Origin of the sequence: Serratia grimesii NBRC 13537, from assembly GCF_001590905.1 — a bacterium.
Classification (GTDB): domain Bacteria; phylum Pseudomonadota; class Gammaproteobacteria; order Enterobacterales; family Enterobacteriaceae; genus Serratia; species Serratia grimesii.
This window is the reverse complement of sequence record NZ_BCTT01000010.1, coordinates 397,066-451,620: the sequence shown is the minus strand read 5'-3', so window position 1 is coordinate 451,620 and position 54,555 is coordinate 397,066. Positions and strand designations below refer to the sequence as shown.

The window sequence follows — 54,555 nt, the reverse complement described above, 5'->3', positions numbered from 1 at the left end:
TCCTCTTCATAATATCTCTTCATTTCTCCTGTATCACTGCCCAGTGACAAACCAGCAAATGCGGTTTGATGCAGGTACCATCATGGTTGCTATCGGTCATTCCATAAGCATTTCTGACGTCGGCTCACAACGTCGGTCGATGAGCTTGTGCAATCTGCATAAGAGTCATAATGTTAATTGCCTTGAGACGCAGATTCTTACATGAAAGTGAGCCGTTTTTTAAGGACGACTGGCGATAAGTGATATATAACCAAATAGTGCAAAAGATAAGGGGAATCGGATGAGAGGGGGATTATTTTTGCTGGTTGTTTTAATGCTATCTGGTTGCTCAGGGCCTTTGGGATCAATCTTGGGTGTTATTCCTCAGCATTCTGACATTTGCCCACAGGGGAGAAACTCGATTACTGGTGAATGCCGTTAGTCATCAGAGCTTAAGACATCGAATCTAAAACGATTCACTCCTTGCCTGCATTGTTTGGTTAACGTGTACATTTGCCCAACACACCATGCTGTTATGATGTGGTCAGCCTGGCATATAGCCTGCCACATAACGTCATTAAGACCCTATCCGGTTATGTAAAACCGGATATTGCTTTTTTAAGCATCAGATCTTAACTCCCCCCCAGTAGTGGAATCTCATCCGCACTACAGTTCGCCACTAACATCATAGCTACGACGACGAGGATGGAGATGATGGTGCATAGATCCGACTTGCGCATGCTGCTCCTTAGCGTCCAGTGACACCGATGACTTCGATTGCTGCCCTGTGCAGCTTTTGGCAGTAGTCGTCGGGTTGTTTTTCGATCTCTTTGATCAGATAGGCGAGAATACTTTGCTTGCTGATAGGTGTGTTCGCAGAAAGCACCTGAATGACGCTTTTACCGACCAGATGATATATGTGCTCACGGTACGTCTCGATATCTTTATCGCTGAGTCCGTAAAGGGAATAATCGATCATAAAAGTTTACCGCTGGTGGAATTTAAAATGCCAGCCGAAGCTGGCAGAGAAGCCATATAAAAAAATAAAGTCCTGCAAATTCCACTTAGGTTGATATCTATGTGGAAGGTTTACGATAACGTAGTAAGAATATTCCTATCAATAGGTAACGGCAATCCAGATGGCTAATTAGGAAAATCCTCAGGTTATGCGCATAGTGCGGGCCGTGCCGGAGGAGGAACTGAACGGTATAGATATACAGATTTAATCTTCCGTCTGCGAGCTCAGGCTCTCAGGCAGTAGCTGCGCCAGCAGCAGGTCGAGAGTTAACATCAGTCCATAACGTGCAGCGCTACCGCCACTGAGTGGCAATACTTTATCGGCCAATTCGGCAAGTGTACTGCCTGCTGGGGCCACGGCTATACGGTAAGCTCCAGTAGCGCCGGCCAGCTTCGCGGCGTTAAGCAAATCAGTGTTTTCCCCACTCATTGATAGCAGAACTACGCATTGCTGCGTGCTAAGTGTGGACGCTGTCATCCGCATTAGCGCAGCGTCTTGACAGGCGAAGGCGGGATAGCCAAGTCCGACCAAGCGTTGCTGCAATTCATTGACGTACAGCGCCATGCTATTTACACCAAAAATATGCACACTTTTGGATTGGCTTAATTGTTGGCAGGCTTCGATCAATGCAGCATGCTCTACCTGCTGCAGTTGCTGATGCAACGTGGTTTCTATGTCATTAACGCGTTGCAGCCACAGGCGCGGTGGTCCATTGGGGGCCGTTTGCGCGGTTAAATAGCGTGAACCGCTGACGCTGGCCTGGGCCAATTTCATTCGCAAATCGCGAATATCATCACAACCAATAGTTTTGGCAAAGCGCGTGATAGTTGCCGGACTGACACCCGCCTGGCTGGCGAGTAGCTCAATGGTAGCGGAGGAGGCGAAGGCGATATCGTCCAAAATGGTTTGCGCGACCTTTGCTTCCTGCTGGCTGAGCTGATTTTGGCGTGCGCGGATCTGATAGACAATGTCGCCAATATCTTCACAACCAATGGATTTAGCAAAACGACTGAGCGTTGTAGAACTGACGCCAGGCAGCTTACCGATACCGGCGGCTGATGCGAAAGCGATATCCATGCCGCCCAATACGGGTTGAGCCACCGCGGCTTCAGCCTTTGCCGGCACGGGCTGGGTACGCATCAAAGAGATAAAGTCGTTAAGATCCTGGCAGCCAAGGGACTGAGCAAAATGAGCGACGATCTCGGTACTGACACCAGCACGTTCGGCCAACTGTTCAATGGTTGCCGTTGACGTGAATCCGGGATTATCCAGGATGGTCCGGGCAATTTTCGCTTCCTGGCGATTGAACGGGCTTTGGCGAAACTGAATGTGGTAAACGAGATCCATGACTGCAGTGTCCCTTCTGTTATGCCAATCGGCGATCTGTGCTCCAAACTAGCCTGTTTTTCACACGGCATAAAGCAATACACAGAAGAATAAAGCACTGAAAATAATTTTCAATTCATCCCGCATGAAAACGAGATGCTCCTCTCATCGTTTAATTGTTGATAATTTATCCTGCTGTTTTTAAAGAATAAAACGGATTTTTTAATTCTATCTCCAAATAAAACTCAATCGTTGATCACAGTGTTGAAAAAAATTTTCATGATAATTTTTCTTTAATGGTTTGTTTTTAAAGGATTAAGTAAAAAAAATAATCAAATCCTATGGATCTAAGGTATTTACAAGCGTGTTACAGCATTGTTTTATATTTGCACAGCCGAGGTGGCTAGTAACAATCGGGACACCCAAAAAATGCAAACAATCGTCTTATGCTGCGCTGCAGGAATGTCTACCAGCATGCTGGTACAAAAAATGAAAACCGAGGCACAGAAACGTGCTTTGGATATCGAAATTGAAGCCGTGCCCGTAGCGGATTTTGAACGCATCGTTGAACGGGCGGACATTGTGCTACTGGGGCCACAGGTGAAATATGAACATGCGCGGCTTTCGGAACTGGCTGCCCCATTAGGCAAAACCGTCGCGGTTATTGACATGTTGGATTACGGCACCATGCGTGGTGATAAGGTGCTGGATAAGGCACTGGGCCTGTTGGGCTGATAACACCCTGTGGGGCATTGCCCCTCACACCCTATTATTGATTGATTTAGAACGGGTTATTTTATTAATCCGTCGGGGATTGCTGTGCCTGGAATCAGGCCAGGGGAGGTAATGATGGATTTGGAAACGAGCGTTATGGAGCTGTTGGTTCATGCTGGCAGTGCACGCAGTTCGCTGCTTTCGGCACTGCAACTGGCACGGCGCGGTGAGTTTGATGCTGCGGATGCCAAACTGGAAGAAGCAAAGTCTGGCATCGGTCGGGCGCATAGCATGCAGACGGAACTGATAGGCATGGACGAAGGCTGTGGAAAAATACCGGTCAGTTTAATTCTGGTGCATGCGCAGGACCATTTGATGAATGCAATGCTGATCCAGGATCTGGCCACCGACATGATCGAGCTTTATCGTCGTTTACCTCAAGGGGCAGGCAATGACTAAAATAACCGTAATTGGTGGCGGCAGTAGCTACACGCCGGAGCTGGTCGAAGGATTGATTGCGCATTATCAGGATGTGCCATTGACCGAGCTGGCGCTGGTGGATGTTGAATCCGGTCGTGAAAAAGTGGGCATCATTGCCGAACTGACCAAAAGAATGTTCAGGCGTAACGGGCTGGAACAGGTGGTCGTTTCGGTGCATTTTTCGCTGGAAGCGGCCATTCGTGGTGCCAGCTTCGTGTTAACTCAACTCCGTGTGGGGCAATTGGCAGCCCGCGCTGCTGATGAACGTCTGGGGCTCAAATATCAACGTCTGGGGCAGGAGACAACCGGAGTCGGTGGTTTTGCCAAAGCGCTGCGGACCATTCCGGTGATGTTGGAGGTCGCACGTACGGTAGAAGCGGTCGCACCAGATGCCTGGATTATCAACTTCACCAATCCTGCCGGGATCGTCACCGAAGCGGTATCACGCTACAGCAAGGCGAAGATCATCGGGGTGTGTAATGTGCCAATCACAATGCACCACATGATTGCCGACATGCTGAAAGCGCCGCACGATCAGGTGGATCTACGTTTTGCCGGGTTGAACCATATGGTGTGGGTACACCAGGTGACGCAAAGCGGGAAGGATGTCACCGCTGACGTATTGGACATGCTGAGTAATGGCGAAACACTGTCGATGAATAACATCAAAGACCTGCCGTGGCCTCCCGCTTTTTTACAGGCCCTGGGGGCGATTCCGTGCCCATATCATCGCTATTTCTATCAAACGGCTGGAATGCTGGAGGAAGAGATAGAAGCGGCTGCGGCGCAGGGGACCCGGGCTGAGCAAGTGATGAAAGTTGAGGCGGAGCTATTTGCTTTGTATGCCGACCCGGCATTGGATAAGAAACCAGAGCAACTGAGCTTCCGTGGCGGCGCGTTCTATTCAGAGGTGGCGGTCGAGTTGATCCGTGCCATTCATAACAACAGCGGCAAGGTGCTGGTGGTGAACACCCGCAATAACGGCGCTATTCAGGGACTGCCGGACGATGCGGTGATTGAAACTAACTGCGTGATCGATGCGCAGGGTGCACACCCACTGAGTTTTGGCCCGATGCCACTGGCAATGAATGGGTTGACTCAGCAGGTAAAAGATTTTGAACGGCTGACGATTGAGGCCGCAGTGCATGGCGATCGTCAAAGTGCACTGTTGGCGCTGGTCGTGAATCCATTGATTGGTGGTGTTGGCATTGCGCAACCCTTGCTCGATGAGGTGCTGAGCCTGAACCAAGCCTATTTACCGCAGTTTAATTAAGTCGAAATTCCATAATAACAATCACGACAGAACCGGTTTTGCCGGGCAGGGGGGATGATGGCGGGTTTAAATAGCATTCTTGAACGTTACGTATTGCCGACGGCGTTAAAAATCGCAGGGCAAAAACATATTTTGTCGGTGCGGGACGGCATAATTCTCAATATGCCGTTTATGTTGATTGGGTCGTTCTTCCTGATCTTCGCCTATTTGCCAATCCCCAGTTATGCCAACCTGATGGGGGAGGTGTTTGGTGCAGCCTGGCGGGACAAACTGCTGTACCCGGTTAAGGCAACCTACGACATCATGGCAATTATCTCCAGCTTTGGTATTGCCTATCGGTTGGCGGAAAAATACCGTGGCATGGACCCGCTGAGTACCGGTGCTGTTTCGTTGGTGGCGTTCATCATGACGATTCCCCAGCACACGCTGTTTGCGCCTGTGAAAGGGGCTGCCGAGCAGATCGTCAAAGGTGTGTTGCCGATGAATTTTATCGGCAGTCAGGGGTTGTTTGTGGCAATTGTCGTGGCGTTGCTATCGACGGAAATCTACCGTTTTGTGCATAACCGCAATCTGGTGATCAATATGCCGGAAGGGGTTCCGCCAGCGGTGGCTAAATCCTTCTTGGCGCTGATCCCGGGCTTTTGTGTGTTGGCGGTAATTTTGTTGTTGCGTCTGATCGTCGAAGCCACGCCGTTTGGTGATATCAACACCATGATTGCTACGCTGATCGGTATTCCGATGCACCATGTGGGCGGAACACTGCCGGGGATGATTTTCTCGGTCATCCTGATCGGCCTGCTATGGACGCTGGGACTGCATGGGGATGCCATTGTATTGGTATTTATTCAGCCGGTTTGGCTGGCAAACATGTCGGAAAATTTGGTCGCGTTTCAGAACAACCAACCGATCCCACACATCATTACTCAGCAATTTTACGATCTGTGGATCGCCCCCGGCGGAACAGGGGCCTTATTGGGACTGGTCATCTTTATGCTGGTGCGCAGCCGTAGTGCGCAGATGAAACAGTTGGGTAAAATTGCCGCGCCAGGTTGTCTGTTCAACATCAGCGAACCCATGGTATTCGGTATTCCGTTGGTGATGAACCCGTACTTCTTCCTGCCGTTTATTTTGACGCCGGTCGTCTTGGTGATCGTGACTTACAGTGCGATGGCAACCGGGTTGGTAACGCCTCCGGTCGGTATTGCGTTGCCATTCACCACACCGATTTTCATTAGCGGCTATTTAGCCACCGGCGGGCATATATCGGGAACGGTGATTCAAGTCGTCAACTTGCTTATTTCAATGGCCATTTACTACCCGTTTTTCCGGGCCTGGGACAAGCAAAAATACCGCGAAGAAAACCAGGCTTCGGCATCGGTACAAAATGCCGTGACGGGTGAACAACCGTTGACGCCATAACCAGGCGCACCCTCTGCGTCGGTCAGCATCACCGATGTAGAGGGTGACGAAAGTTGCGTGTCATGACCATGCTAATGCCGCCGCAAGGCGGTCTTTTATTTGGTATCGTGGGCGATCAAGCACGTTAGCGGAGGCTTTCGATCCAGTGGAAAATGCGTGCAAGGTTGGGGGTGATATCGCCGATATTAAATATCGCACCTACCCATACTGCAATCATGATTGCCACTCCAATGACAACCGGCAAATCCATTTTACTCATTGGTTATCGTCTTCAATGGGTTAACAAGTTTTCAAGCCTAGCATTAATCGCTGCCAGGATAAAATTTCAGTCTATTCTTGCTTGGGTTTGGCAGCCTAAAAGGCTCCCTGCATGGGCGCAGTGTTACGCTATTCTATTGGATTAGTGAATTAAGGAGGAGGGTGATGAAAGAGTTAACTGTAGTTGGGCATGGCCTGCGACTGAAGATTTTGACGGTTGAAGATACGGATATCGTTCATCGTTACTTCCACGAAAATCAGCATCACCTCTCACAGTGGGAGCCGATTCGGCCTGAAGATTTTTATCGTGCAGAGGTGATTCGTCAGCGGTTATGCCATGCACACAGTGACGCTGAGCTGGGGCTGGCTTATCAGTTCGGGATTGTTAATGGTACTGGTACCGAAATGCTGGGCGCCTGCAATTTTTCCAACATTGCTCGTGGCCCTTTTCAGGCCTGCCATTTGGGGTATTCAATTGCTGCGCGCCATGAAGGCAAAGGCATTATGACTCAGGCATTGAGTGCTACCATCGAGTACATGTTGGGAGAATTGGATCTACACCGGATTATGGCCGCTTATATTCCGACAAATACCCGGAGTGAAAAGTTGTTGCTGCGTTTGGGTTTTGAAAAAGAAGGCTATGCAAAATCCTACCTCAAAATTGCCGGCCGCTGGCAGGATCACGTACTAACCTCGTTGATCAACCGACGGCATGCAGAGTAACCATCAGCGTAGAAAGCCAAAAAAAGCCACCCGAAGGTGGCTTATCGTCAGAACGTCGGTTAGTCCAGTTTAGGGTGCTGGTCGATCAACGTTTGTTTTTTCTTTTCCAGCTCGGCGATCTGCTCATTGATATCATCGACTTTTTGTTCGATGTTGTCGTAGGTCTCTTGCAGCAGTTCCTTGGCTTCCGAACGGTCTGAAGCAGCCGGTGTGGCACCGCGTAGCGGTTTATTGGCGGTTTCCTTCATGTACAACCCGGTGATCAGACCGATCACCGCGACGACCATCAGGTAGTAGGCCGGCATATAGAGGTTGCCGGTTGATTCGACTAACCAGGCGGCAACCGTCGGCGTTGCACCGGCAACCAGTACCGAGATGTTGAACGAGATCGCCAAGGCGCTGTAGCGAATGTGTGTTGGGAACATCGCAGGCAGAATAGATGCCATCACGCCAGTGAAGGAGTTGAGCAATACGGCCAATACTAATAGGCCAACGAAGATCAAACCAATCACATTACTGTTGATCAAAATGAAGCACGGAATAGCCAGTGCGAGCAGGCCTATACTACCGCCGATAATAAACGGCTTACGGCCGATGCGGTCGCTGGTCAGGCCGATGACCGGTTGCACAAACAGCATACCGATCATGACGGCGATGATGATCAGGACGCCGTGGTCTTCCGAATAATGCAGATTATGCGACAGGTAACTCGGCATGTAGGTCAACAACATGTAATAAGTCACGTTGGTCGAAATGACGATACCGACACATACCAGCAGGCTTCTCCAGTGCTTGGCTGCAATCTCCTTGAATGAAGTCTTCGGTGGGTTTTCGATGGCGTTGCGATCTTCTTTCTCCATCTTATCCACATGTTGCTGGAACGCAGGCGTTTCTTCCAATGCATGACGCAGATAGAGACCAATTAAGCCTAATGGCGCAGCGATAAAGAACGGAATACGCCAACCCCAGTCGAGGAAATTAGTTTCACCAACGATGCTGGAAATCAGCACGACGACGCCAGCACCCATCACGAAACCAGCAATGGAACCGAAATCAAGCCAGCTTCCCATAAAGCCACGCTTTCTGTCTGGTGAGTATTCGGCAACGAAGATTGCTGCACCAGAGTATTCGCCACCTACTGAAAAGCCCTGCGCCAGTTTGGCCAGCAGCAGTAAGATTGGTGCCCAGATACCGATCGACGCATAAGAGGGGATCAGGCCGATGCAGAAGGTACTTACCGCCATAATAATAATGGTGATGGAAAGGACTTTTTGGCGGCCGAATTTATCGCCCATCGAACCAAAGAAGATGCCACCGAGCGGACGAACCAGGAAGGGGACAGAGAAGGTTGCCAGTGCGGCAATCATCTGTACGCCGGGAGTGGCGCCAGGGAAAAAGACTTGTCCAAGCGCGTAGGCCACGAAACCATAGACACCAAAGTCGAACCACTCCATTGCGTTGCCTAATGCAGCCGCGGTAATTGCCTTCTTGAGTTTGCTGTCGTCAATAATGGTGATGTCATTAATATGCATCGGCTTATGTCGTTTTTTTCTTAACTTCATATAATCATCCCTTAATCAATTTTAGTCGTACGTAAATTCGCAATCCTTCTGCCCAGTTATCAATTTGGCTAATCTGAGTGCTTTGCACAGAGATCGGCTATTGCCATTTTTTGTGTGACGCGAATCACGTAATATCTCAATTTTCACCGAGAATATGTCATTTAGGTGACTAATTATTTTGCATGTATAGCTTAACGTTATATCTGGCAGCGATCAAATTTAGCAGTTTATCTTATGTGTTTGCACCGAATTAGTGCAAAAATAGGTTAACTATTGTGCGTATTGATGTTTTTTTGTCTGGTTGCGGATGCGTAAAGTATAGGAAGAAATGCGACAAAAACAGGCAATATTAATGTATTTTGCTGGGGGTGAAAGGGGGTGAAAAAAGGCCCGGCGGGAATGCCAGGCCGATGTGTTATTGCGGGGAGCCCCCAAATTCCAGATAAAGTTGCGCCAGGTTTTGATACTGGTCAAAACGATTTTCATCCAGAGCCAACTCCGCCAGTCGGCGGCGATGTTGTGCATCTAGCCAGAAATTAATGGGGACAGCGCCTTGCCGGTAACGGCTCTCATTGAGTTGTTCAGATTTACGCGCTAATGCCAGTGCAGACTGAAAATGCTTCTCTTGCGCGAGTAATTGCGTTCGCAACGATAAGGCATTATCGACATCGGCCATGGCTTTATAGAGTGCCTGTTTAAACTCAAGGACCTGCAGTTCATAGTCACTGCGGGCAATTTTGATATCGACGTTCATTTGCCGCCATTCCAGGAACGGCAACGACAATCCAGCCCCCACAGTGGCCAGCGGATTACGCAAAAACTCCAGCAAGGCGCTGCTACTGGCACCTAAAGAGCCGGTCAGGCTAAAAGCCGGATAGTACTGAGTGCGTTTTATGTCGACGTTGGCCAGCGATTCACGCAAGCGAAGTTCTTTGGCACTGATATCCGGGCGATGATGCAGGACGCTAACTGGAATACCTGCATTGATTTGTGGTAGCGGGCCAGTTGGCAGACGTGTGGGTTCAACTAATGCGCTGCCCGGCGGTGCACCTAACAGAAGCGTCTGTTCGTTCAACGCTTGCTGACGTTCACGCAGCAGGGCCAGATGGCTGCTTTCTTGATTGATCAGGCTCTGCTCGGCATCCACGACGTCCAACGAAGAGACGCTACCTGCACGGTAGCGGGCGTTTGCCAATTGCAGCGTTTGTCGAGAGTACGCAATGCTTTGCTGACTGACGCCGATCCGTTGATTGATAAAGCCGATGTGCCAATAGTTTTTACTGACGCTGGCGAGCAACGCTAAGCGTGCACTTTGTAAATCCTGTTGGGTAGCTTGGCTTGCCCATTCTGCTGCATCCCGTTGCCGTGCCAATTTACCCCACAGGTCTACCTCATAGCTGACACCAAGGTTAGCACTGCTGCTTTTGTTCCAAGCCGATGAATCGGAAAGGGCAGTATTTGCACTGCTATTGAGTGACGCGTTCACGCTAGGTGCCGTGCCGATATTGACTCGCTGTGCTGCCAACTGGGCACGATAGACGCGTAACGCCGCGGCGGCCAGATCGTTGTTGCTTATCATCACCTGTTGCAGCAAACGGTCTAACTGGGGATCGTGGAAATCATGCCAGTCAAAGGGAACCGGTGTGGCAGCATCGGTACTTGAATGCCAGTGGGCCGGGTAGCCCACCTTTGGTGGCTGATACTCACTTTTAAGGGTGTTGCCGCAACCAGCACTGATAAGAGCTGCGACACCTAAAGCCAGGGGGGATAAAATTTTCATAAGTTACTCGCTGGCCAGTGAAATGACCGGATCCATCCGCGCCGCTTTGCGGGCCGGGAGATAACCAAAGATCATGCCGATTAGAGTGGAGCAGCAAAAAGCCACGGCGGCGGCCTGCCAGGAATAGATGGCGGTCAACATGCCGCCTGCCAGCAGGGTAAACAGCGAGCCGGCAGCGAACGACAGCAAAATACCCAATACGCCGCCGATAAGGCAAACCAGCACGGCTTCGATCATAAATTGCTGCATTATGTCGCTACGTCTTGCTCCTACCGCCATGCGCACGCCGATCTCATGTGTCCGTTCTGTCACTGAAACCAGCATGATATTCATCACACCGAGGCTGCCGATGATCAGCGAAACCGAAGCAACCATCAGAATTAGCAGATTCAGGGTCATTGACGTGTGCTCGATCGATTTGCGGTATTTATCGAGATTGAACAGCATAAAGTCTTTGGCACCGTGGCGCTGGGTAAGTAACTGATTAATGGCGCTGACGGCGGCTTTATTGGAGACATCATCTTTCAAACGTACACTGATACTGCTAAGCGTCGGCTTACCCACCATGCGGTACATCACAGTGGTATAAGGCATCCAGACTCTGATGCGGTTAGGCGCGGAATCTTGATTACTTTGAACTACGCCAATAACCCGTGCAGGCACCGAACCGAGAAACACGATTTGCCCCAATGGCTCTACGCCGAACTCACCAAACAGCGAGAGGCGTGCGTTATCGTCAATGATCACTTCCTGCAACGCGTTACGATCATCCCGGAAAGTGCTGCCTTGTATCAATGTCAGGCCGTTAACGCGAAAATAATCGCGTCCTACGCCGTTGATCGAGGCCGTTGCCGATTTGCTGCGGAAACGAATACTGTCAGAGGCGGTAACCTCAGGGCTGACGCTATCGACAAAGCTCTGGTGAGCCAGTGCGTCTGCGTCTGCGGGCACCAAGGTACGAATGCTGTCGATTGCGTCATCAAAAAAATCGCGTCCGGGATAAATGCTGACGACGTTCGTGCCCAATCCTTTAATGTTCTCCAGTGTGCGCTGTTTGGCACCTTCGCCCAGGGCAACCACCGTCACCACCGCCGCAATGCCGAAAATGATGCCGGTCATGGTCAGCGCAGTGCGCAGGCGATGGGCGTTCATAGCCTTCAGCGCCATCTGTAACGATTCGCGGGTGCGATCGAGCAAGCTCTGCCAGTAACCTTGTACCACTGGCTGGCTTTTTTGCATGGAGGGAAGAGGATCAGGTGATTTGCGACCGCTGTCGGCAACGATCTCGCCGTCCTGCAGTTCGATGATACGTTGCGCATGCTGTGCCACTTTCATATCGTGGGTCACAATGACAACAGTATGGCCGCGTTGATTAAGCTCGTTGAGGATTTCCAGCACTTCCCGCCCGGATTTCGAGTCCAATGCGCCGGTGGGTTCATCCGCCAGGATGATTTCGGCACCGTTGATTAATGAACGGGCGATACTCACACGCTGTTGTTGGCCGCCGGAAAGCTGGCCAGGTTTGTGGTGTTCACGGCCTTCTAACCCGAGTCGAGCCAGAAGTTGTACGGCGTGTTGGCGACGTTGGTCACGTTTGCTGTTGGCGTAGATCGCTGGGATTTCAACATTCCCCAACGCGCTGATATCCGGCATTAAATGATAACGCTGGAAAATAAATCCGATATGTTCACGGCGTAGTTTTGCCAGTTCGTCTGGTGACAGGTGAGCGGCATTATGCCCATTGATGTAATAGTCACCTTGGTCCGGCACGTCCAGACAGCCAATAATATTCATTAACGTTGACTTACCTGAACCTGATGCACCGATGATGGCGACCAATTCCCCGGAGGCGATCGTCAGGTTGATGTTTTTCAGTACGGTCAGTGGCTGGCTGCTGTTGGTGTAGGTGCGACCAATGCCTTTCAACTCAATGATGGTATTCACAGTGATAAACCATCCTCGCCAGCTTTGGCATTTTCCTGTGCCAATACGACGTTTTCACCGGCTGTCAGTCCTGACAAGATCTGAATATCAACGTTATTGGTAATACCGGTTTTTACGTCGCGCATTTCCAAGCGGTTATCACTGGTCAGTACTTGCACTTGCTGTTTTTTGTCGGCGGTTTTATGTACTGCCTGAGCGGGTATCAGTAACGTGTTCTTTGCTTCGCCCAGCAGCAGTGAAACCTGAGCTGTCATGGCAATTCGCAGCCGATTGTCTGCATTGGGCACGTCCAAAAGCGCGTTGTAATACACTGACGCATTGGACGTCCCAGAGCCTGACGCTGAACTGCTACCGGAGAGAGAGTCGTCTTTCATTACCGACTCAGGGGCTAACTCGACAGTGCGCAGTGTGGCGGCATAACGCTTGTCTGGTTCGGAAAAAATCGTGAAGTAGGCTTTTTGTCCCTGAGATACGCGAGTAATGTCGGCCTCGGAAATCTGCGCCTTGATGGTCATTACGTCCAACTGAGCCAGTTTAACGATGGTGGGGGCGCTTTGGTTGGCGTTCACCGTTTGCCCTTGCTGTGTAATCACTGCAATCACGATACCGTCCATGGGAGCCAGAATTCGGGTATAGCTCAGATCGACCTTTTTCTTGTCTACCTCAATCTGTGCTTGCACGATACGAGCATTCAACGCGACCAGTTCAGCGCGTGTGGCGGCGAGAGTAGCCTCTGCCGTTTCAAAATCTTCACGTGAACCTGCTTCATCATCGAGCATGCGCTTTTGGCGTTTAAAGCGAGACTCAGCCTGTTTCAACAGCGCTTGTTTGGCCTGCAAATCAGCCTTGGCAACGTTCAGCGCGGCTTCGGCGTTGCGCAGATCATTACGTTGTGGCAGATCATCAATGTCGGCGATGGGTTGGCCTTTGGTGACTCGCTCGCCGAGTTTAACCTTCAGGGATTTGACCTGACCAGACACCTGCGCGCCCACGTTAACCCGCTCGAATGCATCCAGCTTACCGGTGGCCAATACGGCATTTTCAATACTGCCCTGACGGACCGGAGCGGTAACATAGGCCGCCTGAGAAGGGGTTTGCAGAGAGAAGATTGCAACCAAGATGAGTACGACCAGTAAAGCACCGGCGAGGATAAACGCCAAATGGCGCGGTGTGACTTTCATTGTGTTATCCATAACAGAGAAAACGATGATCCCAGAAAGTGTAATAGTCGCATCCAGCGCTTTAACTAACAATAAACACGCTGCAGTCGATGCTATAAAAGTTTCATTTGCTAACTATCGCAGGGTGAAAGCAATGGGTGGGCCTGAAGATAAAGCAGGCGGAAACATAAGATTTCTCTGTAAAATCAGTTGGTCATGTCTCGATAACTTGAATCCATAGCATTAATATGGATAATGGCGCCCCGAAGCGAAGGAATGCGCTATTAACTCAGTTGGCAGAGTGATTGGTTTTATCATGCTTATTTTGGCTACAAAATTGATAGACGCGGGTTCGAGTCCTGCATAGCGCGCCAGCTTCCTTCTTAAGGAATAGCTATCGTAAAGCGCACCCGGGTTGATTTGCACTATCGGCTCCTTGTTGGGATTTTCGGGTGTGCTTTCCCGTAACCGTTTCTCTTCCTTTCTTTTATCTCCTTCTCTTGTGATCGTTCTTTGCTAAACTGAGATCAGGCAGGTGTGCTGCCCGGCAACAGGAGATCGCTATGTCTGAGTCCGATCAACTGCAGGAATTATTGCAACGTGTAGCGGCACTTGAGGCCAGAGAAAAGTCGCTAACGGCTGCTTCCAACGCCTATCAGGCGATCATCACTACTATGCTCGGTAACCTGGAACAACAGGAGCGGGACAAGATTATTGCGATGATCGATCAGGCTCATGAGCTTGCCTATGCACGTGCTATTCAACGTTGCAATGAGCCACAGAAACAAAAAATCAAACAAGCCGACGATATCGCCCAGCGAATGTTTATGTTTGCCCAAGGCAAAAACTCTCTGCAACGCTAGTTGCCATGGGTATAACAGTTGCCGATTTTAAATTGCATAACTGATCTACCTGGGCGAACTGTACTTGTGTTAGTTTGAAGAAAGATTATTGCTATCAATAATGCCCCCCAGGCATAAGGTTGTAACGATGGACGCGATTAAAAGCATCTTGGTAAAAGAAATCGAGCGGATCAATCGACAGGAAGGGCGCGACGGCAAGCTGCGGTTTAACAGCGAATTTGCCCGTGATCACCGTTACCTGTGCCTCGCTATGTTTGCCGGTTATTTCGCTGTGATCGCCGTGATGTACCAGGTTCCTTATATGGGCTTCATTTCGTTTTTAGCATTCACCGCCTTTGTTTTATTCATGTTCGCGATGCTGCTGATTGAAATCAAACCGGTTTATCGTTTTGAGGACATCGGGGTGTTGGATCTGCGTGTATGCTATAACGGCGAATGGTATTTCACTCGCGCACTCTCTCCACAGTCGGTAAAGGCCCTGTTGGATGAGCCGATGATCGGTGCGGCGATGAAAACACGCATGCAGGAAATCATCGCCAATAAAGGCGAGATCGATTTTTATGACGTCTACGATCTGGCGTATTCAAAGAAGCCGCAGGATGAGCAGCCGCAGGTGGCAGTGCTTAACTGAAGGGTTCCAGACTGCGCGGTTGTCGATTATACTCACGCTTTGAAGCCTGATAAGCGTGTGGAGTTTACGATGAGTGATGATATTTTCGATTTTGATATCGATGCAGAATTAGCGCAAGCAGAAGAAAAAGCGGCGCAGAAGGCGAAAGAGCTCCCCGAGATCCTTGAGGACGAGGCGGACTGCGAAGGTTGTAAGATCTGATTGCCATCGCCAATAAAAAAACCGCTGCGGCGGTTTTTTTATGTCTGAATCGAGATATTGCAGGCAAAAAAAAAGCCCGTTTCAGGCGGGCCAACACTTAAGTAGTATGAGGGTTTATTTTTATTACTGTCTACATTGAGCATACGCGCAATGGTCTTCAAGAGATGTCGGTGTATTGTAACAAAATGGTTGTTGCTATGTTTCTCTGTTACTTGCGCCAGGCTGATGCTTAATCCAGCACGAATCCCCAAATCAGCAGCACTGCCACGGTAATCAGGCAGAGCGCAGAGACGGTAACCAGTACTTTTCCTAGAATATCTTTTTCTTGTTGCTGCTGTGCCACGTTACAGTTATCCAATTAAGAGTCTATGGATCAAATCGGCGATACCTAAATCCAGCACTATGATCGTCAGTGCAATACCGAGCATGGCCGATAGAAATCGAGTTTTACTGTTCAAATCAATACCCATCACCGCAGTGCGGTGTTCCCAGAGTAAAGGTTAAAACGTCGGGCTGAACGCCCAGTTTTGATAATTACAGAGTTTAAGAACCTTTCTCAACCTATAAGTTCCGTCTGTTTTGAGGTGGCCGCTGCGGGCAATGACACGCAACGGCCTATGTTGCTGAAGGATCAGTCAGTAACAATTCTTACGCCAATCTTACTGATCGCATTGCCATCCATTTCGGCAATGGTCCAGGTCAGGCCATCCCATTCAACCTGATCGCCCACCACAGGTTCACCCCCAATCAGTTGAATCACGAATTGGCCGAGTGTTTGCTGCTCATCCACACCTTCTTGCAGGTTAAGCCCATACACTTGAGAAATGTCGCTCAGACGCGCGTCCGACTGCAATATAAAGTCGCCGAAGAAGCGCTCATCCAACGTCACCACCGGTGCCTGACTGAACAGTTTCCCCAAGACGGGTAAATCATGCTCATGGCCGATAACGCACAGAATGTCATCTTCACGTAGTCGTGTGCTGCCGCTTGGGTGCAACAACTCCTTTCCGCGGAAGAGTGCAGCAATGCGCGTACCGGGGGGCATTTTAAGCTCTCGCAGGGCAGCCCCTACACACCAATTTTCTGACGAGAGTTGATAAACAAACTGTTCCCACTGGTTTTCCGGGTGTACATCTAACCCAACCCGTGAAATCGGCGCCAGTGCAGGTGGCACGATCACCTTGGCTTTCTTCGCAGCGAATGACAGCGTTGTACCTTGCAGTAGCAATGAAACCAATACGACGAAGAAAGCCACATTGAAGAACAGCTGCGCATTCGGCAACCCAGCCATCATTGGGAAAACGGCAAGAATGACCGGTACGGCACCGCGTAAACCGACCCAGGAGATAAAGCTGCGTTCGCGCAGGGTAAAACTACGGAACGGCAGCAACCCGATAAATACCGAAAGCGGCCGGGCGAACAAAATCATCCACAGCGACAACAGCAGGGCAGGGATGGCGATAGGCAACAACTCGTGCGGATTGAGTAGCAGCCCCAGCACTAAAAACATGCCGATTTGGCTTAACCAAGCTAAACCGTCAAAGGTTTGAACAATGCCATGCCGGTTGCGGATAGGGCGATTGCCCAGCATCAGGCCACACAGATACACCGCCAGGATGCCGCTGCCGTCCAGTGCTGTTGTCAGCGCAAAGATTAAAATGCCGCCGCTCACGGCCAGCAGTGGATACAAGCCTTCAGCCAGCTTGATATGGTTGATTAACGTCAGTAACAGCCAGCCGCCGCCAAGACCAAATACGATCCCCATACCAAACTGTTGCAGCAGGTGGAGAGGGAACATCCAGCTCAGGGTGGTTTCGCCGGCGGCGATCATCGCAATCAGGGTGATGGTAAGAAACACCGCCATTGGGTCGTTGCTACCGGATTCAATTTCCAGTGTGGCACTGACACGCTCGTTAAGTCCTTTTCCTCCCAACAGTGAAAATACTGCAGCGGCATCGGTAGAACCGATAATGGCGCCAATCAGCATACCCTGCAGCAGATCGAGGTTGAACAGCCAGGCGGCTGCGAGCCCGGTCAACCCGGCGGTGATCACCACGCCGATGGTTGCAAGAGAAAGGGCTGGCCAAAGTGCAACACGGAATGAACTGACGCGGGTACGCATACCGCCGTCCAGCAGAATCACGGCGAGAGCCAGGTTGCTGACGAGATAGGCCACAGGATAATTACTGAATACGATGCCGCCTGGCCCATCGACACCTGCCAACATGCCTATGGCCAGGAAGATGACCAGGATGGGGATACCCAGACGTGAAGAAAATGAACTGAGAAGAATACTTGCTCCCACCAACACGGCACCGATGATGAACAAACTGTTAATGGTGCTGGCATCCAAAATAACGTTCTCCTGCAGGCTGGGGGAAAGGCGTTGCGCGCGGGCGCAGATACCCCATGATGATAGCCTGTTTTTTAGGTAAAACGCCAAGGCTGATTCGCAAAACATTTTGCATTTATTGTCATTTAAGGGGTAAAGCCTGATGAAGAGGGGAGAAAGCGGTGAACTTCCTGCTTTTATCTATATTTATCAGCTTGCTGTGGTTCTATTCGGACAATAAAACCCGTTTTTCATTGCGGTGAGGGAAAGAAAAACCATTAAACCCCCGCGAGGAGGCTTAATGGTTTGCAGGCAGGGTGTCGTTAATGATCGAGTGATTGCAGGGCTCGCTTGATCAGCTCAGAAGCCAGTTTTCGTTCTGACTCTGAAATGCCATCAAGGTTAAGGCTGGAAAGCTCGGTGACCAGAATGCTGCGATCCTTGCCGCTGATTGACGAATCCAGCGCGGAGAGTAACCGACCAAGGATTTTCAGTAGGGTGGCATTTTCCGGTACGGCTTCCTGAGCCGAAGTGTCTTTATCATCAGTCATTAAAAATCCTCTCTGTCGTGACGGAAGGGAGATACTGCAAGCATTGCCGTGATAACGACAACGCCGCCCCTCAGGGTTCATTGAGCCCAATCGCTACCGTAAGGCAGGGATGTGGATTTCTGCTTATGCGTTGCAGTTATAACAACTCGCAACAATATGCTCCAGCATAACTTTGCCTTAACTTTCGCCATCGGTGTGAGCAATGTGTGCTCAGTACCAGAAATGGGGGGCAGTTCTGGCGTGAAGCGAATGATATCGGTTCTGATGTACAGCGGTATGACAATGAAAAGCCCGGCCAGCTGAAACGATGACCGGGCGATTGGATTATTGCGGTTTTCCCGAGAACAAGAAACGGATCAGCGGAATGCGTTTGTGCAACTCATATAAGGCGAAGGCACAGGAGAAGACAAACACCAAACCCACCACGAATCCCAGCAGGTTATTGTTGATATACGGTGTCACAAAAGCGCCATATATCAAGGTTAGCGGATGGTGCACCAGATATATAAACAGAGACGCATTGACCAGATAAGTGATACGCGGCGAGTGATAGTTCAGCAGGTTATGTCCGAATGAGAAAATCACGTTGGACATCAAGATCCCCAACACGGTTTTGATCAGCACTTCCAGCTCAAACATATAGCTACTGTGGGCCAGATACTTCTGATTCAGCATGTAGGCTATGAACAACAGCACGGAGCCCAGCAGCGACCAAGCCGAAGGTTTGAGAAAAATCTCTTTAAGCCATACGTACTTAAATGCGTATGCGCCAAGGATGAAGAACGGCAGGTAGAACATCGTCTCCATCACCACGAAATTGAACAAGCCGTTGGAAAGTAAATGAGGTGCGAAAATTAAAATAATACGGTGCGCGGCCGAATAGCATAACGCATAAATAAGAAAGAACAGTGAGATGTTTCCTAATCCAGTCATTTTATTTATTGGATAGGGAATTACATGGTTTTTTTGTGCCTTGATTTTTTTGAAAAGATAAAAACAGGCGGTGGTCAGTAATGACAGTGTTAATAAAAACCACAGGTGAGAAACCAGTTCCCAAACTGTTACATTTATTTTTTGGTAGAGCGAAAAATTGTCCCAGCCGTTTAATTTATCTGTGAAATATTTCAGCATGAAAAATTGAGGAACAGTTATTAAGGGGATCGAACTCAGCAATGGGATTGCGACGCGTTCCAGTCTGACCTTCAACCACTTATGGCTTTCATAGCGCTCATAGAGCATGTAGGAGAAGTAGCCTGAAATCACGAAGAACACCTGCATGCGGAAGGCATGGATGAAGTCGTTCAGCACTGTCAGCGAGAAGGAGGGCGTGGCACTGTTCACTGCCCAGGCATGGCTGGAATAGATCAGAGAGAGATGAAAAGGGATGCCGAGCAACATCAAATAAGCCCGGATCGAATCGAGGAAAAACTCGCGTTGGTTGCTGCCGTTTGTCATAGGTTACCGCTGGTGATTTTATCGAGTGGTCATTAACACGCTTAATAAGTCGGCAATAGTTAAATCGCAATCCCAAACCCTACTATACCGTTTCACATTTTTCCATAGCGTCTTGTTGCGCGGCTTGCTACGCTGGTGTTTAGTCAGCTGCTTAAACAATGAGCCATAAACATGAACCATCCATTTATCATGTTGTCGGAAAGCTGAATAATCCATTAATATGGATTTAAATGATTTGAGCACACGAATAGGGGGGGATGTGCTAGTTAATATATTATCCAAAAAACCACGCGCCGCGAGCGTACGTTGGTTAGGTGCGACCGTATTGTTCACGCTGTTTACTTCGCAAGCATGGGCTTTTTCTATTGATGATGTTGCCAAGCAGGCACAGGATCTGGCAGGAAAAGGCTTTGAGGCTCCGAAGAGCAACCTTCCTTCTCAATTCCGTGAGATGAAATTCGCGGATTACCAGCAGATTCAGTTCAATCACGATAAAGCCTATTGGAACAAACTGAAAACCCCTTTCAAGCTTGAGTTTTATCATCAGGGGATGTACTTCGACACGCCGGTGAAAATCAATGAGGTCACTTCGACCACCGTCAAGCAGATCAAGTACAGCCCGGACTACTTCAACTTTGGTTCGGTGAAGCACGATCCTGATTCGGTAAAAAACCTCGGCTTTGCCGGTTTCAAGGTAATTTATCCGATCAACAGTGCGGATAAGAACGACGAAATTATGAGCCTGCTGGGCGCGAGTTATTTCCGCGTAGTGGGTAAAGGGCAGGTTTACGGGCTTTCCGCGCGTGGTCTGGCGATTGATACTGCACTGCCTTCAGGCGAAGAGTTCCCGCGTTTCCGCGAGTTCTGGGTCGAACGTCCTAAGCAAGGCGACAAACACCTGGTGATTTACGCGCTGCTAGATTCACCGCGCGCCACCGGGGCTTATCGTTTTGTCGTCTATCCGGGCCGCGATACCACCGTGGATGTCGAGTCTAAAGTATTCCTGCGCGACAAGGTCGGCAAGCTGGGCATGGCACCGCTGACCAGCATGTACCTGTTCGGGCCGAACCAACCTTCGCCAACCCTGAACTACCGCCCGGCGCTGCATGACTCCAATGGTCTGTCAATCCATGCCGGCAACGGCGAGTGGATCTGGCGTCCGCTGAATAATCCGAAGCATTTGTCTGTCAGCACCTATCAGGTCGAGAACCCTAAAGGTTTCGGTCTACTGCAGCGCGGCCGCAACTTCAAGGATTATGAAGATCTGGATGATCGTTACGATCTGCGTCCAAGCGCCTGGATCGAGCCGCGTGGCGATTGGGGCAAGGGTAAGGTTGAACTGGTGGAAATCCCAACGGCGGATGAAACCAATGACAACATCGTTGCTTTCTGGACCCCGGACGTATTGCCGGATGCCAAAACGCCGCTGGCGCTGAGCTATCGCCTGCATTTCACCCGTGACGAAGACAAACTGCATTCGCAGGACATTGCCTATGTTAGCCAAACCATGCGTTCTACTGGTGACGTGAAACAGTCGAACTTGATCCGCGAGCCAGACGGTAGCGTGGCATTTTTGGTTGACTTCGTTGGTCCAGTGCTGAAAGGCCTGGACGGCGCTACGCCGGTTGCCGCGCAAGTGAGCATTGGTGATAACGGCGAAATGGTAGAAAACAATGTCCGCTATAACCCCGTGACCAAAGGCTGGCGTTTGACGCTGCGTCTGAAAGTTAAAGACGACAAGAAGCCGGTAGAAATGCGCGCAGCGCTGGTCAATGGTGATAAGACCCTGTCTGAAACCTGGAGCTATCAGCTACCTGCCAATGAATAAGTCTACTCAACTTGCCCAAGATTATCTTGCGGCAATGCCTCTGACCGCTGAGCGGTCAGAGGCGCTTAAACCACAACCGGGTGTAGATGACGCTCAGGCACTGGAGGCGCTCCATCGTAAGATGGGCGCTGCCGATGCCAACGTTAATACGCTGTCGGCGGATGACGTGGCGTTGGCCTCGGTCAAGGCGCGTATTGAAAGCGCCTGGCCGGATGCGGTCAGCGACGACGATTTTGATACCGATGTGGAAGGGCGTAGCATTCTTAAGGCCACGCCGCCGATTAAACGTACCCGTATGTTCCCAGAAGCTTGGCGCACCAATCCAGTCGCGCGCTTTTGGGATTCTCTATTGGGCCGTTCGCCGCACAATCGCCATGCATCCAAAGAGGAAGCCGCTGCGGAAAACCGCTGGCGTGTGGTCGGCTCTATGCGTCGTTATGTGCTGTTGGTACTGATGCTGGTGCAGACAGGTATCGCTACGTGGTACATGAAAACCATTTTGCCGTACCAGGGTTGGGCGTTGATCGATCCGATGGCCATGTGGGATCAGGACTTGATGCAGTCAGTGTTGCAACTGCTGCCCTATGTGTTGCAAACCGGCATTCTGATCCTCTTCGCTATTCTGTTCTGCTGGGTATCGGCGGGGTTCTGGACTGCGCTGATGGGCTTCTTGCAGTTGCTGATCGGCAAAGACAAATACAGTATCTCCTCTACCATCAAGGGTGATGAGCCAATCGACCCAGCGCACCGCACCGCGTTGATTATGCCGATCTGTAACGAAGACGTTGAACGCGTGTTCGCCGGCCTGCGTGCGACCTATGAGTCCGTTGCCGCCACCGGCCAGCTCGAACATTTCGATATCTACGTGCTGAGTGACAGCTATGATCCGGATATCTGCATGGCGGAACAGAAAGCCTGGATGGAACTGTGCCGCGACGTAGACGGTCATGGTCGTATCTTCTACCGCCGTCGCCGTCGTCGTGTGAAGCGTAAAAGCGGCAACATCGATGACTTCTGTCGTCGCTGGGGCGGTGAGTACAGCTACATGGTGATTCTGGATGCTGACAGCGTGATGAGCGGTGAATGTCTCACCGGTTTGGTACGCTTGATGGAAGCTAACCCGAACGCCGGTATTATCCAGTCTGCGCCGAAAGCGTCAGGCATGGATACGCTGTATGCTCGCGTGCAACAGTTTGCTACCCGGGTCTACGGGCCTTTGTTTACGGCAGGCCTGCATTTCTGGCAGTTGGGTGAATCTCACTACTGGGGTCATAACGCGATTATCCGCGTGAAGCCGTTTATTGAGCACTGTGCGTTGGCACCGTTGCCGGGTGAAGGCTCCTTTGCCGGTTCTATCTTGTCGCATGACTTCGTAGAAGCTGCGCTGATGCGCCGTGCCGGTTGGGGAGTGTGGATTGCTTATGATCTGCCGGGCAGCTATGAAGAATTGCCGCCAAACCTGCTGGATGAACTGAAACGTGACCGCCGCTGGTGTCACGGTAACCTGATGAACTTCCGCCTGTTCCTGGTCAAAGGCATGCACCCAGTACACCGTGCAGTGTTCTTGACCGGCGTGATGTCCTATTTGTCGGCACCGCTATGGTTTATGTTCCTGGCCTTATCTACTGCGTTGCAGGTGGTGCATACCCTGATGGAGCCGCAGTACTTCCTGCAGCCACGTCAGCTGTTCCCGGTATGGCCGCAGTGGCGTCCTGAACTGGCGATCGCGCTGTTCTCTACCACCCTGGTGCTGTTATTCCTACCTAAGTTGCTCAGTATCGTGTTGATTTGGGCGAAAGGTGCCAAGGAATACGGCGGTGGTGTGCGTCTGTTCCTGTCAATGCTGTTGGAAATGCTGTTCTCGGTGTTACTGGCGCCTGTACGTATGCTGTTCCATACGGTGTTTGTGGTCAGTGCCTTCCTCGGTTGGGAAGTGGTGTGGAACTCGCCACAACGTGACGATGATGACACGCCATGGAGTGAAGCTTTTAAACGTCATGGTTCACAGATGTTGCTCGGTCTGGTTTGGGCGGGTGGTATGGCCTGGCTGGATCTACGTTTCCTGTGGTGGCTGTCGCCGATCGTCTTCTCGCTGATCCTGTCACCGATCGTTTCGTCTCTGTCGAGCCGTGCGACGCTGGGGATCAAGAGTAAGCGCGCCAAGTTGTTCCTGATCCCGGAAGAGTATTCTCCTCCGCGTGAGCTGTTGGCGACCGAAGAGTATTTGCAGCTTAACCGTGAGCGTGCCCTGGCGAATGGCTTTATGCACGCGGTGGTTAACCCGTCATTTAACGCATTGGCGGCGGCGCTGGCGACCGCGCGTCACCACTTGCGCGGTGCTATCGAGCGCAATCGTGAAGAGCGGGTGAATGAGGCGCTGCAATTGGGTCCTGAGAAGTTGGTGAAGGGCAAACGCTTGGAGCTGCTAAGCGATCCTGTTGCACTGTCGCGCTTGCATCAGCGTGTTTGGTTGCTGCCGGAGGGTGTCGCCTGGCGTGAACACTACCAGCAATTGCCGCACAATGAAAAGGCGCATCCGGTAGGTCAGCGTTAAACGCTGAACCGGTAGTCTAAACGGGGAACATGCTAAGCGTGTTCCCCGTTTTTTTTTGGCTTGTTGCTTACGTAATGCTGACAATCTGAAAGGCAAAAACTATGTTAAAATTTGCTCCGGGCGTTGTTTACTTTCAGAACAACCAGGGCTAAGAGTCAATGTGGTGAATTTCTCTTCTTTTCTTCGGCTGGCATTATTGGCAACAGGCGTGGCGCTGTTAACCGGCTGCGGCAGTATTATCAGCCGCACAGTACCGGGCGCCGGGCACGGCCATCAATACTACCCGGGTGTGCAATGGGATCTGCGTGATACCCCCTGGCGTTATGTCACGGTGATCGATGTGCCACTGTCGATGGTGGTGGATACCTTTATGCTGCCGTTCGATGCACAGCACGGGCCTTACGAGTAAGTCTATTCCCGGGTGGCAAACACCAATAGCTGATACCCATGTGGGCCGCAGTGGAAGGGCGCCAGCACCGTCATATTTAGTCCTTGCTGATGGGCAGCCAGTGAATGCGGGTTGCTGTCGTCAATAAACAGGGCGCCAACGTCGAAATCTTCCTGGGTGTGCGCTTTAACGGCGGCGAACAGCTGTTTCAGTACGCCTTTGCCGCGCCAGGCGGGAGCCAGGCATACTGGACCGTACATAAACACCCGTTGTTCACTCAAAGGTCGTCCGTTGAATGATTCTTCGGCAAGCTTTTCCAACATCGCATCCACTACCGGCGGGCGCGGTTGTGCGTCCGTGGTCATCAGGCAAACAAAGCCGGCCAACGTCTGGTCTTCAACCGCTACCAGAATACCGAGGGCCTGGTTAATACGGGCCAGTTGCGCTTCGTTCATACTCGAAACAATAAAACCCTGACGCTTTTGGCTGTCGCTTAAATTGGCAGGGGTATTTTGTGTTTGTAGCTGCAGAATTGCAGGGTAATCTTCGGGGCGCGCCTGGCGGATAATCATACTGCCTCTCTGAAAATGATGGGGAGTTTATGGGCGGGATATTGCTCGCTCCCGCCCGCTATCATTCAACGTTCATCCCACTCGTCGGCGGCAGTCTGGCCCTCTTCGGTATCCAATGGCGGATCGAGTTGGAAATCACCTTCTTCCCACTCATGCAGCGTGTTTTCCTCTATCCATTCGGCGCTAATTTCGACTTCGTCATAATCACCGTCAAAAATGGCTTGGGCAGCTGCACCACTGCGTAGTGTCAGACATTCGACCGATTCGCCCTCTTGCTCGAAAAACTCGGCCTGCCACATGGTATCACCATCCAGCATCACGTATTTTTGCAGATTGAATTGTTGTGGTACCGGCGGTTCCTCATCGTTACCACCTTCTGCAGATTCAATAAATTCCTCGCGTGCTGCTTCAATCGCATCTTCCAGGGTTGCATACAGGCTCATATTCGTCTCCCGTCCCATGAGGTTAATAAAGGATCTTTAAGGGCGCCAAGCGCCATGGCTAACATCAGAATTAATTGTTGCCGCACTGGCGCAGGATGCAAATTTTTTTGTTGTCCGTTTTGCGACGAAGGTTGTCCGCTAAGCAGGAGCAGGGGATCACGCCGCGGGAAATAATAAGCCATTGCTTATGACTGCCCAGGAGATCGCCATGTTAACCAATCCATCAATCAAATATCGCCCGTTCCCACCGGTGACGTTACCTGACCGCCAGTGGCCAGGGCGCAGCTTGCAGCAGGCACCACGCTGGTGTTCCAGCGATCTGCGTGACGGCAATCAGGCATTGGCGGAACCCATGGATAATGTTCGCAAACGCCAGTTCTATCAGTTGTTGTTGGCGTGTGGATTCAAAGAGATTGAGGTGGCATTTCCTTCTGCGTCCCAAACGGATTTTGATTTTGTCCGCTCGTTGATCGATGAACGACTGATCCCGGATGACGTCAACATTCAGGTATTGACTCAGTCACGTGATGATCTGATTGATCGCACTTTCGAGTCGCTGCGTGGCATTCCGCGTGCCATCGTGCACTTGTATAACGCTACAGCGCCGATGTTCCGTGAAATTGTGTTCAAACAGGACAAGGCGGCGACGGTTGCGCTGGCGGTGAACGGCGCGCTGCGCATTCGCCAGCAGTGCGAGCAGCAACCGGAAACGGCCTGGACCTTTGAGTACTCGCCGGAAACGTTTTGTTTTACCGAGCTGGAGTTCGCGCTGGAGATTTGTGAAGCGGTTGCTGATGTGTGGCAGCCCGGCCCAGGGCGGCCCATGATTATCAACCTGCCGGCTACGGTAGAAGTGAGTACTCCGAATGTGTATGCCGATCAGATTGAGTGGTTCTGTCGTCGCTTCAGTCAGCGTAATAGGGTGACCATTAGCGTACATCCGCATAATGATCGGGGGACTGGGGTGGCCTGTGCCGAACTGGCGATGCTGGCCGGTGCTGATCGGGTGGAAGGCTGCCTGTTCGGTAACGGTGAACGCACCGGCAATGTTGACCTGGTGACGCTGGCGCTCAATCTGTATACCCAGGGCATTGCGCCGGGGCTGGATTTCAGCCAATTGAAGCAAGTTGTTGAGGTGGTCGAACAGTGTAACCAATTACCGGTACACCCACGGCATCCTTATGCTGGCGAGCTGGTTTTTACTGCCTTCTCCGGCTCACATCAAGATGCGATCAAAAAAGGGTTTGCCGCCCAGCAACATCGACAGGATGGTCTGTGGCAGGTGCCTTATCTGCCGCTTGATCCGGCGGACGTCGGTTGCAATTATGAAGCGGTGATTCGGGTTAATAGCCAATCAGGAAAAAGTGGTGCGGCTTGGTTACTGGAACAAAACCATGGGTTGTCGTTGCCGCGTGGGTTGCAGATTGATTTCAGCAAGGTGGTACAGCAAGAGACGGATGGCAGTGGCAAAGAGATGACCACTGCCGAACTGTGGCGTTTGTTCCGTATCAACTATGGCTTGGTGGAACAACCGCGCTTGCAATTGTTGAGCTATCAGACTGAAAGCCACAGCATCGAGGCCTACAGCTTCAGTGCTCGCGTGTTGTTCGATGGGCATCAACAACGGTTACTGGGGGTTGGGAACGGACTGCTGTCCAGTGCGGTGGATGCGTTGCGCCAACGTTTTGGCTTGAGTATGGCAATAGAGGACTATCATGAGCACACGCTGGGGCATCAGAGCCACAGCCGTGCGGTTGCCTATATTCGCTGTACTCTGGCGCACGGTGAGGCGGCTTACGGTGTGGGTATCGATGTCGATTCCGCCAGCGCCTCGCTGCAAGCGTTATTTAACGTCGCGGCGCGCTACCTGGCGAAGTAAGCGCTGGGTGCAACGCCCATCAAACGACGAAACATGGCGCTGAAAGCACTTGGGCTGTCGTAGCCTAAATCCAGCGCCACTTCCAGCACTGAATGCCCAGCAGCCAGGGCGTTCAATGCGGCCAGTAAACGGGCACGGCGTACCCAATCACCGAAGCGCAATCCTGTTTCTCGTTGGAATCGGCGTGACAGTGTGCGGCCGCTAACGTTGATGTAACGGGCTGCCTGCTCTAATTCCCAAGGGTGTGCCAAGGATTGCTGAATATGCCTGCACAACGTCAGCAAGGCTTCGCTGCGTGGTTCTGGCAAATTCAACGGCAGAATTGGCAGGATACGCAACTCATCGAGGATCAGTTCCATGATTCGCTCTTCACGCCCGCCGACGGGATAATCCGCCGCAATATCCATCGCGCAAACAATCAGTTCACGCAGCAGCGGTGAGATTTGTACTACCTCGCAGCATGCGGGTAGGTCAGCGCGTGCAAGCGGATCGACCAACAGGGCCCTTGCAGCCACTTTGCCGGTGATGCGTAGGCTGTGTTCAACCAGTGCCGGCAGCCAGACGCCACGCCCGGGTGGCACTACCCAGCTGCCCTGACGGGTATTAACCTGTACGACACCACTAAGGCTATGAATTAATTGCGCGCAGTCATGGTAGTGAGGCGGCTCGAAGTCGCCGTGTTGATAATCTTTGGAGACCGGCACAATTGAGCGATTGGCGGGCACGGCGCCATGGAAAAGCAGCATTATTAGGGCATCCGAATACACGTAAAAATCATAACGGCAGCATGCCATGCTGACACCTTTCGTACCAGCCTGTGGCAGAGTGATAAATAATAGTATATAAATATATAATATATCATATTGTATATTGTATGGGGTGAAGCAATGAACATTAACAGTATGCGACAGGCCGTAGCGCAAGCAGGAACATTGCTGCGGGCATTGGGTAATGAGGACCGTTTACTGCTGCTTTGCCAACTCAGCCAAGGCGAAATGTCGGTAGGAGAGTTGGCACTGGCGCTGGATATTCGCCAGCCAACCCTTTCACAACAGCTTGGTGTATTGCGGCAGGAAGGGTTGGTGTCAACACGTCGGGAGGGTAAGCAAATCTACTACGCCGTGAGTGATGAAAAAGCCTTGGCGGTTCTCCATACGTTGTATCAACTCTATTGCCCACAACCCGGAGAGGCACAATGACCATTGACTGGCTGCACTTTACACCCGTGTCCTCTCTGATTGGGGGCTGCATTATCGGTATTGCGGTGGCGCTGCTGTTGCTGTTTAACGGCCGCATCGCGGGTATCAGTGGAATTACCGGTGGCCTGTTAACACCACAAGGTAAAGAGAAGCTTTGGCGGGCCGCATTTCTTGTCGGGTTGCTGATATCTCCCTGGCTGTATCGTATGGCGGCGCCGTTACCAGAAATGCCGGTCAGCGGCAGCAGTTTATGGTTGATTGCTGCTGGCTTGCTGGTTGGTTTGGGAACACGGTTAGGCGGTGGCTGCACCAGTGGTCACGGTGTTTGCGGCACGGCGAGATTAGCTCCGCGTTCGCTGGCGGCCACGGCGGTATTTATGTTGCTGGGCTTTATTACGGTATGGGTAGTCCGTCACTTGGTGGGAGCTTAACACCATGTTCAAATTACTGTTTGCTTTACTGAGTGGCGTTATCTTCGGTCTTGGTTTGATTATTGCCGGGATGGCTAATCCGGCCAAGGTAGTGGCTTTTCTCGATATTACCGGTCGGTGGGATCCGTCATTGGCTTTGGTCATGGTGGGGGCGATAGCAGTGGCGGCTCCCGCATTCCTCTGGGCACGCCATCAGCAGCGTACTTTGCTGGGCGAGGAGATGCAGATTCCAACCAACAGACGCCTTGATCGTCGTTTACTGGTCGGCAGCGCGCTGTTTGGCATTGGCTGGGGTATGGCAGGCATTTGCCCGGGACCAGCCTGGGTACTTGCCGGGGCAGGGTCCTTGGCTGGCATACAGTTCGTGGTGGCGATGTTGGTGGGAATGGCCCTGTATGAAACGATTATGATACGGAGAAAATAATGGCAATAGCTCATGCTGTACTGCGCATTGCGCGTCCGACCGATCGCCTGCAGGCAATTGCGGCTATGTATTGTCAGGGATTGGGGTTTACACGGTTGGGTGAGTTTGAAAACCACCAGGGTTTTGATGGCGTGATGGTTGGGCATCCGCAGCACGGTTACCACCTGGAATTCACCCACCATCGTGGGGTCAAAGTAGGACAGGCGCCGACCCAGGACCATTTGCTGGTATTTTATCTACCCAGCGAGGATGACTGGCGTGACGGTTGCTGTCGTATGTTGGCTGCCGGTTTCCGGCGCGTCACTGCTTACAATCCCTACTGGGATCAGAGTGGGCAAACATTCGAAGATCTGGACGGTTATCGGGTGGTGTTGCAACAAAGGGGCTGGGAAGCATAAAAAAAGCCAGCGCACGGGGGCGCTGGCTGGAGGGTTAAGCAAAACCGTTATCAGGCATTGGTTGCCGGTTTTTGTGTGCTTTTACCCTGGGTATTTTCCATCATGCGACGGATCGGTACGATCAGCAGAGTCAATACTGCAGCACAGATCAACAGCGCAATAGAGCAGCGGGCGAACAGGTTTGGCAGCATTTCCAGTTGGTCGGCTTTCACGTGGCCACCAATCAGACCCGCGGCCAGATTGCCCAGCGCACTGGCACAGAACCACAGGCCCATCATCTGGCCGCGCATTCTCTCTGGCGCTAACAGGGTCATGGTTGCCAGCCCGATTGGGCTAAGGCATAGCTCGCCCAGCGTCAGCATCAAAATACTGCCGACCAGCCACAGTGGGGATACGCCTGCGCCACCATTGCCCAGAACATTCTGTGCTGCCAGCATCATCAGACCAAAACCTGCAGCGGCAAACAGAATACCGATAACAAATTTGGTGATGCTGCTCAGGCGCACTTTATTGCGTGCCAGAGCCGGCCATGCCCAGCTAAATACCGGAGCAAGCAGAATAATGAACAGGGCATTGATTGACTGGAACCACACCGCAGGGATTTCGAAGTCGCCAATCATACGGTTGGTATAGTCGTTGGCGAACAAGTTGAACGATGTTGGTTTCTGTTCGAACGCTGACCAGAAGAAGGCTGCGGACACCAGCAAAATAAAGCATACCAGCAGGCGTGCGCGTTCTTTACGGCTAAGGCCCGCAAACACGAACAGGTAAATGAAGTACAGGGTTACCGAGGCGGCAATGACGTATACCAACATGCTGGCTACGGCGACAGGGTTAATCACGATGATGCCTTGGGCAATCAGGGTAACAACCACGGCTACGCCGATGGCCAGTGCAATCAACCAGGCACCAACACCATTTTTCTTGGCAACGGGGCTATTCCAGGTCGAGTCCAGGCCAACTTCGCTGTCATAGCGTTTCATTGCCGGTACGGCAAAGACGCGGAAGATCACCAGTGCTACCAGCATACCGATACCGCCGATGCCGAAGCCCCAATGCCAGCCGTGAGAACGGATCAACCAGCCGGAAATCAGCGGGGCGATAAACGAACCCATGTTGATGCCCATATAGAACAGCGAGAAGCCACCGTCACGACGGTTATCGCCTTTCTTATACAGTGTGCCGACCATCACCGAGATACAGGTTTTAAATAAACCAGAACCCAGCACGATAAACATCAGGCCGATGAAGAACAGGTTATTGCCCATGACTGCGGACAGTGCGATCGACAGATGACCGAGGGCGATCATAATCGAGCCGTACCAGACGGCTTTTTGCTGGCCAAGCCAGTTATCTGCTAACCAGCCGCCAGGCAGTGCGGCAAGATACATACTGCCGGCGAAAATACCCACAATTGCGGAGGCGTTTTCACGTGCCAGCCCCATACCGCCGTCATAGACCGTCGCGGCCATAAACAGGATCAGTAACGGGCGAATACCATAAAACGAGAACCGCTCCCACATTTCCGTAAAGAATAGGGATCCCAGCGGATAAGGATGGCCGAAGAAGGTCCGACTTTCTTGTTTATTAACAGAGGATTGCATAACGTCTTCCCAATAAAATGCGCCGCATTGATGCAGCTTATACTGTGGTATGTATGTGTATTTAAGGAAGGTGACCCACCCAATGCGGATTACCCGACAAAACCGCTGCCGCAGCGCCCATTAACCGTGGAAAGCGCATTGGCCTTTTTTCACTTAGCCAATGGTTTACATTGGGTGTGATATTATTTAACCATTTGATAACTGGATGATGGTTTTGTCTAGTCCCTGTATCCCATTTTTTAGATGAAAAGTCGACAAACATCTCCTTTTCTGGTTTTTATGTTGGTTACGAAAGGAATGTTATTGACAGGTGGTTTATTGCGCTAAAGATTGATTATTTGTATAAAAACAAATGGTTAAATTAGACTTGTGTTTGTTGTCGTTACCGGAGGGACTGTGTGAGGTATCAATACTAAAAGTAGGGTAAACAGGCCATCGGCCCATTTAGGTGAGGGAGTTGGTGATAAATACAGCTATTGCTCTTCCTGCAGGGTATCTTCTCTCATTCGTGCCGGACGCCGTTGGAGACACCACCAGGAATAAATGGCGTTGAATAGCACGACCAATGCAGTGACGCAGAATACCGTGCGAAAGCCATAACTGGCGGACACCGCTGCACCCAATAGCGGACCACTGACGTTGCCGATATCACGGAAAGACTGGTTATAACTAAATATTCGTCCGGCGACTTGGTTGGTACAGTTGTAGATCAGCAGTGTTTGTACAGCCGGTAATAGCGCTCCGTCGGCAGCGCCAAGCAAGAAACGCAACACGCCCAGTTGCCATGGCGTTTGCACGAAGGCCATTGGGATCAGCAACAACACCGAGACAATCAGCATAACTACCAGAATGCGTTCAGGGCCGATCCTATCGCCCAGTTTGCCCAACCGGGGGGCACTCATCAGCGCTGCAACACCGGGCACCGAGGCGATCAGGCCGCTGACAAAGGCCAGGTTATGGATATTGCCCGCTAAATCGCGGACATACAGTGTCAGAATGGGGGCAATGGATCCGGTAGCAATTTGAATAATCATGGTCGTGACAAACAGACTGAGGATCAGCTTGGGGCTTTTTAGCGCAGCGAACACTTGTCGGGCGTGCAACATGTCCTTTTTCTGTACTGGAGTGAATTGTTCTTTGACGTACAGTAGCGTTAGAACAAAGCAGACCATTAGCACGGCAGCAGTGATATAGAACACCGGTCGTAAGCCGTATTGGTCGGCTAACAGACCGCCAATCAGTGGCCCAATCAGTGCACCGCTGACGCCGCCGGTGGACAGTGTGCCCAGAGCCCAACCGCTGCGATTGCGTGGCACCTGCGTGGCAATCAACGCGTTGGCATTGGGAATAAAACCGCCGAGAAGACCCAGTACCGCCCGCAGCGCCAAAAACTGCCATATGTTCTGTGCCATTCCCATCAACAACATCACAATCGACATTCCCAACGCCGATCGTAGCAGCATGAGCTTACGTCCACGGCGGTCAGCTAATCCACCCCAGAATGGGGAGGCAATAGCGGAAAACAGGAAAGTGATACTGAACACCAATCCAGACCACATATTCAACGCTTCGTGGCCGGTAACACCAAGAGTCTCCACATAAAGCGGAAGGAAAGGCATGATCAGGCTGAATGCGGCACCGGTGAGAAAACACCCTAGCCAAGTGACAAAAAGATTGCGTTTCCAGTTGATGGGTTCTGGTGCCGAAGCCATAAGTGCCTGCTGCAGAAGAGGACGCTTTGTTTTTGCGCGATGGCAAAGGGACAAAGCAAAAAAAGTTAGCCTGGTAAGTATGCGCTTAATTATAGACGGCATCAATTGATGTGGCAGGGGATGTAAGGAAAATGAAATAAAGTTTTAAAAATAGAATATTGGCAATATTCCGCGCTGTGCGCGCGGAAAAAAGCGTATTTAAAGCCCGGCGAGCAGTTCGAAACCGCTGGCGGTGGTTGAGAGGGCGACATCGGTAATGTCATAGTGGGCAACGGCGTTGAAGGGATCCTGCGCCACAATGGCATCCAATTGCGAACGTTCGATGCCTTTTACCAAGATGACACCGCCGGTACGTGGGTTCTTGCGGCCGGAGGCGATAAAGGTGCCGTCCTGAAAATATTTTTTCAACCAGGCGATATGCCCTTCAAGGTGGCTGTCCACTTCTTCTATCGGGCGGTGGTAGGTGAGGTTAACGATGTACATAACAACTCCAGGATTAGCGGCAAAGACTTACCATCCCACCGTTGCATAGGTTTCTCAAGATCTGCGGAATAAAAAAACCCGCCATGCGGCGGGTTAGTGGTCAGTAGAGTGAAGGCTCGCCTTCCGGCCGGGTTTTGAAGCGGCGATGCAGCCACATGTATTGATCCGGCGCCATCAGGATTTCTTTCTCTACCACTTTATTCATAAAAGCGGCAGCTTCGAGCTCATTATCCAGCGGGAAGTTTTCCACCGCCGGCTGCATAATCAACTCATACCCTTTGGCATCGGGTAAGCGGCGTGGAGTAAAGGGAATAATGGCGGGCTTACCCATTCGCACCAACACGTAGCTGCCCGTGGTGGTAGCGGCTTTTTCCACGGCGAACAGTGGGGCAAACACACTGCTGCGCGGGCCGTAGTCGTGATCTGGGGCGTACCAGATAATGTCACCTTGTTTCAGCGCCCGGATCATCCCTTTGACGTCCTTACGGTCCAACATGGATTTGTTGGAGCGCATACGACCCCAGGTTTGCAGCCAGTCCATCAGTTTGTTGTCATGTGGCCGGTAAACACCGATACCCGGATTGTGGATGCCGAATATGCGGGCACCCAGTTCCAACGTCAGAAAGTGCAGACCGATCAGCAAAACGCCCTGATGGTTATCTTTTGCTTTCTGAATATGTTCCAGCCCACTGACCTGGAACCAGCGCTCGATTCGCCAGTTTGGCCAAAACCATGCCATACCGGTTTCAAACAGTCCCATGCCGACAGATTCAAAATTCTGTACAACTAAAGCATCGCGCTCTGCCTGTGGCATGTCCGGGAAGCACAACACCAGATTACGTTGAGCAATCGCGACTCTGCGCTTAAGAAAGCGCATGGAGAAACGACCCAGCGAGGTGCCAAGGCGATAGATAACGGGGTAAGGCAACAAGACCAGCAAATAGAGCAAACCGATGCCGAACCAGGTAAGCCAGTAACGTGGATGCAGTAAAGAGCGATTAAAAGAAGGAACTTGAGTCATGTGTTCTCAGCTTAGAAGCAGTCATTTAACGATAATAACAGAGTAATACCAGGGGCCATCACCCAAAGGCAATTTCGCCAGGTATTCTTTTTCTGCCGTTTATAACCAACTATTGTGACATTTTTCTCGCACAACGTGAAAAGGCACCGCATTAAAACATCATTTTCGGTGATGAATCGATATCAATTGATGAATAATCCGGCGATACCGCTCGAAAGGACAAAGCCTGTCAGCGACAGATACGTATCATCCCGCGCAATTATTTAGGGGGTATTATGTTGACATCATGGATAAGCGCGGGGCTTTTGGTCACGGGAACACTGTTAGGGAGCCTTGGCGCACATCTCCAGTTTAACCCTTTGCTGGTTACGGCAGGGATTGTCCTGTTGGCGGGAATAGTGATTTCCGGGTTTACCGAATGCCGGGGTGGGCGCTGAGCATCCACCCCGGATTTATCAGGCGTTTTTAAACAGGCCTTTCAGCACATGGGGTTCTGAGCGCCAGTATTGCGGTGGCGCGCTGACTTTTTCACCCAGTTTCGCCGCAGCGTGCCATGGCCAGCGTGGGTTATAAAGGATGCCGCGCGCCAGTGCGATCATATCCGCTTGCCCGGTAGCGACAATCGCCTCAGCCTGTTCGGGTTCGGTGATTAACCCGACTGCAATTGTCGGCAAACCGCTTTCTCGCTTGATGGTTTCGGCGAATGGGACCTGATAATTAGGCCCAACCGGGATTTTTTGTAAGGGTGAAATCCCTCCGCTGGAAACATGAATGTAGTCACAGCCTAGCTCTTTCAGCGCTTTTGCCAGCATGACCGATTGCTGCTCATCCCATCCCCCGTCTACCCAGTCACTGGCAGAGATGCGTACGCCGAGCGCCTTATGCGGCGGAAAGACTGCACGCACTTCATTGAAAATCTCCAGCAACAGACGCATGCGATTTTGCAATGAGCCACCGTACTGGTCGTTGCGCTGATTGGACAGCGGTGAAAGAAATTGATGCAACAGGTAGCCATGTGCGCCATGTAGCTCAATCAGTTCAAAGCCCAGCCGATCTGCACGTTTTGCCGCCGCAACAAATTGCGCTTTTAATTGTTCAATCTCCCCAAGACTCATCGCCACCGGTTTTTCATCATTTGGGGCAAAGGGCACGGTGGAGGCGGATAGTGTTTGCCAGCCTCCGTTTGCGGCGCTGAGCTGCCCACCGCCAGCCCAAGGCACAGCGCAGGAGGCTTTACGCCCTGCATGGGCGAGCTGAATGCCCAACGGCATGGTGGTGTGTTTTTTTACTGCGCTCACTACGTCTGCTAGTGCGTGTTCAGTGGTGTCATCCCACAAACCGAGATCGCTGGGTGTGATACGGCCTTCGGGGGCTACCGATGTGGCTTCCACAATCAGCAGTCCGGCACCGGACAATGACAGGTTGCCCAGATGCATGGTATGCCATTCCGTTGCTTTGCCGTTATCGGCTGAATATTGGCACATTGGCGCGATAATAATACGGTTGGGTAAATTCAGTTTTCCCAGCGCAATCGGGGTAAATAACTGACTCATAATATCCTCCAGGTCCGTGATAAATGGGGTGTGTAAGTTCTCCTTAGGCTTATCGGGATTTGTGAACAACGTCAAGTTTTCGCACTCAACAGCGTTAGCGGGTTAATGCTGTGTTGAGCCGGTTTTTCGGGTATTATGTGCGCCGCGCGTGGGCCAGCAGCCTGCGCGCGTTCAAATCAGTCACCTCCCGAAAGACAGGAAAGTACACCATGCCAGTGTTACATAACCGAATTTCTAATGAGGAACTGAAGGCGCGCATGCTGGCAGAAACCGAGCCGCGCACTACAGTTTCTTTTTATAAATATTTCACCATCGACGATCCCAAAGCGTTTCGTGACAGCCTGTATGTTCAGTTCGACAAGCTGAAGGTTTTCGGCCGCATTTATGTGGCAAAAGAAGGCATCAACGCGCAGATCAGTGTGCCGCAGAATAAGTTTGAGGCGTTTAAGGCCGCGCTGTTTGCTTCGCATCCTGCACTGGACCAGGTTCGCCTGAATATTGCTTTGGAAGACGACGGTAAATCCTTCTGGGTGCTGCGCCTGAAGGTGCGTGATCGCATTGTCGCTGATGGCATTGATGACGAAAGCTTCAACCCGGCTAACATCGGTGAATATTTGCAGGCCGATCGCGTTAACCAAATGATTGACGACCCGGATACGCTGTTTGTCGATATGCGTAATCACTACGAATACGAAGTTGGTCACTTTGAGAATGCTATCGAAGTGCCTTCAGACACATTCCGTGATCAACTGCCAATGGCTGTCGAAATGCTGCAAGACAATAAAGACAAAAATATTGTCATGTATTGCACCGGTGGTATCCGTTGTGAAAAAGCCAGTGCTTATATGTTGCATAACGGCTTTAAAAACGTCTATCACGTGGAAGGCGGCATCATCGAGTACGCACGTAAAGCAAAAGAGCAGGGGCTGCCGCTGAAATTTGTCGGTAAGAACTTTGTGTTTGACGAACGTATGGGCGAGCGGATTTCTGATGATGTGATTGCCAACTGTCACCAGTGCGGTGCTGCCTGTGATACTCATACCAACTGCAAGAATGACGGCTGCCATTTACTGTTTATTCAGTGCCCGAGCTGTGCCGCTAAATTTGAAGGTTGTTGCAGCGAAATCTGCCGTGAAGAGCTGAAACTGCCGCGTGAAGAACAGCGTGCACGCAGAGCAGGCCGAGAGAATGGCATCAAAATTTTCAATAAGTCGAAAGGGTTATTGCAGACCACGATGCACATCCCTGCACCGGAAGATGAAGGCCCAGCGAACTGAGCCTGAAATAAGCGCGGCAGCCTTGCCGCGCTTTATACCCATAATCATTCAAGCTACATCTGTTTCCTGCACCCCTCCAATCAAGTGACTGTAGAGATTCGCTACGCTTAACGCAGATGCCAGGCTATAACTTGAAAAGTCGGGTATTACTTCTCGCGTACGCCTTCCACAGAAATAATCAGCTCTACATCCTGCGATGCCGGGCCGAGATCGGTAGTGATACCAAAGTCTTTCAGCTTGATTTTGCCGTTGGCTTCAAAGCCTGCACGGTATCCACCCCACGGGTCGTTACCCTGGCCGATCAGTTTGGCGTCCAACGTAACCGGCTTGGTCACGCCGTTCAGTGTCAAGTTGCCGACGACCGCATAGCCTTCGCCGTTCTTTTTCACTTCAGTGGATTCAAACTTAGCCTGTTTGTTTTTTTCCACATTCAGGAATTCTGCACTGCGCAGATGTTTGTCACGCTCAGCGTGGTTGGTATCGACGCTCGCGGTGTTGATTGTGACGTTCACCTTGTCTTTGGACGGATCTTTATCGTCGAAAGTGAAGCCGCCGTCAAAATCCTTGAAGGAGCCGTACAACCAGCTGTAACCCAGGTGCTGGATGCGGAATTCGATAAAGGCGTGCTGACCTTGTTTGTCAATTTTGTAGTCAGCAGCCAGCGCGGAACCGGCGCTCAGCAGCAGTGCACCTGTAGCCAGGCCCAGTACGGTTTTCTTCAACATAGCAATCTCCATAAATCCAAAGGTTAATCGGCGCTGCTACCCAGCATCCGTTTCAAAGTAACATCACGATCAACGAAGTGATGTTTAAGCGCAGCCAAACCGTGCAGTACTGAAAGCACTACTACGACCCAGGCCAGGTAAAGGTGGATTGTGCCGGCTGTATCGGCCTGTTCCGCCATGCCGGTGACGGTGGCGGGGACGTTGAACCAGCCGAAAACGCTGATAGGTTGCCCATCTGCGGTAGATATCAGGTAGCCACTAATCAGGATGCTGAACAGCACTACGTAAAGCGCCAAATGTGCCAGGATTGCACTTATACGGGTGAAGCGACCATAGCTGGCCAGTGGTTTAGGTGGCGGTGAAACAAAACGCCAGATCACCCGAATCACCATGATGATAAACAGCAACGCGCCGATGCTTTTATGAATTTCCGGTGCCTGGTGATACCAGACATCATAGTAGCCAAGTGTGACCATCCATAGGCCAAGGGCAAACATGCCGTACACCGTCAGTGCAACCAACCAGTGAATCAGCACAGAGATATGGCCAAATCGGTTAGCCGTATTTTTCCAGAGCATCCTGTTTCCTTACATTCCTCATTTTCTGGCTGCAATAATTAAACTTTAAGAAACATAAAATCAATAATAAATTTCACTATGTTACTTCTTATTAATATCAATCAGTGAATTTGGTTAAGATAGCGATAAGTTAATCAGTGAAATAGTTGAAGTTAATACATGTTCTTGCAAGTTATTTTTTTTGTTATGGTTTGAAAAATAACGAATTTATTTATTATTGTCAGCTTTTGTCATTTTGCGTAAATATGACGAGTGTTTTTAACAAATAAACCCTAGTCAAGATTGTCGATTATTTCCAGGGGATGTTTAGAAAAAGGCTGTTTTCTCTCCGAACCGCAATACCTGTGCGGCGCAAGAGCAGAGTTTGCTAACATAACGCGCATCTGGTGGCCTGTTGGGCCAACGCTATTAACGCAAAGGAAATGTCATGGGCCGAACTGAGTTGACCGATCGCAGCCTGCGCCTGGCTATAATGCTGGCAATGGTGGTGATTATTCTCGCGGGTGTCAAAGCAGCTGCGGATGTCGTGGTGCCATTCTTACTGGCGGTATTTCTCGCTATGGTACTGAATCCGCTTGTGACGCAGCTTGAACGCTGGCGGATACCGCGAGCGTTGGGCGTGACCTTGTTGGTGGTGGCCGTAGTCGTCATATTAATGTTGTTCATCGGAATATTGGGTGCATCGCTAAACGAATTTGCCCGTTCGTTGCCGCAATACCGAGGCATGATGATGGAAAAGTTGGGAGAGCTGCAACATTACGCAGATCGCTTCAATATCACCATTTCTACCGAGGCAATGCTGCAGTATGTCGATCCCAGTGCTGCCATGAATATGGTGACCCGCCTGTTGAGCCGTTTCTCAGGGGCAATGACCAATATCTTTCTGTTGCTGATGACAGTGGTATTTATGCTGTTTGAAGTACAACTCTTACCTTACAAATTACAGCAAGCACTCGATAAACCTAATGAAGGTATTGCCAATATTCAGCGTGCGCTGGATGGTGTCACCCGTTATTTGGTGATCAAAACGGTCATCAGTTTGGCGACTGGCGTTATTGTCTGGGGCTTTCTTGCTGCGGTCGATGTACGTTTTGCATTTATCTGGGGGCTGCTGGCATTCCTGTTGAATTATATTCCCAATATCGGCTCGGTGATTGCCGCGGTGCCTCCTCTGGTCCAGGCTCTGTTGTTTAATGGTTTTGGCGATGCACTGGTGGTGGCTGCGGGCTTTATCGCTATCAACCTGGTGATTGGCAATATGCTGGAGCCACGCGTTATGGGACGGGGATTGGGACTGTCGACGCTGGTGGTCTTCTTATCTCTGATTTTCTGGGGCTGGTTAATGGGGCCTGTGGGGATGTTGTTGTCGGTGCCACTGACAATTATTACTCGTATTGCACTCGAGACCACCGAAGGAGGGCATAAATTGGCGGTAATTCTCGGCGATGGGCAGCCAGGAAAGCAGGTTACTCCGGAGTAAAGAAGACTTTCCCCTGCGTTTTGCTGTCGGCGGCGTGTTGCAGTGCCAGTTTATAGTGTCGCAGGGGATAGATAGCTGCTGGGGACTGTAGGGTCAGTTGGCCACTTCGCACCAGATGAAAAAGCTGTTGGAATGAGGCATGCCATTGATCCAGCGTGGCTTGGGCATTCCACTTGCGCAGATGAAACAGTGAAGTACGCAGCCGCAACTGGTGAGCAATGTGCTGCCAGTCAACTTGTTGGCCGCTGAGTAATCCCAGTGCGACAAAATCACCTGAAAGGCTCACCGAACGTGCCAGCGCCAAACCGTCCTCGCCACCGATACAGTCGATCGCTGCCCGTGCTGTATGGCCTGTGAGTTGCTGCAACCTGTATTGCTGCAACAAACTCGTTTCGTAGACTCGCCAGGCACCGGCATTCAGTAACGCCTGCCGATGCGCCGTATTGCGTACGACCACGACCAATTTGATGCCACGCAGTGCTGCTAATTGGCAAAATAGCAGACTTATTGCCGAGCCTCCCGCATTAATCAGCAGGATGTCGCCAGCATTCAGCGACAGCCACTGTGTCAGTAGTACCCAACAGGTGAGTGGATTGATGTAGATTTGTGCCGCACTGGCGTCATCAATGTCATCCGGCACCCATATAACCCTGGCCTGTTCGACTGTGATGAAGGTTTGCCAACTGCCATCACCCATGATTGCCAGCGCCCGTCTGTCGGTAGGGTAACCATGAGAATCGACAACAACTCCCATCCCTTCGTAGCCGGGTACCTGAGGCAGGGCGGTACGATGTGCATATTGTCCGTGTATGGGGATCAGATCAGATGGATTGATCGGTGCATAGTGCATCCGCAAATGCAGGTGATTGGGCTTTTGCGTAGGAAGACGGGTCTGTTCCAGATCAAGGACTTGCTCTGGAATGCCAAAGCGGCTAAAGCACAGGCGCGGAAAGAAAGTAGATGACATGCGTTAAGGTATAAAGAAGAAATAGACGTCCAGCGCCAATAACACCAGCCATAGACAGATGTACAGCACCAGATGTTCGCGCACGTTGTTGACGATCGCCGACAGTATTTTGTTTAGCATTCTCAGAAGCCACAAGGTAAGGACTGGCAGATTATAGTATTTTTGCGGCCGGCGTTAATACTGTCGAGAGAACAAAGCGTGGGGCAGAAGCATATCTCAAGATTAAAATCAGCCTGCTATGACGCAGGCTCTGGTTATACCGCCAGTAAAGACAGTGGCATTGAGCTGGAAGGTACGCTTGGTGGATAGAAGTAACGCAGTACGTTATACAGTGAATAAAATTCCAGCCGGTTGCGGGCGTTGATTTTTTCTGTGATATGGCGTTTGTGAACGTAGACCGTATGCGAACTGATTTGCAGTTTTTTCGCGATACGGTAATTGGGCATTTCCGCCATCCAATGCTTCATTACCGTCAGCTCTTGCGGGCTAAACAGCGAATGTTCAGCGCTGCAGTCCATCAGTGAGACGGGTTTTTCTCGCATCATGCGTAATGTGACCGGAAGTGTGGCTTTATTGAACAGAAAAGCATGTTCGGCGATGCGCATAGGCGTTTCGCTGTAGGGATAGGGGGTGTCCAGATAAATAAACAACAGTGCCGATGATGTGGCCTCAATAAAGGCCTGAAGTTGGGCGTCATCTTCGCTATGGCGGCATTGTTTGGTCAGGTTCACCAGAATATGACTTGGCCGGTAGTGGTCTAGCAGGGGGGTAGCCTGTTCAAGGCTATGGCAACATTTTACCTGGGCGAAAACATTGTCAGTAAAATAGTTATCTATCCCGACCCGAGTGAAGCAGCATTCGTCCACGACAAGCAGTTTCATGGTGACGTCCTTGTTGATCGAAGAATTACTATGGCATATCAGCTGTAAAATAGAACTTACACCAGAGCGGATCAATTCGGAAATCCGGATACTTACATCAGAAATTTCCGTTGAAATATTTTTTACAATAAATTTCAGATTGTTATGATGATTTTTGGTTGTAACTGAGGTGCTAAACCGCAGCCCGCACGTGGTGGCGGGCGCGATTGAGTGAAGCGAAGGGGTTAATCAAATCGTTTTAGTGAGAAGGGCAGGATGTCCACGGGGGGCGTTTTGTCTTCAGCAAACAGCGCAGCAATTTCACCTAATACACTGGCAAACTTAAAGCCATGGCCACTCAGGCCAGTGATAACCATTAAGCGATCGCACTCTGGCAGCGTATCGATAATAAAGTCTTCATCTGGGCTCATGTCATAACTGCATGCTTCACCGTGTAAACATACCCCTACACCTGGCAAAAATTGGCGCAGGAAATGGAAAACTTCGGTTCCGTCACTGGCAAAACTGCCAAAAGGTTTGCGCTGTTCAGGCTTATCTATAGGTTGACCACCATCGTGTTTACCCACCTTTAACCCGTCGTTATCGGCAGGGAAACCATAGTAATGATTGCCGTCTTGTGCTTCGACAGTAAAGGCCGGGAACCGGTTATTGATGCTGTAACGGCCATCGGCCTGATGCCAGGAAAACACTTTACGCAGCCGGGTGATAGGTAGCTGTGGTAGCAAAGCGTTTACCCAGGTACCGGTGGTTACTACGGCTTTACGCCCCTGAAAATGGCCTTCAGCGGTAATGACTTCAACCCCTCCGTCGATAGGCTGCACTGCGCTCACTGGGCAATTGAACAACTGACTGCAACCGGCCTCTTTAGCGAGTTTGATCAGGCTAGTGATAGCCTTTTCCGAACGCAGGAACCCCGCATCCGGCTCAAATACGCCGACGTAACCATCCGGCGCATTGAATTCCGGCCAGCGTTGATTTATCTCTTCCGCACTCAGGTTTTGTGTATTGAGACGGAATTTTTGCGCACTGTGCTGAGCATTACGAATAAACTCAGACTGTTCCGGTCCCATGTTCAACACACCGCAGTCCTGGAACAATTCTTCGCCGGTTTGTTTAATCAGGGCGTTCCATAACGCTTGGGCGCGTAGAATCAACGGCACATATTTTTCACCTTCGCCGTAGGCATGGCGAATGATACGTGTATCGCCGTGGTGGCTACCGTTACGGTGTGGAGGCATCGCACTGTCTATCATTAATACTTTAAGGCCAGCCCGTGTCGCGTAGTAACCCGCCGCTGCACCTACCGAACCGCTGCCCACAACAATTAAGTCATATTCCACGTGCCATAACCTCTCTGTGACATATCTCTTATGTCGTCATGATAAAAGGTTGGGCGCTGCAATGCACTTGTTGCACGAGGTACAGGCAAAGAAAAAGGCGCCAGAGATAAATGCTGGCGCCTTAGGCTTTTTGGTAGAGTGAATTAGTGTTTTTTACGATCAAGGTCCTGGTAATCCGTTGCTTCAATCTTGGCGATGCCAGCTTCTAAAATATTGATTAATTGGCGTGCGACATCTGTAGTTAGCCAAAGCGTTCTGTCTACTTGGGCGTCTTCGGGTGTCTGGTCTAGTGAAGACAGGTAATGAAGGCGTATCATCATGGCGTCATAAACGTCGACAGTACTGATATCCCAACCAACAAGCGGGTGTGTCTGAATTACTTCATCATTTCTGTCCATAAAGACCCCTTATTGAGTAGTGACTACCGTGAGTGACTAACGAGGATCAATGCGGCTCATCATCATGTGAGCAATTACAGTATACGCATCTGGTTTCGGTGGTGGAGCTTTTCACACCTTCTTTTGCAAAATAAATATTTATTTGAGTGATTATTCTACAGGTTCGCTCGCGAAACACGACAAGCCATGTGCTATGTAATGTCGGGAGGGAGTGAGCCGCCGTGCAGTCGCTTCTCTAGCTCGGAGGCCAGATGGGCGAAGTGCTGCTGTGTTTCGGCATCGCGATTTTGATTTTGCGATTCCAGCTTCAGACTGTGAATCAACAATTGGTTGGCTTTGTCATCAAGACCAAAGGCAAGATAGGAGAATGCAACTTCCAGTACGCTTAAACGTCGTTTTTGATCGGCGATCAGTGCCAGCAGTTCGCCAAATGTCATCGCTTCTTCGTTTTTTACCTTGTCCGGGGCCATGTCAAATACCTCCTGTTAAAGCATTCAGTACAGACCAGATAAAGCGTTTCTTCCAGCAGAAAATTACACACCGTTTGCCAGACTTCAAATACAAAAAAGCCGGAGAGCGACCCCCGGCAAAAACTACATTGCAGTATTATTCTGCGCTAAACCAGTCGTCAGCACTTTCCCAGGTTTCCTGGAGGATGTCTGCGATCAGGTCTTTATCTGTTTTGAGGCCGCCAAGTACCGAGAGCCCATTAGAGCCGGCATAGCGCACCTGAACCACGGTGTCTGGAAATTGGCGATTGACTCGCTTACTCAGCTCGCCGGTCAGAGCTTCGATGGCCCCTGACGGTAGCGGTTTGGTTTTATCTATAGTGACTTCAACACGCATAATTGCCCCCGAAGCGATTTACTGGATATTTATACAGTTAACCGCAACTGAGGGCAAGAGGCTACGTTAAAAAAAGATTGTTACGCCTTTACTGACCAGTTCAGGCTCTCTCCTGCCAGGAATGGCACGACCGTTTCGTTACCCATCAGGATCTCTTCCGGCTGGGTGGTCGGGACACGTTGCAGCTCGATAAAATCGGCATTGACCGGCAAACCATAAAAACGCGGGCCGTTCAGTGAGCAGAATGCTTCCAGATGCTCTAGTGCGCCCAGTTGTTCAAATACGCTGGCGTAGGCCGGGATGGCGTTAGGAGCATTGAATACACCCGCACAGCCACAGCTTGATTCCTTACGGTGTTTGGCATGTGGGGCTGAGTCGGTACCGAGGAAAAAGCGCTCTGAGCCGCTGGCAACTGCTTTGCGCAATGCATCCTGATGAATGTTGCGCTTGAGGATAGGCAGGCAGAACAAGTGCGGACGGATACCACCAACCAACATGTGGTTACGGTTAAACATCAGGTGCTGCGGGGTGATGGTGGCACCAAGGAATCGATTGCCTTCCTGCACATATTGAGCCGCTTCTTTGGTGGTGATGTGCTCGAAAACGATTTTCAGTTCTGGGAACTGTTGGCGAATAGGCTCCATAACCTGCTCAATAAAGCGAGCCTCACGATCGAAAATATCAACAGCGGCATCGGTCACTTCACCATGAATCAGCAGTGGCATGCCGATTTTCTGCATTTGTTCGAACAGTGGGTAGATGGCCTTCACATCGCTGACACCGTGGCTGGAATTGGTGGTGGCATTGGCAGGATACAGCTTGGCAGCAGTGAACACACCTTGCTCGAACCCAGTGACCAGTTCGGTGGCGGCCAGCGAATTCGTCAGGTAGCAGGTCATCAGTGGAGTGAAGCTATGTCCCTGTGGGACGGCAGCCAGAATGCGGTCGCGATAAGCGCGCGCGGCATCGACGGTCGTAATTGGCGGAGCCAGGTTCGGCATCACAATCGCCCGGCCAAAGACCTGACTGGTATAGGGCAAAACCGTTTTCAGCATGTCATCATCACGCAGATGGATGTGCCAGTCGTCAGGGCGGCGGATTTTCAGGGCTTGAGGTTGTGCGGTCATGTTGCAAGGCTCCGGCGGTTAGAAACGGGTCTACATAAAAGCGAATAATGAGGGTTATTCACGCCGGGGTGTAAGGATAAGCTGAAAGCGCTTGCGATGCATCTGTTTGTTCACAGCAAGTTGAAATCAATTGGCTATCGGGCGCATAGTGGGAGAGATTTTTATGATACCCGGGTGAGAAATACTCGGTAATCAACGTTAATCATGAGGAATGGGAGAAAAAAATGGAAGTGCGAGTGATTGCCACCCTACAGGCGAAGCCTGAATTTGTATCCGCCGTCAGCGATGCGGTGCATGCGATTATCGAACCAAGCCGTCAGGAGTTGGGCAACCTGCAATATGATTTGCACCGTGAGTTGGAACAGCCGGGCACCTTCGTCTTTTTTGAACGCTGGGCAAGCGAAGAAGCGCTGGAAAAGCACAATGCCACCGAGCATTTTAAGCAATTCGTCAGCCAGCTTGATGGCAAGCTGGAGTTGCTGGATATCAAACGCTTGAAGAAAATTGCCTGAGCCGATTTTGTTGCAATAAAAAACCCGCCGAGTGGCGGGTTTTTTTATCGGAGCAGATTACGTTAATCGTTAACCGGCTGCGGTTTGGTTGCCGGTGCAGTAGCTTGGTTTGCCGCCGCATGGCCACCGGCTGAACCTTTGCCTTCGAAGTTGAAGGAAGGGCGCTGCCAATCACTGCGTTGCTGCTGTTCCGGCACATAATCCGGCGCAGGAGCCTTGGTCATTGGCGCCGTTGCGATATGCTTATACAGTGGTGCTGGTTGCTGTTGTACAACAGGCACTTTCTCTTCAGCAACGGTCTGCACAGGTTCGGCTGCAATGACCGGCTCTGCGGACACTGACACTGGCACAACAATCGTGTCTTCAGCAACGGTTACAGCCGTTTCAACTACCGGCGTTTCTTCTACCATAGGGGCAGTTTCAACAGCTGGTGTTTCTTCAACTACCGGTGCGGTTTCAACAACAGTCGTTTCTTCTACGGCAGGCACTTCAACCACAGGTGCTGCTGTGATTTCTTCAGCCTGAGCAGCGATCATCGGCTCAACGGCTTCATCAACCGGCTGAGCTTCTTCTTCAACTACTGTAGTCACAACGTCTGTTGCGCTAACGGCTTGTACGGCTGCTTCAACGACCGCTGGTGCGGCTACGCTGGCGGCTTCCGGTGCCATCACATTGTCAGTAGCGATCTCGATAGCTTCAGCTTGAACTTCTGCTTCTTCAATCACTTGCGCCGCTTGTGTGACAGGGTAACTTACCCAAACCTTGCCTGAAGCCATTTCCGGAGAGGCGAAAGCCCCTGTCAATGGCATTGGCGACTGAGTTGGGTAACGCTCATCACGGTAACGGCGACGACGTTGACCGCTGACGCGCAGATGGCGAGGAGAACGACGTGAGCGGCGTGGCATGCCGTTTTCGCCGTTAGCACGGTTGTCACCTTGCGCATCATCTTCGGTCTGTTCAAGAGTTTCTGGCAGCAGTTTAACGCTGTCTTCAACATGTGCAGGTGGGGCAGACTTCACTTCAGCTTTTGCTACTGGCGCTTTAGGTGCCAGTAATTCTTCAGCTGCGCGATGCAGTTCTTCTTCCGCAGACAATACACGAACTTTCTGTGGCAGATTACGACGCTGACGGCGCTGCATGTTCTGCATCTGACGTTCTTCGAGATCTTCGTCATTGCTGTTGCTGGCAGTGGTAGTTTCTACGCTTTCGAGCGCTGCCACTTCCTGCTGAGCTTGACGTTTTTCTTCCTGACGACGACGCTGACGTTCGGCACGTTGGTCACGGCGCTGTTGCTGTTCTTCACGCTGTGCCTTGGCGGCTTCTTCAGACTGCGGCTCATCGACCGGTGCAGAAGCTTGTGGTGCATTGCGACGGTTACGACGCTGCTCATCACGCACTTCACGTGTCTCACGGCCTTCGCGGTTGTCACGTGGCTCGCGGTTTTCACGCGGCTCACGATTATCACGGCCATCGCGATCGCGGTTGTCACCACGTTCTTTACGCTCGCCACGTTCTGGACGATCGCTGCGCTCACCGCGTTCTTTACGGCCGGTACCCTGACGACGTTGACCACGACGATCCTGGCGGCGGTTTTCACCGTTACCTTCTTGTTTCGGCGCTTCAACAACCGGTTTGACTTCGACAACGGGTTGTTCTTCACCTGCAAACAGGGCTTTCAGACCACCGAACAGACGGCCCAAGAGACCCGGCTTAGCGGCAGCTGGTGCGACGTGCTTGGTTGCAGCAGCAACGGCGACGGTAGACTTAGCCACTGCCGGTTCTTCAGCCGGTGGTGGTGCGTCAGCAGCCAGAGAGAACGAAGCCAGTGCTGGTTGCTCTGGACGCTTACGTTCCATTGGCACATCTTCCAGCGGCTGAGCCATTTCTTCTTCGTGCAGTTTCGGCAACAGATAGCTCAGGGTTGGTGTCTCTTCACCCTTACGTACGCGCAGCACAGAGTAGTGCGGGGTTTGCATTTGATCGTTCGGCACGATGATCGCTTTCACGCCACCCTGACGTTTCTCGATCGCGCTCACCGATTCACGTTTTTCGTTCAGCAGGTATGAAGCAACCTGAACTGGCACGATAGCGTGAACTTCTTTGGTATTTTCTTTCAGCGCTTCTTCTTCGATCAAACGAAGAATGGACAGTGCCAGTGATTCGTTATCACGGATGGTGCCGGTGCCATTACAGCGTGGGCAGACGTGATGGCTGGACTCGCCTAACGACGGGCTGAGGCGCTGACGCGACATCTCAAGCAGGCCGAAACGGGAAATGCGACCGATTTGGATACGTGCACGGTCTTGACGTACTGCATCACGCAGGCGGTTTTCCACTTCGCGTTGATGACGAACCGGGGTCATATCGATAAAGTCGATAACGATCAGACCACCAAGGTCACGCAAACGTAACTGACGTGCGATCTCGTCTGCGGCTTCCAGGTTGGTGTTGAATGCCGTTTCTTCGATATCGCCGCCGCGAGTTGCGCGTGCGGAGTTGATATCGATAGCGGTCAATGCTTCGGTGGAGTCGATAACAATCGAGCCGCCGGAAGGCAGGCGCACTTCACGCTGGAAAGCGGATTCGATTTGAGATTCGATTTGGTAGTGGCTGAACAGAGGTATTTCACCGCTGTACAGTTTGATTTTGCTGCTGAAATCCGGGCGACCCAAGGCAGCAATGTGCTCTTTGGCCAGATCGAGAACTTTTGGATTGTCGATCAGGATTTCGCCGATGTCTGGGCGCAGATAGTCGCGGAATGCACGCACGATAACGTTGCTTTCCTGATGGATCAGGAAGGGGGCAGCGCGGCCTTCAGCGGCTTTTTTAATGGCTTCCCAGTGCTTCAGGCGGAAAGACAGATCCCACTGCAACGCATCGGCAGATTTGCCAACGCCAGCGGTGCGAACGATCAGACCCATACCATCAGGCAGTTGCAGGGACGAAAGCGCTTCTTTCAATTCGGTGCGATCATCACCTTCGATGCGGCGTGAAATACCACCGGCACGAGGGTTGTTCGGCATCAGTACCAAATAACTACCGGCCAAGCTGATGAACGTGGTTAAGGCGGCGCCTTTGTTGCCACGTTCTTCTTTATCAACTTGAACGATCACTTCCTGGCCTTCGCGCAGCACATCTTTGATGTTCGGGCGACCATGAGAAGAGTAATTACTTGGGAAGTATTCGCGGGCGATTTCTTTAAGAGGGAGGAAACCATGTCGTTCGGCGCCGTAATCAACGAACGCTGCTTCAAGACTTGGTTCTATACGAGTGATTTTACCTTTGTAAATATTCGCTTTTTTCTGTTCATGACCCGGACTTTCAATATCCAAATCATACAGCCGCTGTCCATCTACGAGGGCAACACGCAACTCTTCCTGCTGAGTTGCGTTAATCAACATTCTTTTCATCTTAACTTACTCGTTATTTTTACATTATCGACAAAGCTGCGGGCAAAATAACCTCATGGCCGGATTAAAACCGAAAACCCCGTGTCTTCTCGCAAAGCCGTCAACCTCACGGTTGTCGCCTGCATAGGGGCGCATTATCTCGGTAAGCCTGTCTTTCTTTGTGAAAAACAGCACTTTTACTAGGGGAATAGCCTCTGATTTACGTCGACAGATCTGATTCCGTTTGCCGGCCAAGCTGCAACCCGCAGCCCGCTAATTGTTTGATTTCACATTACGTCTTACGCCATTGCTGCGTTTTTGTGCCATCAGACAAATTTTATAATTCCACAGTTTTCCCTGTTTAACGAGAATCAACGTGGAAAGTAAACACATTATTCCACTGCTGATACGGTTATAGCAAGGTGACTTTTCTTTAACTGCGGAAGAAATCGCAAACGTTCAAACCGGCTTGCTGCCTTATTGTCCGCCAGTGTTTCACCCACAGTCAGAGAGACAGTTAAGCACATAAAAAGAAGTGGCGCTATTTACGCGCTCTATTTAGAATCCTGCTCCATGAAAACGAACATTCCTGCAGTACAATTAATCACGATTTCCGAAGACGAAGCTGGTCAACGAATCGACAACTTTCTGCTTGCTCGCCTTAAAGGCGTGCCGAAGAGCATGATTTATCGCATCGTCCGTAAAGGCGAAGTGCGGGTCAATAAGGGACGCATTAAGGTTGAATATAAACTGGCGCCCGGCGACATCGTACGTATACCGCCTGTGCGGGTCGCCGAGCGTGAAGATGCGCCGGTTTCCGCCAAGCTGGATAAAGTCGCCGCATTGGCAGATTGCATCCTGTATGAAGATGATCATCTGCTGTTGCTGAACAAACCCTCCGGCACCGCGGTGCACGGTGGCAGTGGCCTGAGCTTTGGCGTGATCGAAGCTCTGCGTGCGTTGCGCCCGGAAGCGCGCTTTCTGGAGCTGGTGCACCGATTGGACCGCGACACTTCAGGTGTATTGCTGGTGGCGAAAAAGCGTTCTGCATTGCGTTCACTGCACGAACAATTACGGCTGAAAGGGATGCAGAAGGATTATTTGGCGCTGGTACGCGGTGAGTGGCAGTCGCATTGCAAAGCGGTGCAGGCACCGTTGCTGAAAAACATTCTGCAGAGCGGTGAACGCATCGTGCGTGTCAGCAGCGAAGGCAAGCCGTCGGAAACCCGCTTCAAGGTGGAAGAGCGCTTTGAGCATGCGACGCTGGTCAAGGCTAGCCCAATTACTGGGCGTACCCATCAAATCCGTGTTCATGCCTTGCATGCCGGACATCCGATAGCCTTTGATGATCGCTATGGCGATCGTGAGTTCGATCGCCAATTGGCGGGGACTGGGCTTAAGCGCCTGTTCCTGCATGCCGCTGCGCTGCGTTTCGAACATCCAGGCACCGGCGAGACGATGCGTATCGAAGCGCCGATGGATCAAGAGTTGCGCCACTGCCTACAGGTATTGCGTAAGCAGTCTAAAGCCCAGTAAACCGTATTTTATGCCAGCGGGTTGATACCTTCAGCCCGCAGCATCTCCAGCAATGCAATCAGCGGCAGGCCGATCAGCGCATTCGGATCCCGTCCTTCCAGTTTGTCGAACAATGCAATGCCCAAACCTTCACTTTTAAAACTGCCTGCACAGTTGAGCGGTTGCTCAAGGCGCACATAGTTGGTGATTTCAGCGTCGCTTAACGTACGAAAATGCACATGGAAAGGCTCACACACGGCTTGAAGGTGTTTACTGCGGCTGTTGTATAACGCCAGGCCGGTATAAAACGTGACCGTTTTACCGCTGGCCTGACGTAACTGTGCCCGGGCGTTGTCCTCGGTGTGAGGTTTTCCGGTGATTTTTCCGTCGATCACGCAGACCTGATCGGAACCGATAATCAGCGTGTCAGGGTAGGCCAGGGCCAACGCCTGTGCCTTCGCCGCCGCCAGTCGTAGCACCAGCGCCTCTGCGGTTTCGCCTGGCAGCGGGGTTTCATCGACGTGTGGTGCGGCACAGATAAAAGGCAGATGGAGCTTTTCCAGCAGCATCTTGCGGTAGGCCGAGGTGGAGGCAAGGAGTAGTCTCTGCATAATTTTTTTCGTAAACCGTAGCGTAAATAGAGTGGGCATTTTAAACTGTCCGCCGCTGAGGAAGCGAATATTGGTGAAAGGTGCCGTTTTACGGCCTTTTTCTTTGACTCTATGTCGTTACAAAGTTAATATGCGCGCCCTATGCAAAAGGTAAAATTACCCTTGACCATTGATGCGGTACGTACCGCTCAGAAACGTTTGGACTATGTTGGGTCCTATTCGCCTGAGCAGGTTACACGTGTCGCCGCCTCTGTGGTCAGTGTGGACAGTGATGTTGAGGTCTCGTTATCTTTTAATATTGATAACCAGCGCCTCGCGGTGATAACAGGGCATGCGGACGTCCAGGTAATGCTGATGTGCCAACGCTGTGGAGTTCCGTTCGAGCATCATGTACACACAACATATTGTTTTAGCCCGGTCGTCAATGATGAGCAGGCTGAGGCATTACCGGGAGCGTACGAGCCGATCGAAGTCGATGAGTTTGGCGAAGTTGATCTGCTGGCAATGATTGAAGACGAAATTATTCTTTCACTGCCTGTCGTCCCGGTACATGAATCTGAACACTGTGAAGTGTCCGAAGCGGACATGGTCTTTGGCAAACTGCCTGCAGAGGCGGAGAAACCAAACCCATTTGCCGTATTAGCCAGTTTAAAGCGTAAGTAATTAAGGAGTAAGGTCCATGGCCGTACAACAAAATAAACCAACCCGTTCCAAGCGTGGCATGCGTCGTTCACACGATGCCCTGACCACCACCACTTTGTCTGTTGATGCGACTTCCGGTGAAACTCATCGTCGTCACCACATCACTGCCGACGGTTTCTACCGCGGTCGCAAGGTTATCGGCTAAGTAGCGGTACCTTGACTCGTCTAACCCTGGCGTTAGATGCAATGGGCGGGGACTTCGGTCCCTGCGTCACAGTGCCTGCTTCATTGCAGGCACTGGCCTCTAATTTACAGCTTCATCTTCTGCTGGTCGGCAATCCCGACACCCTCTCTCCTTTACTTGCCAAAGCCGATCCAGTTCTTCTGGAACGTTTGCAAGTCGTGCCCGCTGAATCAGTGATTGCCGGCGACGCCAAACCCTCACAAGCGATACGCGCCAGCCGTGGTACTTCTATGCGCATTGCGCTGGAACTGACCAAAAATGGTGATGCGCAGGGCTGTGTCAGCGCGGGGAATACCGGCGCGCTGATGGGACTGGCGAAAATGCTGATTAAGCCGCTGGACGGCATTGAACGCCCCGCACTGATGACGGTGATTCCGAATCAGCTAGGCGGTAAAACCGTAGTGCTGGATCTTGGAGCTAATGTCGAATGCGACAGCACCATGTTGGTCCAGTTTGCGGTGATGGGCGCGGTGATGGCCGAAGAGGTCGTGGGGATTGCGCAACCTCGTGTGGCGCTGCTGAATATTGGTGAAGAAGAAACCAAAGGCCTGGATAATATCCGCGAAGCGGCAGTCGTGCTAAAAAATACTCCGGCAATCAACTATATTGGTTACCTGGAAGGCAACGACCTTCTCACCGGGAAAACCGATGTGATGGTTTGCGACGGCTTTGTGGGTAACGTCACCCTGAAAACCATGGAAGGGGTGGTAAGAGTCTTTTTATCGCTGCTGAAATCATCCGGAGACGGTGGCAAGCAGGCGTGGTGGTTAAAATTGTTAGGCCGTTGGTTGCAAAAACGGGTGGTAAAGCGGTTCGGCCACCTGAACCCCGACCAGTATAATGGCGCATGTCTGTTAGGATTGCGCAGCACCGTAATCAAGAGCCACGGCGCTGCGAACCCACACGCGTTTGCAGTTGCAATCGAACAGGCTGTGCAGGCGGTGCAGCGGCAAGTCCCTGACAGGATTGCTGCGCGCCTTGAAGCTGTATTACCTAAGAGTGACTGATCGTACATGTATACAAAGATTCTCGGTACGGGGAGTTATTTACCCGTACAAGTGCGCACCAACGCTGACCTAGAAAAAATGGTGGATACCTCTGACGAGTGGATCGTCTCACGTACGGGTATCCGTGAACGCCGTATCGCCGCTGCTGACGAAACCGTGGCGACGATGGGCTTCCATGCGGCTGAAAAAGCGCTGGAAATGGCTGGTGTGGCTAAAGAAGACATCGGGTTGATCGTAGTGGCTACCACTACCTCGAGCCACGCATTCCCAAGTTCTGCCTGCCAAGTGCAGCAGATGCTCGGCATTAAAGACTGTGCGGCATTCGATCTGGCTGCAGCTTGTGCCGGTTTCACCTATGCGTTGAGTGTCGCCGATCAGTACGTTAAGAATGGCGCAGTTAAACATGCACTGGTGATCGGCGCGGATGTGCTGTCGCGTACATTGGATCCGCAAGATCGCGGCACTATCATCCTGTTTGGTGACGGTGCAGGTGCAGTCTTGCTGGGTGCCTCAGAAGAGCCAGGCATTCTTTCGACCCACCTGCATGCCGACGGCAGCTACGGTGGCCTGTTGACGTTACCGTTCAAGGATCGTCAGGAACAGGACAAACCGGCTTACGTGACTATGGCCGGTAATGAAGTTTTCAAAGTTGCGGTGACCGAGTTGGCCCACATCGTTGATGAGACGTTGCAGGCTAATAATCTGGATCGCAGCGCGCTGGACTGGCTGGTACCGCACCAGGCCAATTTGCGCATTATCAGCGCAACGGCGAAAAAACTGGGTATGGGGCTGGATAAAGTGGTAGTGACGCTCGATCGTCACGGTAACACTTCTGCCGCCTCTGTCCCTGCAGCGCTC

The 54,555-nt window shown here is 51.3% G+C and carries 55 protein-coding genes and 1 tRNA gene (1 of these 56 only partly in view); 25 read left to right on the top strand and 31 right to left on the bottom strand.

What is annotated here, in order from left to right; all coding sequences use genetic code 11:
* Positions 1–727: 727 nt before the first annotated feature.
* The gene (locus tag SGR01S_RS13995; RefSeq protein ID WP_037419586.1) at positions 728–958 is read right to left on the bottom strand and encodes a hypothetical protein; all 231 of its coding nucleotides are present in this window, start codon (positions 956–958) and stop codon (positions 728–730) included.
* Between the two features lie 243 nt (positions 959–1,201).
* Positions 1,202–2,344, bottom strand: a complete 1,143-nt coding sequence (locus SGR01S_RS13990) for a MurR/RpiR family transcriptional regulator (RefSeq protein WP_061807750.1) — start codon at positions 2,342–2,344, stop codon at positions 1,202–1,204.
* Between the two features lie 408 nt (positions 2,345–2,752).
* On the opposite strand from SGR01S_RS13990, the gene SGR01S_RS13985 reads away from it, so the two are divergent.
* The 4 genes from SGR01S_RS13985 (at position 2,753) to celB (ending at position 6,209) form a co-directional block, all read left to right on the top strand.
* Complete coding sequence (locus SGR01S_RS13985) at positions 2,753–3,058, top strand: PTS sugar transporter subunit IIB (protein ID WP_037419593.1); 306 nt, start codon at positions 2,753–2,755, stop codon at positions 3,056–3,058.
* A 111-nt stretch (positions 3,059–3,169) separates the two neighbouring features.
* On the top strand, positions 3,170–3,496 hold the full coding sequence (locus SGR01S_RS13980) for a PTS lactose/cellobiose transporter subunit IIA (protein ID WP_061807749.1): 327 nt from the start codon (positions 3,170–3,172) through the stop codon (positions 3,494–3,496).
* A complete protein-coding gene (locus tag SGR01S_RS13975; RefSeq protein ID WP_061807748.1) occupies positions 3,489–4,790 on the top strand; it encodes a 6-phospho-beta-glucosidase in 1,302 nt (433 codons plus the stop codon). The genes SGR01S_RS13980 and SGR01S_RS13975 overlap by 8 nt, the downstream gene beginning before the upstream one ends.
* Before the next feature lie 57 nt (positions 4,791–4,847).
* Entirely contained in the window at positions 4,848–6,209 is a 1,362-nt protein-coding gene (gene celB, locus SGR01S_RS13970; RefSeq protein WP_037419600.1) for a PTS cellobiose transporter subunit IIC, read from the top strand.
* 124 nt (positions 6,210–6,333) lie between these two features.
* Here the strand turns inward: celB and SGR01S_RS24540 are convergent, their stop codons facing one another.
* Positions 6,334–6,468, bottom strand: a complete 135-nt coding sequence (locus tag SGR01S_RS24540; protein WP_255212230.1) for a hypothetical protein — start codon at positions 6,466–6,468, stop codon at positions 6,334–6,336.
* 164 nt (positions 6,469–6,632) lie between these two features.
* Between SGR01S_RS24540 and SGR01S_RS13965 the strand changes: the two genes are divergently transcribed.
* Entirely contained in the window at positions 6,633–7,190 is a 558-nt protein-coding gene (locus SGR01S_RS13965) for a GNAT family N-acetyltransferase (protein ID WP_061807747.1), read from the top strand.
* Positions 7,191–7,249: 59 nt separating this feature from the next.
* Here the strand turns inward: SGR01S_RS13965 and proP are convergent, their stop codons facing one another.
* The 4 genes from proP to etsA all read right to left on the bottom strand — a co-directional run bounded on the left by proP (position 7,250) and on the right by etsA (position 13,657).
* Positions 7,250–8,752: a glycine betaine/L-proline transporter ProP gene (gene proP, locus SGR01S_RS13960; protein ID WP_037419606.1), complete on the bottom strand. Its 1,503-nt coding sequence runs from the start codon at positions 8,750–8,752 to the stop codon at positions 7,250–7,252.
* A gap of 415 nt (positions 8,753–9,167) precedes the next feature.
* Positions 9,168–10,532, bottom strand: coding sequence for a macrolide efflux RND transporter outer membrane subunit EtsC (gene etsC / locus SGR01S_RS13955; RefSeq protein ID WP_061807746.1), 1,365 nt, complete (start codon positions 10,530–10,532; stop codon positions 9,168–9,170).
* A 3-nt stretch (positions 10,533–10,535) separates the two neighbouring features.
* On the bottom strand, positions 10,536–12,476 hold the full coding sequence (locus SGR01S_RS13950) for a MacB family efflux pump subunit (RefSeq protein ID WP_061807745.1): 1,941 nt from the start codon (positions 12,474–12,476) through the stop codon (positions 10,536–10,538).
* Positions 12,473–13,657, bottom strand: coding sequence for a macrolide efflux RND transporter periplasmic adaptor subunit EtsA (etsA, locus tag SGR01S_RS13945; protein WP_037419612.1), 1,185 nt, complete (start codon positions 13,655–13,657; stop codon positions 12,473–12,475). Before etsA ends, SGR01S_RS13950 begins: the two co-directional genes overlap by 4 nt.
* Before the next feature lie 257 nt (positions 13,658–13,914).
* On the opposite strand from etsA, the gene SGR01S_RS13940 reads away from it, so the two are divergent.
* The 4 genes from SGR01S_RS13940 to SGR01S_RS24535 all read left to right on the top strand — a co-directional run bounded on the left by SGR01S_RS13940 (position 13,915) and on the right by SGR01S_RS24535 (position 15,331).
* Positions 13,915–14,010: transfer RNA gene (locus SGR01S_RS13940), tRNA-OTHER, on the top strand.
* Positions 14,011–14,199: 189 nt separating this feature from the next.
* On the top strand, positions 14,200–14,499 hold the full coding sequence (locus SGR01S_RS13935) for a sigma-S stabilization anti-adapter protein IraP (RefSeq protein ID WP_037419614.1): 300 nt from the start codon (positions 14,200–14,202) through the stop codon (positions 14,497–14,499).
* A 127-nt stretch (positions 14,500–14,626) separates the two neighbouring features.
* Positions 14,627–15,130, top strand: a complete 504-nt coding sequence (locus tag SGR01S_RS13930; RefSeq protein ID WP_037419616.1) for a YlaC family protein — start codon at positions 14,627–14,629, stop codon at positions 15,128–15,130.
* A 69-nt stretch (positions 15,131–15,199) separates the two neighbouring features.
* Complete coding sequence (locus SGR01S_RS24535; protein ID WP_017892391.1) at positions 15,200–15,331, top strand: hypothetical protein; 132 nt, start codon at positions 15,200–15,202, stop codon at positions 15,329–15,331.
* 229 nt (positions 15,332–15,560) lie between these two features.
* Here the strand turns inward: SGR01S_RS24535 and SGR01S_RS24530 are convergent, their stop codons facing one another.
* The 4 genes from SGR01S_RS24530 to mdoC form a co-directional block, all read right to left on the bottom strand.
* Positions 15,561–15,689 carry a hypothetical protein gene (locus tag SGR01S_RS24530; RefSeq protein ID WP_037419619.1) on the bottom strand — a complete coding sequence of 43 codons (129 nt, stop codon included), beginning with the start codon at positions 15,687–15,689 and terminating at the stop codon, positions 15,561–15,563.
* A gap of 273 nt (positions 15,690–15,962) precedes the next feature.
* Positions 15,963–17,684: a potassium/proton antiporter gene (locus SGR01S_RS13925; RefSeq protein WP_037419621.1), complete on the bottom strand. Its 1,722-nt coding sequence runs from the start codon at positions 17,682–17,684 to the stop codon at positions 15,963–15,965.
* Between the two features lie 302 nt (positions 17,685–17,986).
* Positions 17,987–18,214, bottom strand: a complete 228-nt coding sequence (locus tag SGR01S_RS13920) for a hypothetical protein (protein ID WP_037419623.1) — start codon at positions 18,212–18,214, stop codon at positions 17,987–17,989.
* 324 nt (positions 18,215–18,538) lie between these two features.
* Positions 18,539–19,669 carry a glucans biosynthesis protein MdoC gene (gene mdoC / locus SGR01S_RS13915; protein WP_061807744.1) on the bottom strand — a complete coding sequence of 377 codons (1,131 nt, stop codon included), beginning with the start codon at positions 19,667–19,669 and terminating at the stop codon, positions 18,539–18,541.
* 259 nt (positions 19,670–19,928) lie between these two features.
* Between mdoC and mdoG the strand changes: the two genes are divergently transcribed.
* From mdoG to SGR01S_RS13900, 3 genes are all read left to right on the top strand, one after another.
* Positions 19,929–21,497 carry a glucans biosynthesis protein MdoG gene (gene mdoG, locus SGR01S_RS13910; RefSeq protein WP_172479776.1) on the top strand — a complete coding sequence of 523 codons (1,569 nt, stop codon included), beginning with the start codon at positions 19,929–19,931 and terminating at the stop codon, positions 21,495–21,497.
* Positions 21,490–24,051: a glucans biosynthesis glucosyltransferase MdoH gene (gene mdoH / locus SGR01S_RS13905; RefSeq protein WP_061807743.1), complete on the top strand. Its 2,562-nt coding sequence runs from the start codon at positions 21,490–21,492 to the stop codon at positions 24,049–24,051. Before mdoG ends, mdoH begins: the two co-directional genes overlap by 8 nt.
* Before the next feature lie 163 nt (positions 24,052–24,214).
* Positions 24,215–24,460, top strand: a complete 246-nt coding sequence (locus SGR01S_RS13900; RefSeq protein WP_172479777.1) for a YceK/YidQ family lipoprotein — start codon at positions 24,215–24,217, stop codon at positions 24,458–24,460.
* A gap of 2 nt (positions 24,461–24,462) precedes the next feature.
* Here SGR01S_RS13900 and SGR01S_RS13895 read toward each other — a convergent pair whose 3' ends face one another.
* Positions 24,463–25,011, bottom strand: coding sequence for a GNAT family N-acetyltransferase (locus SGR01S_RS13895; protein WP_061807742.1), 549 nt, complete (start codon positions 25,009–25,011; stop codon positions 24,463–24,465).
* Positions 25,012–25,076: 65 nt separating this feature from the next.
* Positions 25,077–25,454: a MysB family protein gene (locus SGR01S_RS13890; protein WP_037423934.1), complete on the bottom strand. Its 378-nt coding sequence runs from the start codon at positions 25,452–25,454 to the stop codon at positions 25,077–25,079.
* Positions 25,455–25,662: 208 nt separating this feature from the next.
* On the opposite strand from SGR01S_RS13890, the gene leuA reads away from it, so the two are divergent.
* The gene (gene leuA, locus SGR01S_RS13885) at positions 25,663–27,333 is read left to right on the top strand and encodes a 2-isopropylmalate synthase (RefSeq protein ID WP_037423931.1); all 1,671 of its coding nucleotides are present in this window, start codon (positions 25,663–25,665) and stop codon (positions 27,331–27,333) included.
* Here leuA and SGR01S_RS13880 read toward each other — a convergent pair.
* The gene (locus SGR01S_RS13880; protein ID WP_061807766.1) at positions 27,318–28,079 is read right to left on the bottom strand and encodes an AraC family transcriptional regulator; all 762 of its coding nucleotides are present in this window, start codon (positions 28,077–28,079) and stop codon (positions 27,318–27,320) included. The two genes, leuA and SGR01S_RS13880, sit on opposite strands and share 16 nt — an antisense overlap.
* Positions 28,080–28,220: 141 nt before the next feature.
* Here SGR01S_RS13880 and SGR01S_RS13875 point away from each other — a divergent pair, with 141 nt between their 5' ends.
* From SGR01S_RS13875 to SGR01S_RS13860, 4 genes are read left to right on the top strand one after another with little or no spacing between them, the layout of a single operon-like run.
* Entirely contained in the window at positions 28,221–28,532 is a 312-nt protein-coding gene (locus tag SGR01S_RS13875) for an ArsR/SmtB family transcription factor (RefSeq protein ID WP_061807741.1), read from the top strand.
* Complete coding sequence (locus SGR01S_RS13870) at positions 28,529–28,963, top strand: YeeE/YedE family protein (protein ID WP_061807740.1); 435 nt, start codon at positions 28,529–28,531, stop codon at positions 28,961–28,963. Before SGR01S_RS13875 ends, SGR01S_RS13870 begins: the two co-directional genes overlap by 4 nt.
* Positions 28,964–28,967: 4 nt before the next feature.
* The gene (locus SGR01S_RS13865; RefSeq protein WP_061807739.1) at positions 28,968–29,387 is read left to right on the top strand and encodes a YeeE/YedE family protein; all 420 of its coding nucleotides are present in this window, start codon (positions 28,968–28,970) and stop codon (positions 29,385–29,387) included.
* Positions 29,387–29,785 carry a VOC family protein gene (locus SGR01S_RS13860; RefSeq protein WP_061807738.1) on the top strand — a complete coding sequence of 133 codons (399 nt, stop codon included), beginning with the start codon at positions 29,387–29,389 and terminating at the stop codon, positions 29,783–29,785. The genes SGR01S_RS13865 and SGR01S_RS13860 overlap by 1 nt, the downstream gene beginning before the upstream one ends.
* A 50-nt stretch (positions 29,786–29,835) precedes the next feature.
* On the opposite strand, the gene SGR01S_RS13855 is transcribed toward SGR01S_RS13860, so the two are convergent.
* The 5 genes from SGR01S_RS13855 to SGR01S_RS13835 all read right to left on the bottom strand — a co-directional run bounded on the left by SGR01S_RS13855 (position 29,836) and on the right by SGR01S_RS13835 (position 36,158).
* Positions 29,836–31,389 carry a peptide MFS transporter gene (locus SGR01S_RS13855; protein ID WP_037423918.1) on the bottom strand — a complete coding sequence of 518 codons (1,554 nt, stop codon included), beginning with the start codon at positions 31,387–31,389 and terminating at the stop codon, positions 29,836–29,838.
* Positions 31,390–31,862: 473 nt separating this feature from the next.
* A complete protein-coding gene (gene mdtG, locus SGR01S_RS13850) occupies positions 31,863–33,101 on the bottom strand; it encodes a multidrug efflux MFS transporter MdtG (protein WP_061807737.1) in 1,239 nt (412 codons plus the stop codon).
* 198 nt (positions 33,102–33,299) lie between these two features.
* Entirely contained in the window at positions 33,300–33,584 is a 285-nt protein-coding gene (locus SGR01S_RS13845) for a YciI family protein (protein WP_061807736.1), read from the bottom strand.
* Positions 33,585–33,684: 100 nt separating this feature from the next.
* On the bottom strand, positions 33,685–34,605 hold the full coding sequence (locus SGR01S_RS13840) for a Kdo(2)-lipid IV(A) acyltransferase (protein WP_037423910.1): 921 nt from the start codon (positions 34,603–34,605) through the stop codon (positions 33,685–33,687).
* A 455-nt stretch (positions 34,606–35,060) separates the two neighbouring features.
* A complete protein-coding gene (locus SGR01S_RS13835; RefSeq protein WP_061807735.1) occupies positions 35,061–36,158 on the bottom strand; it encodes an NADH:flavin oxidoreductase/NADH oxidase in 1,098 nt (365 codons plus the stop codon).
* Positions 36,159–36,367: 209 nt separating this feature from the next.
* Between SGR01S_RS13835 and trhO the strand changes: the two genes are divergently transcribed.
* Positions 36,368–37,435, top strand: a complete 1,068-nt coding sequence (gene trhO / locus SGR01S_RS13830) for an oxygen-dependent tRNA uridine(34) hydroxylase TrhO (RefSeq protein ID WP_037423905.1) — start codon at positions 36,368–36,370, stop codon at positions 37,433–37,435.
* A gap of 146 nt (positions 37,436–37,581) precedes the next feature.
* Here trhO and SGR01S_RS13825 read toward each other — a convergent pair whose 3' ends face one another.
* Positions 37,582–38,160: a YceI family protein gene (locus SGR01S_RS13825; RefSeq protein WP_037423903.1), complete on the bottom strand. Its 579-nt coding sequence runs from the start codon at positions 38,158–38,160 to the stop codon at positions 37,582–37,584.
* A 23-nt stretch (positions 38,161–38,183) separates the two neighbouring features.
* Complete coding sequence (locus SGR01S_RS13820) at positions 38,184–38,738, bottom strand: cytochrome b (protein WP_061807734.1); 555 nt, start codon at positions 38,736–38,738, stop codon at positions 38,184–38,186.
* Positions 38,739–39,165: 427 nt separating this feature from the next.
* On the opposite strand from SGR01S_RS13820, the gene SGR01S_RS13815 reads away from it, so the two are divergent.
* The gene (locus tag SGR01S_RS13815; RefSeq protein WP_037423900.1) at positions 39,166–40,218 is read left to right on the top strand and encodes an AI-2E family transporter; all 1,053 of its coding nucleotides are present in this window, start codon (positions 39,166–39,168) and stop codon (positions 40,216–40,218) included.
* Here SGR01S_RS13815 and SGR01S_RS13810 read toward each other — a convergent pair.
* From SGR01S_RS13810 to pyrC, 8 genes are all read right to left on the bottom strand, one after another.
* The gene (locus tag SGR01S_RS13810; RefSeq protein ID WP_061807733.1) at positions 40,205–41,185 is read right to left on the bottom strand and encodes a zinc-dependent alcohol dehydrogenase family protein; all 981 of its coding nucleotides are present in this window, start codon (positions 41,183–41,185) and stop codon (positions 40,205–40,207) included. The two genes, SGR01S_RS13815 and SGR01S_RS13810, sit on opposite strands and share 14 nt — an antisense overlap.
* 3 nt (positions 41,186–41,188) lie before the next feature.
* The gene (locus SGR01S_RS23805) at positions 41,189–41,305 is read right to left on the bottom strand and encodes a DUF2770 family protein (RefSeq protein ID WP_037423894.1); all 117 of its coding nucleotides are present in this window, start codon (positions 41,303–41,305) and stop codon (positions 41,189–41,191) included.
* 134 nt (positions 41,306–41,439) lie between these two features.
* Positions 41,440–42,066 (bottom strand): helix-turn-helix transcriptional regulator, encoded by a 627-nt coding sequence (locus SGR01S_RS13805; protein ID WP_061807732.1) that lies wholly within the window; start codon positions 42,064–42,066, stop codon positions 41,440–41,442.
* 224 nt (positions 42,067–42,290) lie between these two features.
* Positions 42,291–43,406, bottom strand: a complete 1,116-nt coding sequence (solA, locus tag SGR01S_RS13800) for an N-methyl-L-tryptophan oxidase (protein WP_061807731.1) — start codon at positions 43,404–43,406, stop codon at positions 42,291–42,293.
* Positions 43,407–43,549: 143 nt separating this feature from the next.
* Positions 43,550–43,804: a biofilm formation regulator BssS gene (gene bssS / locus SGR01S_RS13795; protein ID WP_037423884.1), complete on the bottom strand. Its 255-nt coding sequence runs from the start codon at positions 43,802–43,804 to the stop codon at positions 43,550–43,552.
* Between the two features lie 191 nt (positions 43,805–43,995).
* Positions 43,996–44,274 (bottom strand): hypothetical protein, encoded by a 279-nt coding sequence (locus SGR01S_RS13790; protein ID WP_037423881.1) that lies wholly within the window; start codon positions 44,272–44,274, stop codon positions 43,996–43,998.
* 136 nt (positions 44,275–44,410) lie between these two features.
* Entirely contained in the window at positions 44,411–44,650 is a 240-nt protein-coding gene (gene dinI / locus SGR01S_RS13785) for a DNA damage-inducible protein I (RefSeq protein WP_037423878.1), read from the bottom strand.
* A gap of 80 nt (positions 44,651–44,730) precedes the next feature.
* Positions 44,731–45,777: a dihydroorotase gene (gene pyrC / locus SGR01S_RS13780; RefSeq protein WP_061807730.1), complete on the bottom strand. Its 1,047-nt coding sequence runs from the start codon at positions 45,775–45,777 to the stop codon at positions 44,731–44,733.
* A 224-nt stretch (positions 45,778–46,001) separates the two neighbouring features.
* On the opposite strand from pyrC, the gene SGR01S_RS13775 reads away from it, so the two are divergent.
* A complete protein-coding gene (locus SGR01S_RS13775; protein ID WP_061807729.1) occupies positions 46,002–46,289 on the top strand; it encodes a putative quinol monooxygenase in 288 nt (95 codons plus the stop codon).
* A gap of 62 nt (positions 46,290–46,351) precedes the next feature.
* Here the strand turns inward: SGR01S_RS13775 and rne are convergent, their stop codons facing one another.
* The gene (gene rne, locus SGR01S_RS13770; RefSeq protein ID WP_061807728.1) at positions 46,352–49,699 is read right to left on the bottom strand and encodes a ribonuclease E; all 3,348 of its coding nucleotides are present in this window, start codon (positions 49,697–49,699) and stop codon (positions 46,352–46,354) included.
* Positions 49,700–50,251: 552 nt separating this feature from the next.
* Here rne and rluC point away from each other — a divergent pair.
* Positions 50,252–51,214, top strand: coding sequence for a 23S rRNA pseudouridine(955/2504/2580) synthase RluC (gene rluC / locus SGR01S_RS13765; protein WP_061807727.1), 963 nt, complete (start codon positions 50,252–50,254; stop codon positions 51,212–51,214).
* Between the two features lie 8 nt (positions 51,215–51,222).
* On the opposite strand, the gene SGR01S_RS13760 is transcribed toward rluC, so the two are convergent.
* The gene (locus SGR01S_RS13760; RefSeq protein WP_073963458.1) at positions 51,223–51,804 is read right to left on the bottom strand and encodes a Maf family protein; all 582 of its coding nucleotides are present in this window, start codon (positions 51,802–51,804) and stop codon (positions 51,223–51,225) included.
* A 141-nt stretch (positions 51,805–51,945) separates the two neighbouring features.
* On the opposite strand from SGR01S_RS13760, the gene yceD reads away from it, so the two are divergent.
* The 4 genes in view from yceD to SGR01S_RS13740 are tightly spaced (at most 16 nt apart) and all read left to right on the top strand, a layout consistent with a single transcriptional unit that may run on beyond the window.
* On the top strand, positions 51,946–52,467 hold the full coding sequence (gene yceD / locus SGR01S_RS13755; protein ID WP_037423869.1) for a 23S rRNA accumulation protein YceD: 522 nt from the start codon (positions 51,946–51,948) through the stop codon (positions 52,465–52,467).
* A 16-nt stretch (positions 52,468–52,483) separates the two neighbouring features.
* Positions 52,484–52,651 (top strand): 50S ribosomal protein L32, encoded by a 168-nt coding sequence (rpmF, locus tag SGR01S_RS13750; RefSeq protein ID WP_004943042.1) that lies wholly within the window; start codon positions 52,484–52,486, stop codon positions 52,649–52,651.
* An 11-nt stretch (positions 52,652–52,662) separates the two neighbouring features.
* Positions 52,663–53,697, top strand: a complete 1,035-nt coding sequence (plsX, locus tag SGR01S_RS13745; RefSeq protein WP_073963455.1) for a phosphate acyltransferase PlsX — start codon at positions 52,663–52,665, stop codon at positions 53,695–53,697.
* 6 nt (positions 53,698–53,703) lie between these two features.
* Positions 53,704–54,555, top strand: the 5' portion of a protein-coding gene (locus SGR01S_RS13740) for a beta-ketoacyl-ACP synthase III (RefSeq protein WP_037423865.1). Its footprint extends 102 nt past the window's final position; the window shows 852 of its 954 coding nt (coding positions 1–852); it begins with the start codon at positions 53,704–53,706; the stop codon falls past the right edge of the window.

Excerpts from the sequence above, each read along its gene's own strand:
- dinI (WP_037423878.1), bottom strand. The coding sequence starts at position 44,650 with ATGCGTGTTGAAGTCACTATAGATAAAACCAAACCGCTACCGTCAGGG.
- SGR01S_RS13930 (WP_037419616.1), top strand. The coding sequence starts at position 14,627 with ATGGACGCGATTAAAAGCATCTTGGTAAAAGAAATCGAGCGGATCAAT.
- SGR01S_RS13995 (WP_037419586.1), bottom strand. The coding sequence starts at position 958 with ATGATCGATTATTCCCTTTACGGACTCAGCGATAAAGATATCGAGACG.
- SGR01S_RS13870 (WP_061807740.1), top strand. The coding sequence starts at position 28,529 with ATGACCATTGACTGGCTGCACTTTACACCCGTGTCCTCTCTGATTGGG.
- SGR01S_RS13920 (WP_037419623.1), bottom strand. The coding sequence starts at position 18,214 with ATGACTGATGATAAAGACACTTCGGCTCAGGAAGCCGTACCGGAAAAT.
- SGR01S_RS13965 (WP_061807747.1), top strand. The coding sequence starts at position 6,633 with ATGAAAGAGTTAACTGTAGTTGGGCATGGCCTGCGACTGAAGATTTTG.
- SGR01S_RS13895 (WP_061807742.1), bottom strand. The coding sequence starts at position 25,011 with ATGATTATCCGCCAGGCGCGCCCCGAAGATTACCCTGCAATTCTGCAG.
- celB (WP_037419600.1), top strand. The coding sequence starts at position 4,848 with ATGGCGGGTTTAAATAGCATTCTTGAACGTTACGTATTGCCGACGGCG.
- SGR01S_RS13815 (WP_037423900.1), top strand. The coding sequence starts at position 39,166 with ATGGGCCGAACTGAGTTGACCGATCGCAGCCTGCGCCTGGCTATAATG.
- SGR01S_RS13775 (WP_061807729.1), top strand. The coding sequence starts at position 46,002 with ATGGAAGTGCGAGTGATTGCCACCCTACAGGCGAAGCCTGAATTTGTA.
- trhO (WP_037423905.1), top strand. The coding sequence starts at position 36,368 with ATGCCAGTGTTACATAACCGAATTTCTAATGAGGAACTGAAGGCGCGC.
- leuA (WP_037423931.1), top strand. The coding sequence starts at position 25,663 with ATGTTAACCAATCCATCAATCAAATATCGCCCGTTCCCACCGGTGACG.
- etsA (WP_037419612.1), bottom strand. The coding sequence starts at position 13,657 with ATGAAAGTCACACCGCGCCATTTGGCGTTTATCCTCGCCGGTGCTTTA.
- SGR01S_RS24535 (WP_017892391.1), top strand. The coding sequence starts at position 15,200 with ATGAGTGATGATATTTTCGATTTTGATATCGATGCAGAATTAGCGCAA.
- SGR01S_RS13985 (WP_037419593.1), top strand. The coding sequence starts at position 2,753 with ATGCAAACAATCGTCTTATGCTGCGCTGCAGGAATGTCTACCAGCATG.
- rne (WP_061807728.1), bottom strand. The coding sequence starts at position 49,699 with ATGAAAAGAATGTTGATTAACGCAACTCAGCAGGAAGAGTTGCGTGTT.
- SGR01S_RS13790 (WP_037423881.1), bottom strand. The coding sequence starts at position 44,274 with ATGGCCCCGGACAAGGTAAAAAACGAAGAAGCGATGACATTTGGCGAA.
- SGR01S_RS13880 (WP_061807766.1), bottom strand. The coding sequence starts at position 28,079 with ATGCTGCTTTTCCATGGCGCCGTGCCCGCCAATCGCTCAATTGTGCCG.
- bssS (WP_037423884.1), bottom strand. The coding sequence starts at position 43,804 with ATGGACAGAAATGATGAAGTAATTCAGACACACCCGCTTGTTGGTTGG.
- SGR01S_RS13990 (WP_061807750.1), bottom strand. The coding sequence starts at position 2,344 with ATGGATCTCGTTTACCACATTCAGTTTCGCCAAAGCCCGTTCAATCGC.
- SGR01S_RS13760 (WP_073963458.1), bottom strand. The coding sequence starts at position 51,804 with ATGCAGAGACTACTCCTTGCCTCCACCTCGGCCTACCGCAAGATGCTG.
- mdoH (WP_061807743.1), top strand. The coding sequence starts at position 21,490 with ATGAATAAGTCTACTCAACTTGCCCAAGATTATCTTGCGGCAATGCCT.
- yceD (WP_037423869.1), top strand. The coding sequence starts at position 51,946 with ATGCAAAAGGTAAAATTACCCTTGACCATTGATGCGGTACGTACCGCT.
- mdtG (WP_061807737.1), bottom strand. The coding sequence starts at position 33,101 with ATGGCTTCGGCACCAGAACCCATCAACTGGAAACGCAATCTTTTTGTC.
- SGR01S_RS13875 (WP_061807741.1), top strand. The coding sequence starts at position 28,221 with ATGAACATTAACAGTATGCGACAGGCCGTAGCGCAAGCAGGAACATTG.
- rluC (WP_061807727.1), top strand. The coding sequence starts at position 50,252 with ATGAAAACGAACATTCCTGCAGTACAATTAATCACGATTTCCGAAGAC.
- SGR01S_RS13820 (WP_061807734.1), bottom strand. The coding sequence starts at position 38,738 with ATGCTCTGGAAAAATACGGCTAACCGATTTGGCCATATCTCTGTGCTG.
- SGR01S_RS13890 (WP_037423934.1), bottom strand. The coding sequence starts at position 25,454 with ATGAGCCTGTATGCAACCCTGGAAGATGCGATTGAAGCAGCACGCGAG.
- SGR01S_RS13935 (WP_037419614.1), top strand. The coding sequence starts at position 14,200 with ATGTCTGAGTCCGATCAACTGCAGGAATTATTGCAACGTGTAGCGGCA.
- SGR01S_RS13805 (WP_061807732.1), bottom strand. The coding sequence starts at position 42,066 with ATGAAACTGCTTGTCGTGGACGAATGCTGCTTCACTCGGGTCGGGATA.
- mdoC (WP_061807744.1), bottom strand. The coding sequence starts at position 19,669 with ATGACAAACGGCAGCAACCAACGCGAGTTTTTCCTCGATTCGATCCGG.
- SGR01S_RS13825 (WP_037423903.1), bottom strand. The coding sequence starts at position 38,160 with ATGTTGAAGAAAACCGTACTGGGCCTGGCTACAGGTGCACTGCTGCTG.
- SGR01S_RS24540 (WP_255212230.1), bottom strand. The coding sequence starts at position 6,468 with ATGAGTAAAATGGATTTGCCGGTTGTCATTGGAGTGGCAATCATGATT.
- SGR01S_RS13980 (WP_061807749.1), top strand. The coding sequence starts at position 3,170 with ATGATGGATTTGGAAACGAGCGTTATGGAGCTGTTGGTTCATGCTGGC.
- rpmF (WP_004943042.1), top strand. The coding sequence starts at position 52,484 with ATGGCCGTACAACAAAATAAACCAACCCGTTCCAAGCGTGGCATGCGT.
- SGR01S_RS23805 (WP_037423894.1), bottom strand. The coding sequence starts at position 41,305 with ATGCTAAACAAAATACTGTCGGCGATCGTCAACAACGTGCGCGAACAT.
- SGR01S_RS13845 (WP_061807736.1), bottom strand. The coding sequence starts at position 33,584 with ATGTACATCGTTAACCTCACCTACCACCGCCCGATAGAAGAAGTGGAC.
- SGR01S_RS13860 (WP_061807738.1), top strand. The coding sequence starts at position 29,387 with ATGGCAATAGCTCATGCTGTACTGCGCATTGCGCGTCCGACCGATCGC.
- SGR01S_RS13855 (WP_037423918.1), bottom strand. The coding sequence starts at position 31,389 with ATGCAATCCTCTGTTAATAAACAAGAAAGTCGGACCTTCTTCGGCCAT.
- SGR01S_RS13835 (WP_061807735.1), bottom strand. The coding sequence starts at position 36,158 with ATGAGTCAGTTATTTACCCCGATTGCGCTGGGAAAACTGAATTTACCC.
- pyrC (WP_061807730.1), bottom strand. The coding sequence starts at position 45,777 with ATGACCGCACAACCTCAAGCCCTGAAAATCCGCCGCCCTGACGACTGG.
- SGR01S_RS13865 (WP_061807739.1), top strand. The coding sequence starts at position 28,968 with ATGTTCAAATTACTGTTTGCTTTACTGAGTGGCGTTATCTTCGGTCTT.
- proP (WP_037419606.1), bottom strand. The coding sequence starts at position 8,752 with ATGAAGTTAAGAAAAAAACGACATAAGCCGATGCATATTAATGACATC.
- SGR01S_RS13975 (WP_061807748.1), top strand. The coding sequence starts at position 3,489 with ATGACTAAAATAACCGTAATTGGTGGCGGCAGTAGCTACACGCCGGAG.
- SGR01S_RS13810 (WP_061807733.1), bottom strand. The coding sequence starts at position 41,185 with ATGTCATCTACTTTCTTTCCGCGCCTGTGCTTTAGCCGCTTTGGCATT.
- SGR01S_RS13840 (WP_037423910.1), bottom strand. The coding sequence starts at position 34,605 with ATGACTCAAGTTCCTTCTTTTAATCGCTCTTTACTGCATCCACGTTAC.
- etsC (WP_061807746.1), bottom strand. The coding sequence starts at position 10,532 with ATGAAAATTTTATCCCCCCTGGCTTTAGGTGTCGCAGCTCTTATCAGT.